This window comes from Sporolituus thermophilus DSM 23256 (assembly GCF_900102435.1).
Classification (GTDB): Bacteria; Bacillota; Negativicutes; order Sporomusales; family Thermosinaceae; genus Thermosinus; species Thermosinus thermophilus.
In genome coordinates this window covers 57672-115342 of sequence record NZ_FNBU01000001.1, presented here as the reverse complement: position 1 = coordinate 115342, position 57671 = coordinate 57672, and the positions used below count along the sequence as shown (strand labels likewise).

The window sequence follows — 57671 nt, the reverse complement described above, 5'->3', positions numbered from 1 at the left end:
GGGTGGTAGGCGACGAGTACCGGACGCTTTTCCTCGAGTTAGGCGCTGAAGCGGTGGCAGTCCTGTATATTAGCAATCGGGCGGCAGCCAACGACCCGAACCAGGCGGCCGAACTGGAGAGTGCCACCGGCATTTTCTTTACCGGCGGCGACCAGCTCAGGCTGACGAGCATCCTGGGCGGCTCCCGCGCCGACGTGGCCATCCGCCGCGCCTATGAACGCGGGACGGTTATCGCCGGCACCAGCGCCGGCGCGTCGGTTATGAGCGACACCATGATTGTGGATGGCGATTCCAGTGACACGCCCAAAAAATCTACCGTCAGTATGGCCCACGGCATGGGGCTTTTGGAAGATGTCGTCATTGATCAGCATTTTGCGCAGCGTGGCCGCATTAACCGTCTGTTGGCGGCGGTAGCCCAAAATCCTTATGTTTTAGGAATAGGCATCGACGAGGATACGGCGTTGGCCGTCGCCCGTGATGGCGCTTGCGAAGTCATCGGTTCCCAGACCGTTACCATCGTGGACGGCAAAGGAATTGTTCACTCAAATATATCGGAATCCAAACGCAACGACCCGCTGGCGCTTACCAATATAATCATGCATGTCCTGCCGGCCGGGTTTGGCTACGACCTGAAACGGCGCGTGCCGTACATGGGTCGATCGTAAGAGGGGGCTTTGGTTATGCAAATTCTGTCTGTGCGCGTACTGGAAGGGCCAAATATTTACAGTTACCGGCCGGTGGTACTGGTTAAGCTCGACCTGGGCGACTTAAGCGATGTACCCAGTACGGCCATACCGGGTTTTAGCGAACGGCTGACGGCCCTGCTGCCTGGGCTTGCCGAGCATCATTGTTCGCGGGGCTATGCCGGGGGCTTTGTCAAGCGGCTGCAGGAGGGCACCTACCTTGCCCATATCTTTGAGCATGTAGCCCTCGAACTGCAGTGCCTGGCCGGTTATGACGCGACCTTTGGCAAGACGCGCGGCGCAGGGAAGACCGGGATCTACGACGTCGCCTTCGGCTTTGGGCAGGCGCCGGCGGGTTTGCAGGCCGCTTATGCGGCCTACGGGCTGCTTACCGCCGTTATTGAGGGGCGGCCTTATGATGTGGCCGGCGCGGTCCGGACGATCCGCGCAGCCGGGGACAGCTATGAACTCGGGCCGAGCACGGGTGCTATTTACCAGGCGGCCCGGCGGCGGGGCATTCCCGTTCTGCGTATCGGGGACGCCAATTTGTTGCAGCTTGGCTACGGCCGGCGCCAACAACGGGTGTGGGCCACCACCACCGGCCGGACAAGCCTGGTGGCCGGCGATTTGGCTTCGGACAAGCATCTCACCAAGCAGGTGTTGGGCGCCGGCGGCATCACTGTGCCTCAAGGGGTCATTGTCACCGCTGCCGACCAGGCGGTCAAAGCGTGGGAGCGGTTTGGCGCCCCGGTGGTGCTCAAACCGTTGCGCGGCAATCAAGGCAAGGGCGTCACCATTAACGTGCACGACGCGGCCGAGGTCGAGCGGGCTTTTGCCTTTGCCGCCGCCCATGACCGGGAAGTACTGGTCGAGGAGTATATTCCCGGCCGGCAGTACCGGCTATGCGTCGTTAATGGCAAAATGGTGGCGGCGGCGGAGCGTATTCCCGCCTATGTGGTAGGCGACGGCGTCCATACGGTCGCCGAGCTGGTGGCGATAGTAAACAGTGATCCTTTGCGCGGCGAAGGGCATGAAAAGCCGCTCACCAAGATTAGAATTGACCCCATCGCGCTGACCGTTCTCGCTAAGCAAGGCCTGACGCCGGCCAGTGTGCCGGCGGCGGGGCGCACCGTGTATATTCGGGAAACCTCCAACCTCAGTACCGGCGGCACCGCCGTCGATGTAACCGATATCGTTCACCCTGACAACGCCCGCCTGGCCGAGCGGGCCGCTATGCTCATCGGGCTTGATGTCGCCGGGGTGGACATTGTGGCCAGCGATATTTCCCAGCCGGTCGGCCCTGGCAATGGCGCGGTCATTGAAGTAAACGCCGCTCCCGGCATCCGCATGCACCATTATCCGAGCGCCGGCAAACCGCGTGACGTAGCCGGCGCTATTGTCGATTATCTATTCCCCGATGGCCAAGGCCGCATTCCCGTTATTGCCATCACCGGCACCAACGGCAAAACAACAGTGACGCGGATGATCGGCCATATTTGGCGCACGGCCGGTTACTGCGTGGGGATGACGACAACCGACGGCATTTATATCGGCGGGCAGTGCATTCAGAAAGGCGATACCACTGGCCCGGCCAGCGCCCGGGCGGTACTGACCGACCCGACGGTGGAAGTGGCCGTGCTCGAAACGGCACGGGGCGGCATCGTCCGCGGCGGACTTGCCTTTGATCAGTGTGATGTGGGCATCATTACCAATATTACGGAAGATCACCTTGGCCAGGATGGCATCGAAGACCTGGATGACTTGGCCTATATCAAGTCGTTGGTTGTTGAAACTGTTCGGCCAGGGGGGTATGCCCTGCTCAACGCCGATGATCCGTACGTCGTGCGGCTTGCCGGCCGCGTGCGGGGCGAGGTGGTCTATTTCAGTACCGAAGCGGATAACATTGTTGTTCGCCGTCATTTGGGGATTGGCGGTAAAGCCTTCTTTGTCAAAGATAGCATGCTCTATGCCGCCTGCGGTAGTCTCGCCCGCCCGATCAGCGCGGTGGGCGACATTCCCGTCACCCTTGGCGGCATTGCCGCTCACAATTTGCAGAACGCCTTAGTAGCCGCCGCTGCCTGCTATTGCCTGAAAGTGCCCCTGACCTATATCCGGCAGGGACTGGCAACCTTTGACCAAAATCCGGGACGGCTCAACCTCTTGACAATGGGCGATATTCGCGTTTGTATTGACTACGGCCATAATCCCGCCGGGTACCAGGCCCTGATTAACACAGTACGGCGGCTGGGAGCAACGCGTCTGGTCGGTGTTATTGCCGCGCCCGGCGACCGGCGGGACGACGTCATTGTTAATGTGGGGCGCATTGCCGGCCGTGGTTTTGACTACATCTATATCAAAGAAGATGCCGATCGGCGCGGCCGTGCTCCCGGCGAAGTGGCCGAGCTCCTCCGGCGCGGCGTGTTGGAAGCTCAGTTTCCCGAAGACCGCATTGTCACTATTCTGGGGGAAGCGGAAGCAGTCGCCAGGGCTTTGGCCGACGCCCGGCCCGGCGATCTTGTTGTTGTTTTTTACGAAAAATACGATAAAGTCCTGGCTAGCATCCAGGAGTTTGCTGAGACGCGGCGGCAAGCCCCCCGGGAGGATGAGACGCCGGGTGTTGGCCAGCTGGTGGTGGCGGGTGCGCAGCATTTTTGACATGTCACATGAAAAAAATGGCTGGACGGTTGCAGGCGAACCTTACCGAAGCGTAGAATATATTACAGCCGCAGAGTTTATGTGGAGGTGTGCCATGGATAACGTCCAGTCTGCTCCCGAAATCCAGTTGGTTATATTCCGGTTAGCCAGCGAAGAGTACGGCCTGCCGATAACCAAAGTCCAGGAAATCAACCGCCTGGCGCCGATTACCAAGCTGCCGCAGGCAGCGGCCTTTATGGAGGGCATCATCAATCTGCGGGGACGGATTATTCCCGTGATTGACCTGCGCAAGCGGTTCGGCCTCACTGTGACCGACTATACCGATGATACGCGCATCGTTATTGTGGAAGTGAAGGGCCAGACGGTGGGGATTATCGTCGATGCCGTTACGGAAGTAGTGCGTCTTCCGGCCAGCAGCATCGAGCCGCCGCCCCCCGCTTTTGTGCTTGATGCCCAATATCTTAACGGCGTGGGCAAACTGGATAACCGGCTGCTCATTTTGCTCGATATTGATAAAATCCTGACCAGTCAGGAGGAAATTGCCCTCCGCCAAGTGAGCGCCTAGCGGCTGAAGGCTATGCTGACCATTAGTGCGTATGCCAAAATTAATTTAGCCCTGGACGTGCTGGGCAGGCGCAGCGACGGTTACCATGAGGTAGTCATGATCATGCAGGCCATTACCTTGGCTGATGCGGTGACCCTGACCGAACAGCAGAGGGATATTACCGTTACCTGCGACCGGTCTGACCTTGCATGCGACCATACCAATCTGGCCTATCGCGCCGCGTCCTTAATTCGGGATACTTTCCGGATTGATCGCGGTGTACATATTCACTTGACCAAACGCATCCCGCTGGCGGCAGGGCTAGCCGGCGGCAGCGCCGATGCCGCCGCTGTCTTGCGCGGGCTCAACCGCTTGTGGGGACTTGGTTTAAATAGTCATGAGCTTGAGCGGCTCGGCGCCGCTTTAGGCTCGGATGTGCCTTTTTGTTTGCACGGCGGCACCATGCTGGCTACCGGGCGGGGAGAAATCCTTACGCCGCTGCCGCCCTTGCCCCAGTGTTTTGTCGTTTTGGCTAAACCGGCGGTCAGCGTGTCCACTGCCTGGGTCTACGGCAATTTCCGCCCCCAGGCGGTTGGGCGCCGTCCCGATATTGCCGCAATGCGCCGCAGCCTGGCGCAATCCGACTTAGCCGCAGTGGCCGCGGGACTGGGTAATGTCCTGGAAAGCGTAACTATCCCCGCTTACCCGGATATTGACCGGCTTAAACGGTTGATGGTCGAGGCGGGGGCGCTGGGCAGTCTCATGTCCGGCAGCGGTCCGACGGTTTTTGGTTTGGCCGCCGGCCGCGAGCAAGCCGAACATATCGCAGCCATGCTTCGGCAGCAAACTGCGGCGGAAATTTTTGTAGCTGAGACATTGATGAAGGTGGAGGAGTAAATGGAACGGCGCTTACTGCCGATTAAACTGGATAGTTACCAACCGCTGCGCGAGGTGGTGGCCGAAACGCTGCGCAACGCTATCAACAGCGGCCTGTTGAAACCCGGGGAACGGCTCATGGAGACGCAACTCGCCGAAGAATTGGGCGTCAGCCGTACGCCGGTGCGGGAAGCCATCCGGAAACTGGAACTGGAAGGATTTGTCGTCATGATCCCGCGGCGCGGCACGTATGTAGCCGGTCTGTCCATCAAGGACATCAACGAGGTGTTTGAAATTCGCACCGCCCTTGACGTTCTGGCCGCCGGGCTGGCGGCCGAGCGTATTACCGATGAGGAACTTGAGCAGCTCGAGCGGCTGTTAGTCCAGATTGGGGAGGAAATTGACAAGGGCGAAATCCAAAGAATCGTGGAACTTGACAGTCTGTTTCACGATATTTTGTACCGGGCCAGCCGCAACGACCGTCTGGTAGGCATTATCAATAACCTGCGTGAGCAGTTTACCCGTTTCCGCACTATTTCGATGGCCTATCCGGGTCGTCTGAAAAACACGCTGGAAGAACACCGGAAATTGGTGGAGGCGATCGCGGCGCGGGATATCGAGGCGGCCCAACAGGTGGCCCGAGAACATATGGAAAATTCCGAACAGGTGCTACTGCAGGATTTAAACGAACGGCAAAGCAGCGACCGGCCATATTAACGCCGGATTTGACACTAGGGGGAGAAGCACGCCGTATGTATGACGCCATTATCCTGGCCGGCGGCCAAAATGCCGAACCGCTCCGGCAAGTTTCGGCCCAGCCGTATGAAGCAATGATTGATATCGCCGGCAAGCCCATGGTAACATTTGTCGCCGAAGCATTGGCAGCCTGTCCGCAGGTCGGCCGCATCTTCGTCGTCGGTCCGGCCAGAGAACTGGCAAACTGCGGGCTGCCCCCCAGCGCCGTGGTCGTGGAAGGCGGCAGGACAATCGTCGAAACCATTAGCCGCGGCATGGCCGCCTTGGGCCATGAGCGCAAAGTGCTGGTCGTAACCGCCGACATCCCGCTGGTGACGCCGGAGGCCATCCAGGATTTTTTGGCCCAATGCAGCCGGGTGGAAGCCGATTTATATTATCCTATTGTCCGGCGGGAAGACAATGAGCGCTACTATCCCGGCAACAAGCGCACTTATGTGCGCTTTCGGGAAGGTACCTATACGGGCGGCAACATCTTTCTGGTCAACCCGGCCATCGTGCCGCGCTGCATGGCGGTGGCCGAACGCATCATCGAAAACCGCAAAAACCCGTTTAAACTGTGCTGCCTGCTGGGCTGGAGTTTTGTCTTCAAATTCATCTTCGGCCGCCTGATGCTGCCGGAAGTGGAGAAGCGGGTAGCGGCGATGCTGGGCATCACCGGCGCCGTCATCGAGTCGCGCTACCCGGAACTGGGGATCGATGTCGACAAACCCAGCGATCTGGAAATGGTGCGCAGCCTGGTGCAGGGGTAAGAAGTAAGAAGTAAGAAGTATGAAGTATGAAGTATGAAGTATGAAGTATGAAGTATGAAGTGAGAAGTAACCTCATACCTCATACATCATACCTTCATACTTTTTTTTACTTTGAGCAGGAATTGCTGCTTTGGCAGAGAACATGAATAAAAATATTTAAAACGAACAAATTATTCGCTAGCTTTCCTGACAATGGGGGTAAATATATGGAAAAAGTACGGAGAGTGGAACGGGTAGTGGCGCTTACCAAATTGCTGGTTGACCGGCCGCACCACCTGTTTTCGCTTGGGTATTTCAGCGAACTCTTCGGCGCCGCCAAGTCCACCATCAGCGAAGATATTCTTACCATAAAACAAGCGCTGCAGAGCTTTGGCTTGGGGACGCTCGAAACAGTGAGCGGCGCTGCCGGCGGCGTGCGCTACCTGCCGCAGCAGGAGGCAGCGGCTATTAACGGTTTGCTCACCGGCCTGGCCGAACAGCTAAAGAGTGCCGACCGGATTATTCCCGGCGGTTTTTTGTATATGTCCGATATTTTGTTTAACAGCCAGCTGATGCTGCAAATAGGCGAGGTGTTTATGACCCGCTTTCAGCATTTGGCACCCGATTGTGTCATGACCGTGGAAACTAAGGGGATTCCCCTTGCTTTTGCCACGGCCCGGGCGTTCAACGTGCCGCTTGTCATTGTGCGGCGCGGCAGTAAAGTGACCGAAGGACCGGCGGTAAGCATCAACTATGTGACAGGGTCGTCGCGTCGCATTCAGACGATGTCGCTGGCCAAGCGGGCCGTCCCGGCGGGCGCGCGGGTGCTTATCATCGACGATTTCATGAAGGCTGGCGGCACCGCGCGCGGGCTTGTTGATCTGGCCCAGGAAGTGGGGGCCCAGGTCGTCGGCACCGGTGTCCTGGTAGCCACGGCCGAGCCGCAGGAAAAACTAGTGGAAGACTATGTAGCCCTGCTTATCTTACACGCAGTGGATGAGCATACTAAGAAAACAGATATTAGACCGGCCTTGGTCTGATAGGCACGAAAAAGCGGAGGCTGACATAGATGGATAATATTGCCGTCACGCTAAACGATGTCAAACAAGCTCAGGAAGCCCTTGCCGGCCTTGTTCACCGCACACCCCTTGACTATAGCCACACTTTCAGCGCCATGGCTGGCTGCGATGTATACCTGAAGCTGGAAAACCTGCAGAAAACCGGTTCTTTCAAAATTCGCGGGGCCTACAACAAGATTCACTCGCTCACCGAAGCCGAAAAGCGACGGGGGGTGATCGCCGCGTCTGCCGGCAACCACGCCCAGGGGGTGGCGTTTGCCGCCAGGCTGGCCGGGATAAGAGCAACCATTGTCATGCCGGAAGTAGCGCCACTGGCGAAAATCATGGCCACCCGCGGTTATGGCGCGGAGGTGCTGCTTGCCGGCGCGGTCTACGACGAGGCGTTCCAAAAGGCCAAACAGGTACAGGCGGAAAAGGGCCAGACCTTTATTCATGCTTTTAACGATCCGGCCGTTATCGCCGGTCAGGGGACGGTGGGACTGGAAATCTTGCGCGACCTCGACGACGTGTCGGCCATCGTTGCCCCGATTGGCGGCGGCGGCCTCATCGCCGGCATCGCCGCCGCAGTCAAGGAACTGGCTCCCCATGTGAAAATTTACGGGGTCCAGGCCCAGGGCGCGCCGGCGGTCTATATGTCGAAACAGGCTCATGAAATTAAAACTACTCCCGACGCCGTAACCATGGCTGACGGGATAGCGGTCAAAGTACCGGGCGATCTTACCTTCGCCATTATTGACAAATATGTAGACGATGTGGTGGTCGTTGATGATGAGGCCACCGCCGGCGCCATTCTCATGCTGCTGGAGCGGGCCAAACTCATGGTCGAGGGCGCCGGGGCGGTAAGCCTGGCGGCCGTCCTCCATGGCAAAATCCCCGCCAAGGGCAAACTGGCCTGCATCCTGTCCGGCGGCAATATCGACGTCAACTTTATTTCCCGCATTATTGAACGCGGCCTGGTAAAAGCCGGCCGCCGCGTAAAAATGACGACCCTGGTCCTCGACCGTCCCGGGGAGCTCCAGCGGCTGCTAGCCGTCATTGCCAAGTCCCGGGCCAATGTCATTCATGTTTATCATGACCGGGTAGCGCGCAACGTACCGCTCGGCCAGGCCGTCGTGGAGCTCAGCCTGGAAACGCGCGATGCCCTCCATACCGATGAAATCCTGGCAAACTTGCGCCGCGAAGGCTACACGGTTAGCTTGCTCTAAGCGGGCGTGAATAAACCGACTAATCAAAAGGTTAGGATATTTTGGTCCTGGAGAGGAATATGGCAGACGGTGTCGAAAGGGAAAATGGTTAGAAAGCTAGCGAGTCTCGCCGGTTGGAGGGTTACCGGCCGGCGAAAGCAGGAGGTACGGTATGTCTGAACTAGCGGCGCTTGTGCTGGCGGCCGGCAAGGGCACACGGATGAAATCGGCCCTACCCAAGGTGCTGCACAAGGTGGGCGGTAAGCCTATGGTGCAGCATGTGCTGGATGCGGCCCGCCAAGCGGGAGCGACCCGGAATATCGTCGTAATCGGCTTCGGCGCCGAAGCGGTGGCGGCCGAACTGGAGGGTCAGGCAGAGTTCGTTGTTCAGGCCGAACAATTAGGTACCGGCCATGCCGTAATGCAGGCGGAAAGCAAACTGGCCGACTTTCAGGGCACGGTCCTGGTGCTCTGTGGCGACACGCCCCTGCTCGAGGGGGAGATGCTGAAAGGGCTGGTAGCTCAGCACCGCGCGCAGCGGGCCGCGGCGACCGTCCTGACGGCCCATATGCCCGACCCGACCGGTTATGGACGGGTTATCCGCAGCGCTGACGGCCAGGTGCTCAAGATTGTTGAGCAAAAAGACGCGAGCTCGGCCGAACAGGCGGTTAATGAAGTAAACACCGGCATTTACTGTTTCGAAGGGCCGGCTCTGTTTCGCGCCCTGCGAAGGGTGCGCCGCGACAACGCCCAAGGTGAATATTACCTCACTGATGTGATCGGCATTTTAGTAAACGAAGGCGCCAAAGTCTGGGCCTTGCCGGCGGCTGATTACCAGGCGACGCTGGGCATCAATTCACGCCTGCAACTGGCTGAGGCCGAGCGGATCATCCGCCGGCGCAAGCTGACGGCGCTGATGGAAAGCGGCGTTACTATTATGGATCCGGCCAGTACGTTTATTGACGCCGAAGTCCAGATCGCTCCGGATACCGTCATTTATCCCTTTACCTGGCTGGAAGGCCGGACGATGATTGGGCAGGGCTGCGTCATCGGTCCCAGCACGCGTATACAGGACACGACGGTGGGCGACAATGCCACTATCCACTTTACGTATGCGCACGAGTGCCAAATTGGCGACGACGTGACGGTCGGTCCTTATGTCCATCTCCGGCCGGGTACGGTTCTGGCCCGGGGCGTTAAAATCGGCAACTTTGTCGAAGTGAAGAATTCGCAGATCGGGGAAAATAGCAAGATTCCCCATCTTAGCTATATTGGTGACACCGATATGGGCGCACGGGTCAATATTGGGTCCGGTACGATTACCGTCAATTACGACGGTAAGCAAAAATACCGCACCATCATTGAGGACGACGCGTTTATCGGCTGTAACACCAACCTGGTGGCGCCGGTGACGGTGGGCTTAGGCGCTTATGTGGCTGCCGGCTCGACAATTACCAAGAACGTGCCGCCGTCCGCCCTGGGAGTGGCCCGTGCCCGGCAGACCAACATCGAAGGATGGGCGGACAAGCACCGGAAAAAGTAACAGGCCTGGCGCTGCCGGCGCGGCTTGTATCTGGAGGTTTGCGGACAATGATTTTAGACGACGGTAAACGACTGCGCATTTTTACCGGTAACGCTAATCCGGCGTTGGCCGAGGAAATTGCGTCTTATCTCGGCCTGACGGTGGGCGATGCCTTCGTGGGCCGCTTTAACAACGGCGAAATTCAGGTTATCATTGATGAGAGCGTGCGCGGCAAGGATGTTTTCATCATTCAGCCGACCAGCCAGCCGGTAAACGACAACCTGATGGAACTCTTAATCATGGTCGACGCTTTCAAACGGGCCTCGGCCCGTCATATCACCGCCGTAATTCCCTATTACGGCTACGCGCGGCAGGATCGCAAGACGCGGGGCCGGGAACCCATCTCCGCCAAACTGGTCGCCAATCTGCTGACAACCGCCGGGGTAACGCGTGTTGTTACCATGGATTTGCATGCCGGCCAAATACAGGGCTTTTTCGACATTCCGGTAGACCATCTGCTCGGTGTGCCGATTCTGGCCGAATATATCGCCGCGAAAAAATTGGAAGACCTGATTGTCGTTTCCCCCGACCTGGGCGGCGTCACGCGGGCCCGGCAGCTGGCCGACCGCCTGCATGCGCCGATTGCCATCATTGAAAAACGCCGCCCGGCGCCGGGCGTGGCCGAGGTTATGAACCTTATTGGCAGCGTCGAAGGCAAGACCGCGGTTATCATCGACGACATCGTGGACACGGCCGGGTCGCTTACCGAAGGCGCCCGGGCGCTGGCCCAGTTCGGCGCCAAGGAAGTTTACGCCTGCTGCACCCACCCGGTGCTCAGCCCGCCGGCGGTCGAGCGGGTGGAAAACTCCAATATTAAGGAGCTTATCGTCACCAACACTATCCCTGTTCCACCGGAGAAGCGGACGCCGAAAATTAAGGTGTTGTCGGTAGCGCCGCTGTTTGGCGAGGCCATCATCCGCATTTTCGGCGATCTGTCGGTGAGCAAGCTCTTTGACGATTAACAGCGACTGTCTGGTGAGATTGCCGGCGCAAGGGGCGGCAATCTCATTTTGTTAAATATCGGTAAGCAACCCCAAAACCGCTAAGTACGCGAAGAACGCGAAGGGGTGTCCTTCGTGGTTAATACGTTGAAGGAGGCGGCGCCATGCGCATTGAGCAGGCCACGGCGGCGGATATACCGGCCATTGCCGCGATTTTTACCGAGTGCTTTAAAGAGAGCGTGCTCCATCATTGCGGCGGGCGTTTGCCTAATCCGCAGGCAATGATCGATGTTTTCTCCCTGGTGTATGACGCCGAGCCGGCGGCGGCTTTTGTCGCCCGCGAAGGGGATGCGATCGTAGGCTATTGCTTTGCACCGGCCCGCTTATCCGGCCTGTGGCGGCGCGCCGTCCTGAGTGGAGCGCTTTTTCGCTGGGCGTGGCGGTGGGTTACGGGCCGCTATGGTTTCGGCCTGCACCCACTCAAAGTAATTGTGCTCAATAAACTGGCCTTTTTGCGCTCGGCGGTGGCGCCAGCCAAAGCGGCGGACGCCCGTATACTGTCGATCGCCGTTACCAAGGCGTGTCGTGGCCGGGGCGTCGCCAGCGCCCTCATGGACGCGGCGCTCACTTATTTTTGCTCCTGCCGGGCAAGAAGGGTGCGCCTTGAAGTCCGGCCGGACAACGCTCCGGCCATTCGCGTCTATGAAAAACATGGCTTTGTGCCGGGCGGCTTTACCTACGATTCGCAGGGGCCATGGCTCATCATGTTTAAGGAAATGGGGGCCGGAAATGTTTGAACCCAAGCTGCGGCTGATTAGTATGCTCGGGCTGCTGACAACAGTGGTCGTCATCAGCCTGGTCCTCGACTACTTGCGGATCTTGCGGCGGCCGGCGCGCCTGGGACTGGGCGTGGCCGTCCTGGGGATTCTTACCGGTTTCGTGCTTACGCTTAATGCCGTTTTGCCGGGAACGGACTTTTACGGGCCGGCTTTTTCCGAAGGCGACTCATCGCAGAAACTGGTGGCCCTCACTTTTGACGACGGCCCCTATCCGCCCTATACCGGCCAGATTTTGGACATACTAAAAGAATATCAGGTGCCGGCCACCTTTTTCGTCATCGGCAAAAACGCGGAAAAACACCCTGACCTGGTGAAACGGATCGTGGCGGAAGGGCATCAGCTTGGCAATCATACATATAACCATATCGATCTCTTAAAGGCCGACCGGGAGACGATTGCCGCGGAGGTCGACCGCACCGGCGCGGTGCTGGCGGCTATCACTGGCCAGGCGCCGCCGCGCATTGTCCGGCCGCCCCATGGCTTCCGCGATGCCGTCGTGATGGACGTCATGGCCGAAAAGGGCATCAGAGTGGTCGAGTGGTCGGTCATGAGCCGCGACTGGACCAACCCGGGGGTGGACGTTATTGTTGCCCGCACCGTCAGCAAAGTTAAAAACGGCTCCATCATCCTGCTCCATGACGGCGACGGCGTAGCGGCCACCGCGTCCCGCGCCCAAACGGTGGAGGCGGTGCGCCACATTATCCGCGACCTTTTAGCCAAGGGTTACCGGTTTGTGACTGTCGACGAAATTCTGACCAAAACGGAGGAAAAGAACCGATGAAAGTGATTGTGGGCCTGGGCAACCCCGGTCGGGAGTACAGTGCCACCCGCCATAACGTTGGCTTTATGGTAATAGACGAGCTGGCACGCCGGTGGGGCATCGGCGACTGGCGTCGTCGCCACGAGGCCGAGGTGGCCGAGTACCGGGGTGCCGGCGCCGTGCTTCTGGTCAAACCACAGACATACATGAATTTAAGCGGCCGCGCCGTGGGCGAGATTGCCCGCTGGTACAAACTGGCGGCCGAAGACATTATTGTTGTTTTCGACGACCTCGACCTGCCGGTGGGACGGCTGCGCTTGCGCATGAAGGGCTCAAGCGGCGGCCACCGGGGAATTGAATCCATCCTGGCGCACCTTGGCGCCGATACTTTTGCCCGCGTGCGGGTCGGTATCGGCCGGCCGCCGCAAGGGTGGGCGACGGCCGATTATGTCCTGAGCAAGTTTGCGCCGGACGAGGCGCCCCTGATCGACCAGGCCATTGTCCGCGCCGCCGATGCGGTGGAGGCCATCCTCAAAGACGGACTGAACAAAGCGATGAACGCGTTTAACAAGTAGGTGGAAGTGATGGGTCTAGTTACCGCGTTATATGCCGACCCAAACGGCAATATCTTTGATGCTCCGGGCTATCAGGCCGTGGGGCGGTCGGGCTCTGCCACGGTCAGGCTAAGCCCTGCCGAAATGATTCCCCTCCCGGAAGGGGCTGAGCTCATGTTTTTGCCCGGCCGGACGGCCCTGGCCGCCCGAAAGGATAAGATCGAACCCCTTGCCGGGCCGCTCCTGGCGGTGGCCGCCATGCTGCCGGTCGGCTACACCCGTACCCATCTGCCCGCTTTTCGCCGGCAGGAGGGGGCGCCGCCGCTGCCCCTGTTCGGCTACACGGCCGTCGCTTTGTATAAGGACGAAATGTATGTGGCTGCAATACAGAGCGCCGCCAACGATAAATGGGATCCGGCCCGCTACAATACCGCCGACCTGTCCCGCCGCATCGCCCGGGTCAAGAAGGATTTGCCCAACAACCGCCTGGTGGACCATCTGGCGCACTGTTCGCTCAAGTGGCATTGCTGCACGGCCCAGAACCTCTTTTACCGGCGGTGGGAGGCGGGGATCCCTGTGTCGCCGGCCTGCAACGCCAACTGCCTGGGCTGCATTTCCCTGCAGTCGGCCGAGTGCTGTCCGGCGCCGCAAAGCCGCATTGCTTTTCAACCGACGGCCGAAGAAGTGGCGGAGGTTGGCACATATCACCTGACCGGCGCGCCGGACGCCATCATCAGTTTCGGCCAGGGCTGTGAAGGCGAGCCGTCGCTGGCTGCCGGCGTCATTGCCGCCGCGGTGCGCCGTATTCGGGCCCAAACCGGCCGGGGCATCATTAACATTAATACCAACGCCGGCTATACCGACGGCATCGCCCAAATTGTCGACGCCGGCCTAAACAGCATGCGGGTAAGCATTATCAGCGCCCGCCCCGACGCGTACCAAGCTTATTACCGCGCCGGTTACCGCCTGGACGATGTGAAGGCGTCGATCCGTTACGCCAAAGCGAAGGGGGTTTACGTCTCGCTCAATATGCTGCTTTTCCCCGGGTTTAACGACCGGCCGGAGGAGGCGGCGGCCTGGTATGATTTTCTTGCGGAAACCGGGGTGGATATGGTGCAGCTGCGCAACCTCAATTTCGACCCCGATTTGTTTCTGGCCGCCATGCCGCCATCATCTGCCGAGCCGATAGGCGTACGTCCCTTCCTGGCCGAATTGGCGCGCCGCTTTCCCCGCCTGCGCCTGGGTAGTTTCACCGTTTATCCCGGCTAAAATACTAACGTTCCACCACTTACCACTTCCCGATTGCCACTTTCCACGGTAGGCGGTATAGCCCCGGGACTAGCCGTAAATACTAGTTGTTGCACACGCGGCGCCGTTGTGCTATAATAACGTAGCGTGGAAGCAAAGTCCCGTAAAAGGTTACCCGTAAAGGTTAGATAAAGTGAGGTGCAGGATACGATGCAAGAAAAAATCCATCCCAAGTACGGTGAAGCAAGAGTCGTATGCGGTTGCGGCAATACCTTCACCACTGGTTCTGTTAAAAAAGAACTGCGTGTAGACGTTTGCTCCAAGTGCCATCCTTTCTTCACCGGCCAACAGCGTACGGTCGCTGCCCGTGGCCGCATCGAGAAATTCAATAAGCGCTACGGCCAAGAATAAGCTTAACATCGGAGCAGAGCAGCTAGTGCTCTGCTCTCGCTGTATGTGGACGTTTTTGCCGGCGCCGGCCACTCTTGATTTATTGGAGAGGAGAACAGCCGTGAAGAGCAAAATTACAATCGGCGGCCAAGCCGTTATCGAAGGCGTCATGATGCGCGGGCCGGGTTATATTGCGACAGCCGTGCGCGAGCCTTCGGGCAGCATTGTCGTCAGCAAAGAACCGCTGACCTCGCTTACCGACCGCTATCCCCTTTTGAAAAAACCCCTGCTCCGCGGCGTAGTGGCGTTAGTCGAATCGCTGGTCTACGGCCTAAAGGCCCTTTCGTTTTCGGCCCAGGCCGCCGGCGAAGAGGAGGAGGCGCTCTCGGGGCGAGACATTGCCATGACCATGGTCCTATCCTTTGGGCTGGCCATCTTGCTCTTTGTCGTCATTCCCACCTATGCCGCCAAATTTCTGCACGGCGTCACCGCTGACGCCCGTATCCTCAACCTGATGGAAGGCCTGTTACGCCTGGCCATTTTTATCGCCTATATTTACGGCATCTCGCTGCTGAAAGATATTCAGCGCGTTTTTCAGTACCACGGTGCGGAGCATAAAACCATTCATGCCTTTGAAGCAGGCGCGCCCTTAGACGTAGAGCATGTGCGGGCCTACAGCACGCTCCATCCCCGGTGCGGCACCAATTTCCTGCTGATTGTCATGGTAGTGAGCATTATCGTTTTCGCCTTTTTAGGCTGGCCCGACCTGTGGCTGCGCATTCTGTCGCGGATTCTCCTGCTGCCGGTCATTGCCGGCATTAGCTACGAGATTATCCGCTTTGCCGGCCGCAGTGACAAGCGGTGGGTAAGCTGCGCCATTGCTCCCGGCCTGTGGCTGCAGAAGCTGACCACCCGCGAACCAAGCGACGACCAGATCGAAGTGGCCATCCGCGCCCTGGAAGCGGTGAAGCCGGATGACCCGGCAGCGACAACGGAGGAGGTGAATGCCAATGCTGGATAAATTGCAGGCGATTGAAGATAAATACCTGGAATTGGAAAATTTGATCAGCGACCCTGATATTATTGCCAACCAAAGCGAATGGCAGAAACACGCCAAGGCCCATGCCAAACTCACGGAGATTGTCACGAAGTTCCGGGAGTACAAAAAGGTGCTGCAAGGGATGGAAGATGCCAGGGAAATGCTGAAGGAAAAACTGGATGACGATTTTCGCGAAATGGTGGAGGCCGAGCTGGCCGAACTTAAAGAGCAAAGCGTCCGGCTGGAAGAGGAGCTGCGCATCCTGATGCTGCCCAAGGACCCCAACGATGAGAAAAACGTTATCATCGAAATCCGGGCCGGCGCCGGCGGCGATGAGGCGGCCCTCTTCGCCGGCGACCTTTTTCGCATGTATACCCGCTACGCCGAGACCCAGGGCTGGCGGGTAGAGCTCTTGGACGCCAACAGCTCCGACCTGGGCGGGTTTAAGGAAGTGGTCTTCAGTATCCAGGGCGACGGCGCTTACTCGCGCTTCAAGTACGAGAGCGGCGTGCACCGCGTGCAGCGCGTGCCGGAAACGGAAGCCAGCGGCCGCATCCATACTTCGACGGTGACGGTAGCCGTGCTGCCGGAAGCCGATGATGTGGACGACGTGGTCATTAATCCGAATGACCTCCGCATCGACACCTACTGCGCCAGCGGCGCCGGCGGCCAGCACGTCAACAAGACCGAATCGGCCGTGCGCATTACCCACCTGCCGACCGGCATCGTGGTGCAGTGCCAGGACGAAAAGTCGCAGATTAAAAACCGCGAGAAAGCGATGCGCGTGCTGCGCGCCAAACTGCTCGAGGCGGCGCAGGAAGAGCAGCGGGCACAGCTGGCGGAAACGCGCAAAAGCCAGGTCGGCACCGGCGACCGCAGTGAGCGCATCCGCACCTATAACTTCCCGCAGGGCCGCGTGACCGATCACCGCATCGGCCTGACGCTGCATAAACTGGACTTTATCTTAAACGGCGATTTGGACGAGCTCATCAATGCGCTCATCACCGCCGATCAGGCCGAACGGCTGAAGCAGGTCGGATAACATGAACGCCAAAGAGCACAAGACCTGGACAATCGGCGCCATCTTAAACTGGACGGGGCAGTACTTCCGCGACAAGGGCGTGGCTACGCCGCGCCTTGACGCCGAAGTGCTGCTTTCCCACATCTTGGGACGGGACCGCCTTTACCTTTATCTGAATTATGACCAGCCGCTGGAGCCGGCGGAGCTGGCCGCTTTTCGTGAAGCGGTCAAGCAGCGGGCGCTGCGCGTGCCGGTGGCTTATATTACCGGCCATAAGGAGTTCATGGGCCTTGATTTTATTGTGACGAGCGATGTGCTCGTGCCGCGCCCCGACACCGAGGTACTGGTGGAGGCGGCGCTGGCGCGCCTCGCCGGGGTATCCGCCCCTGTCATCCTCGATCTGGGGGTGGGCAGCGGCGCGATTATCGTCAGCCTGCTCCACCGGCTAAAGGCGGCCACCGGCGTAGGGGTCGATATTTCCCCCGGTGCCCTCAAGGTTGCCGCCGCCAATGCTCAAAAGCACGGCGTGGCGGCACGCCTTGCCTTAAAACAAGGCGACCTTTTTGCCCCGGTTGCCGGACGGACGTTTCACGCCATTGTTTCCAACCCGCCCTATATACCGGACGGCGACCTGGCCGGCCTCGAACCCGAGGTCCGGCACGAGCCCCGCACGGCGCTGGCCGGGGGGGCGGATGGCCTGGATTTTTACCGGCGTATCGTCGCCGGGGCGCCGGGACATCTTAACGAAGGCGGTTTTTTGGCCGTCGAGGTTGGCCGCGGCCAGGCGGCGGCAGTGGCCGGCCTGGCCGCAATGAGCGGCCTTGGGGTCGAAGCCGTCATCAGGGACTACGCCGGCATTGAGCGCGTCGTGATCATGCGGCGCGACCGGTGAGGAGAGAGAGCATGGAAACTAAGTATTACCTTGTTGATAAACACTATCCTGACAAGCGCATCCTGGCGGAAGCGGCCGCTATCCTGCGGCGTGGCGGCCTGGTCGCCTTTCCGACCGAGACGGTATATGGCCTGGGCGCCAACGGTCTGGACGCACAGGCGGCGGCGCGCATCTATGCCGCCAAGGGGCGGCCGTCGGACAACCCGCTCATCCTGCACATCGCCGACAGCGGCGACGTGGCGAGGCTTGCCCGCCGTATTCCGGCCAACGCGGCGGCGCTGATGGCGCGTTACTGGCCGGGGCCACTGACCATTGTCTTTGACCGGACGGACGTTGTGCCGGACGCGGTTACCGGTGGGCTGAGCACGGTAGCCGTGCGGCTGCCGGCGTCGACCGTGGCGCGGGATCTTATCCGGTTGGCCGGGGTGCCGGTCGCGGCGCCCAGTGCCAATACCTCCGGCCGTCCCAGCCCGACGACGGCGCAGGCGGTACTGGCTGACCTCAGCGGCCGCATCGATGCCGTTCTGGACGCCGGCCCCTGCGACATTGGCGTAGAATCCACGGTGGTGGACTGCACCACGCCGGTGCCGACGCTGCTCCGGCCCGGGGGCATTACCCTGGAAATGCTGCTGGATACGCTGGGCGAGGTCGAGGTTGATCCGGCCCTGGCGCAGAGTACGGCCAGACCCCGTTCGCCGGGGATGAAATACACCCATTATGCTCCGGCCGCGCCGATGACGCTGGTGGAAGGCGCAGGCGCCGCCGCCCTGGTGCGGCGCAAGGTGACGGAAGCGCTGGCTGCGGGCCGGCGGGTCGGGGCGGTCGTTTCGGCGGAAACGGCGGCGCTGCTGCCGCCGGCGGTGGTTAAGGCCGTGTATGGCCCACGGGGCGATGCCGCCGCGATTGCCGCCAACCTCTACCAGGCGCTGCGCCACTTTGATACCTGGCCGGTAGACATTATCTATGCCGAAGGCATTACCGAGAGCGGTCTCGGTCTGGCGGTCATGAACCGGCTGCGCAAAGCGGCCGGCTACCGCATTTTGCAGGCATGATGAACTTTCCAGGATAAGTTCTTGCCTCCGCTCATATACATTACTGTGCGGAGGTGGGGGGATTGAGCGTTCTGGAACTATTCGTGCTGAGCGCGGCGCTCGGGACCGATTTGTTTTCCGTGGCCGTGCCCATTGGTATGAACCGGGTCAGACTGAGGGTTATCGTCCGGTCGGCGGCCGTTTTTGCCCTGTTTCACATTATTATGATTCTAACCGGCTACTATGTGGGCCACTGGTTAGGTTCGGTGGTCGAGCATGTGAGCACCTACCATATTGACCTGCCGGCGGCGACGGTGCAAAACTGGGCCAGCGCCTTGGGCGCGCTGGTGCTGGCCGGCTTAGGTCTTCATATGATTAAGGAAAACCTTGCCGGCGGTGACGCCGTGGATAGTGTCAGTCACCCCTTGCAGGGCCTGACGCTGGTCATGCTGGCGGTCAGCGTAAGCATTGACGCACTGGCGGCCGGCTTCAGCCTGGGCATGATGGATGTGGATCTTATTAAATTGAGCATTATTCTCGGCGCCGTTATTTTTGCCATCGCCGTCTTCGGCCTGGGGCTGGGGCGGCGGGTCGGCTCCTTTATCGGCGAGCGGGCCGCGGCAATCGGCGGCGCCGTCCTTATCGCCCTCGGCCTGCATGTCCTGTGGACGGCGCTGTGGTGAGAATAACCGCTTTTTTAACCGCAAAGTGCGCAAAGGACGCAAAGTAAACTATGCTTGCGCGACGAATGTCGCGCGCGTAACCCTTCGTGTTCTTCGCGTACTTTGCGGTTTTTCTGCTACTTTCCATTTCTAGCAGGTAATAGCCGTAGACGAGGCGAAAATGATGCTGATTAAGCGGACATACTATATAGGGGTTGAAAGGAAAGATGCTGCGTATTTTGGTTGTGTGCACCGGCAACACCTGCCGCAGTCCGATGGCTGAGGCGCTTTTATCAGCGAAAATCAAAGCAAGCGGCCTGACCGACCGCATCAAGGTACTGTCGGCCGGTTTGGCGGCCGGCGAGGCGCTGCCTGCTTCCCATGGCGCCCAGACGGTCATGAAGCGGCGTGGCCTGGACCTGTCTGCCCACCGGTCGCGACAGATTGCCCCTGAATTTGTGCAGGTAGCCGACATTATTCTGACGATGACGGATGCGCATAAGCAGGCCTTGGTGCGCGCCATGCCCCAAGCGGCAGGCAAAACGTTTACCCTGGCCGAATTTGCCGGCGAAACCTGCGATGTGGCCGATCCGTTCGGCGGCGACGAAGCGGAATATGAGGTTTGCGCTCGCCAGCTTGAAGCCATGCTCGCTAAAGTTTGGGAAAAAATCCGCGCGTTAGCAGGAGATGGTGGCGCTGCCGCAGAACAAGAAAGGGAAAAATAGGACAGGAATTGGAGTGCATGTCGAATGTTAGTAGCGATCGGCAGTGATCACGGCGGATTTCGCCTTAAAGAAGAAATCAAGCGGTTTTTGGATGAGGAGAAAATCGCCTACCGCGATTTTGGTACCTACTCGACCGATTCGGTAGATTACCCCGACATTTCCCGTAGCGTTGCCCAAGCGGTGGCTGCCGGCGAATGTGACCGGGGCATTATTATATGCGGTACCGGCATCGGCGTGTCCATCGCCGCGAACAAGATCAAGGGCATCCGGGCGGCCCTATGCCATGACGTCTATTCGGCCCAGATGTCCCGGGAACACAATGACGCCAATATTCTCACCATGGGCGAGCGGGTCATCGGGCCGGGCTTGGCCCGGGCCATCGTGGCCAAATGGCTCGCCACCGAGTTCGCCGGCGGCCGTCATGCCCGGCGGGTGGACCAGATCGCCAGGCTGGAAGCAGAATAGGCGGAGGGATGACGTATGGCGGACAACCTGACCATTCGCGAGCAGACCGAGCGGGCGGTCCGGGAGCTTATTACGGCGGCCGGGCTGGCGCCCGGGCAGATTCTGGTTGTTGGCTGCAGCACCAGTGAGGTGCAAGGGGCTAAAATCGGCTCGGCCGGTTCGGACGCGGTGGCACGGGAAATTTTAGCCGGGCTGATGACCGTGGCCGGCGAATTTCAGGTGAGACTGGCTATTCAGTGCTGTGAACACTTAAACCGGGCCCTTGTTGTCGAGCGCCAGACCATGGAGCAGTACGGCCTTGAACAGGTCACCGTCGTGCCGGTGCCCAAGGCGGGCGGCGCTTTGGCGGCGCGGGCCATGCGCCAGTTTGCCGACCCGGTGGTGGTTGAAACGATTCAGGCCCATGCCGGGCTGGACATCGGCGCCACGCTAATCGGTATGCATCTACGGCGGGTCGCGGTACCCGTCCGTCTTCAGCAAAGAGTTATCGGCCAAGCGCCGGTAACGGCGGCGCGCACCCGGCCGAAACTTATCGGCGGGGCTCGTGCCGTCTACGAATGGCCGGCTAACCCAGAAAGCTAAACATCTGCGGCGAAGGAGGAAGCAGTTTTGAACGTACTTGCCGGAATTGACCCCGAAATCGCTCAGGCGATAGACCTGGAGCGTCAACGCCAGCAAAACAAATTGGAACTTATCGCTTCGGAAAACTTTGTCAGCAAAGCGGTACTGGAAGCCCAGGGATCAATACTAACCAACAAGTATGCCGAGGGGTATCCCGGCCACCGTTACTATGGCGGCTGCGAATATGTGGATATTGTCGAGAAACTGGCCATTGAACGGGCCAAAGCGCTGTTTGGGGCCGAGCATGTCAATGTCCAGCCCCATTCGGGCGCGCAGGCCAACACCGCCGTCTATTTCGCCCTGCTTGAGCCCGGCGACGTCATCATGGGCATGAATTTAGCCCACGGCGGCCATCTCACCCATGGCAGCCCGGTTAACATCTCAGGCAAATATTTTAAAGTTATTCCCTACGGCGTAAATCCCACTACCCATCAGCTCGATTACGACGCCGTCCGCACCGAGGCCATTCGCCAGCGGCCCAAGATGATCGTGGCCGGCGCCAGCGCCTATCCGCGCATCATCGACTTTGCCAAACTGGGCGAGATTGCCCGTGAAGTGGGCGCCATGCTGTTTGTCGACATGGCCCACATTGCCGGACTGGTGGCCGCGGGGCTGCATCCCAGCCCCATTCCCCACGCCGATGTGGTGACAACGACGACCCACAAGACGCTGCGCGGGCCGCGGGGTGGCATGATCATGTGCCGGGCCGACCTGGCCAAGGCGATTGACAAAGCCGTCTTCCCCGGCATCCAGGGCGGGCCGCTCATGCATGTCATCGCTGCGAAAGCGGTGGCGCTGAAAGAAGCGATGACGGAAGAGTTCCGCCTTTACCAGGCCCAAATCCTGAAAAACGCCAAGGCGCTGGCCGAAGAGCTCGCGGGCGCCGGCTTTACCCTTGTGTCCGGCGGTACCGACAACCACCTTCTGCTGGTGGATGTCAGGAGCCTCAATCTCACCGGCAAGGAGGCCGAACGGTTGCTGGATGAAGTAGGCGTCACGGTTAACAAGAACACTATTCCCTTTGACCCGGCCAGTCCCTTTGTCACCAGCGGCATCCGCATCGGGACGCCGGCCGTTACCTCCCGCGGCATGAAGGAGGAGGACATGGTGACTATTGCGCGCATCATCGCCATGGTGCTCAAGCATCCTGACGACAGCCGGGCCAAAGCCGAAGCCGTCACCTTGGTGGGTCAGCTCTGCGCCAAATACCCCCTTTATACCAACTTATAGCGGTAAGCGAAAAAATTAAATATATGTGGAGATGTGTGTATGCAGGTAAAAGTGATTGACCACCCCCTTATTCAACACAAGCTGTCGCTCCTCCGCGACAAAAACACCGGCAGCAAGGATTTCCGGGAGCTATTAGAGGAAATCGCCATGCTCATGGCGTATGAACTGACCCGTAATCTGCCGCTGGAGGAAACGGAGATCGAAACGCCGGTCGCCCGCTGCAAGTGCAAGGTTCTTACCGGCAAAAAGCTGGGCGTCGTGCCCATCCTGCGGGCCGGCCTTGGCATGGTCAACGGCGTGCTGCGGCTCATTCCCGCGGCCAAAGTCGGCCATGTCGGTGTCTATCGCGATCCGGAAACATTGAGCCCGGTTGAGTATTACTGCAAACTGCCCACCGACGTTTCCGAGCGTGACTTTATCGTTATCGATCCCATGCTGGCCACCGGTGGGTCCTCGGTGGCGACCATTGATATGCTGAAACGCAAGGGCGCCAAAAACATTAAGCTCATGTGCCTGGTTGCCGCACCGGAAGGGGTGCACCGGGTCAACGAGCAGCACCCTGATGTCGAGATTTACACTGCCTCGGTCGACGAGCGTCTCAACGACCACGGCTACATCGTTCCCGGTCTTGGCGATGCCGGCGACCGCATCTTTGGCACTAAGTAATAAATGGAAACCCCCGGCTCACGTTAGGTGTGGCCGGGGGTTTTTGCGTCGGCGGCATATTCCATTATTTTTTCAAAATTTCTTCATAAGATCTTCATAATGTCTTGGTATAGTATATATAATATTAAGTATATTAAAGTTAGCCAGAAGGGAAGCGTATGGCAGTTCATAATGTCAGCCAAACAGAAATCATCCGGCGGCGGTATAACCGGACGGCGCTCTTCTATGACTGGATGGACAAGATGATATCGCCGCGTCTGCGTCGGCAAGCAATCGAACTGGCGGAAGGCAAAGTTTTGGAAGTGGGCGTCGGCACCGGGCAAAACCTGCCTTTTTATCAGGGAGACTGCGAGGTAACAGGCATTGATTTTAGCCCCGGCATGCTGCGCAAAGCCCAGGCACGACTCAGACTGGCCAAGGTTCCGGTAAAGCTCTTAGAGATGGATGCGCAAGCAATGAGTTTTGCCGATGACACTTTTGATACCGTTGTCGCCACCTGCGTTTTTTGTTCGGTTCCGGACCCGGTGCAAGGCCTGCGCGAAATAAAACGGGTGTGCAAAAAAACCGGGAAAATAATTTTACTGGAGCATGTCCGGAGCGACAACCCGCTGCTGGGCTGGCTCATGGATCTGTTAAACCCTGTTTCGCTGTATCTGGTCGGCGCGAATATTAACCGGGACACGGTGCAAAATGTCATTGCCGCCGGTATCCATATCGAGGATGTGACGAACGTAAAAGGGAAAATTGTAAAGCTCATCATCGCCCGTCCCTAATATACAGTCCGGTCACGCTAATGACGCTGCCTTCCTAGTTGGGAAGGCAGCGTCATGCTTTTTGGCAGGCCGTAAGAAGCGCGGCAAGGCGTCAATTTGTATTGCCTGTCGCCGTGGTATAATCAGACAAACGGCGCGGCCGAGGCCGCGCCTTATTTTTCCGGTCATGGGTTAGGCGTAAATTTGCGGGTTGACACAGGTGAGGGGTTTTTGGCCATGCAGTACGGCAATAATGTTTTGGGCGGCGATGCGCGCCATGGCCTCGCGCGTTTCCACCGTTGCGTTGCCTAGGTGCGGACAGAGGATGACGTTGTCCAGCTTTTCCAGGCCCGGTGTAATTTTTGGTTCAAACTCGTACACGTCCAAGGCTGCGCCGGCGATGGTTTTATTTTGCAGCGCGGTGAGCAGGGCCTGCTCGTCGATAATCGGGCCGCGGGCGGCGTTGATGAGAAATGCCGTTTTCTTCATGCTGGCCAGTTCTTTGGCTCCGATCAGGTGATGCAGCTCCGGACTATAACTGACATGGAAGGTAAGAAAATCGGCGTTCTTGATAACGTAGTCCAGGTCATGGTATTCGGCGTTGAGCTCCTTTTCGACGTCAGGGCTCAGCCGGGTGCGCGAATAGTAGATTACCGGCATGTCAAACCCTTTGGCCCGTTTGGCTACCGCCTTGCCGATATTGCCCATGCCGACAATGCCGAGCGTCTTGCCGGTGACTTCCACGCCCAGGTGATACAGCGGCGCCCAGCCGGTAAACCGTCCGGCCCGGGTGTTTTTATCGCCTTCCACAATCCGCCGGGCAATGGCGATGATAAGGCCCCAGGTCAGGTCAGCCGTCGCGTCGGTCGAGACGGCAGGCGTATTGGTGACCGGAATCTTGCGGGCCGTTGCGGCCGCCACGTCGATATTATTGTAGCCGGCGCCGTAGTTAGCGATAATTTTCAGCTTGGGATTGGACGCAATGACGTCGGCGTCAATCGGGTCGGAGAGCAGTGAGAGCAGCGCATCTTTTCCGGCCAGGCCTTCAATTATCTCCTGTTTGGATAACAGCCGCAGATCGCGGTGCATGGTGACTTCGAATTCCTGCGACAGCATTTCGTAAGCAATCTGCGGAATTAAACCGGAAATAAATACTTTTTGCCTCATACCGATACCTCCTTGTTTTAGTGTTGCTTTCATTGTACCGTACGGTGATATATGAGTAAAATATATAGTAGAAATAGTGATTATTCTATTCGTGAATAAATACTGTTGTCCCCCCTTTTTTCAAATTTAAAACCCCGACGAACAGCCGGTTCGTCGGGGTTAAATGCCTTATTTAAAAATACCGAACGGTTTTCCGAGCGGAAGAAACTGCTTGCCGAACCACTTGTTCAGGAAGGTCGCGCCGGAGGCATAAAAACCAAGGGCGGCGATAACAAGCTCCGTCCAGGCGGCGAGGCCATGCGCCCAATGGCCGCCGAGACCAAGGGCATCCAAGGTAAGGGCACCTAGTAAAATATCAATAAGAACCATGATGGAAAAAATTACTTTATTGGTTTCCATGGCGGCAATCGTTCCGAAAAGCGAAAAAATTAAATAGCCGAGAAAAGCGACGCCCAACTGTTTGACATCAACTGCTGCGGCTAAAGCAGCGCCGAAGGCGCCCATTTTTATCAGCCAGCTTACGGCTACTCCTGCCCAGAACAGGCCGTAGGCGCCAAAAACGGTAGCGCCGAACAAATTGTTATGCTTAAAATCGTAGACGCAAGCCATCATTTGCGCAATTGAGCCTAAAAAGATAGCCCAGGGAATGACAAAGGACAAACCGGTCGTCCAAGCCAGCTTCTGTGAAGAGGCAACCAGCGTAACCATCGCGAGACCAAACAAACCAAGGGCTGACGGGTCGGCAACGACAATTTGGACTTTTTGATCGTTGGTGTTCAAGTGCTAGCCTCCTTTAAAGTGCGTATATGCAGGCACGAAATAGGATAATATATGATACGTTTTCTGTCAACAAATTTCGACAAAACTCTCCATTGGCAGAGGCAAATCTTGCTGGGCTGTTTACAAGAATTATTTTATTGCCCCGGCCAATACTAAAAATAGCGTCCGTTAAAATAGCTCTACCGTTAGAACCGAAAAACCGACGGCGCGGATTGGAAGGCGTTGGTTGCAGCTTGGCTGCCGGCTGATAAGATCGGAGGGGCGAAATTTTGAACAAAAAGCAAGGCAAGCAAAGTATTATTTTCGGAGCGCCACCTATTATTACCAGTACCGCCAACATTGTTGGCCCTATGGAAGGTGAAGGGCTGCTTGCCGGTTACTTTGACCAGGTAATGGCGGACAACCTGAACAATCAAGATAGCTGGGAAAAATGTGAATCCTATATGCTCGAGTGGGCTATCCGCAAAGCCGTGGCAAAAGAAAACAGCACCATCGATACCGTTGACTATGTATTGGCCGGCGATCTGCTCAATCAGTTAATGGCCACCCATTTTGCCTTGCGCAGTTTGGGCAGGCCGTTTTTAGGCTTGTACGGCGCCTGTTCGACGCTGGCGGAAGGCATGCTGCTTGGCGCCGTACTGCTCGATGGCGGCTTTGCCAATAAAGTGGCCGTTGCCGTATCAAGCCACCATGACACGGCTGAACGGCAATACCGGTTTCCTACTGAGCTGGGGGTGCAGCGGCCGCCTATTTCGCAGTGGACAGTTACCGGGGCGGCGGCGGTGGTGCTGGCGTATGGCGGGAGCGGGCCGCGTGTTACGGCGGCAACGATCGGGAAAATAATCGATATGGGAATTAAAGATCCAAACGCCATGGGGCCGGCGATGGCCCCCGCGGCTGTTGACACGCTCTGGCAGCATATTCAGGACACGGGGCGGCAGCCTGCCTATTATGACCTGATTGTTACCGGCGATTTAGGCGTTGTCGGCAAAACTTTAGTAATTCAACTTATGCAGGAAAAGGGCTTGGATATATCGCAAAACTACGAAGATTGCGGGTGCATGATTTATCGCGAGGACCAGGATGCTCACGCCGGCGCCAGCGGCTGCGCCAGTTCCGGGGTAGTCTTTACCGGTTATCTTTATCAAATGCTGCAGGCCCGTAAACTGCAAAAAATTTTAGTGATCGGTACCGGCAGCCTGCACAGCCCGATTTCGTACCAACAGAAGGAATCCATTCCCTGCATTGCCCATGCCGTCGCGGTGGAAATATAAGGAGGTCGAAATTTTGAAAGTGACTTACCCCCATATGGGGTATCTGAGTATCCCAGTTTACAATATGTTAACCAACCTGGGCTTTGAAGTGGTTGAGGCGCCGCCGATTACGAAAAAAACGGTCGAGCTGGGTTCGCTCTATTCCCCGGAGGGTGTATGTTTGCCATACAAAATCAATATGGGTAATTTCTTGGAAAGTATTGACCGTGGCGCCGATACTTTTTTAACCGTATGCGGCGCCGGCAAGTGCCGTTTAGGTTTTTATAACGCCGTGCAGAAAATCGAGTTGGCCAAGCGCGGAGACGTCCGGTTTTATACTATTGACACTAACAATCTTTTCAGCAGTCTGTACCGCTTCCTGCGGCAGGCTGCGCCGCAGGTTAATCGTTTGGACATTTTAAAAAACATCACGCTGGCCGTAAAGACGCTTAAAGCCCTTGATGCTATTACCAGCGCCAAGAATTATTACGGAGCGCGCTCAGATTTTCCGGACAAGCTGATTGCCATCTGCAACAACGCGGCGCGGCACTTTACCGGCTGCCTGAGTTTCAGCGATATAAGCTACAAACAAAGCGCCGTGCTTGACTTGGTGCAGGCCGTTGGGCAGTCTGCCAGGCAGCCGGTCAGAATTGGCCTAGTTGGCGAGTTTTATGTCTTGCTTGAACCATATGTAAACCATGCCATTGAAGATGAATTGATAAAACAGGGGGTAGAGGTTAAACGGTTTGTCTATACCGGCGATTGGGTGTTTTTAAATACCATGCTGCAGGCGCTGGGCTTGCATAATGAAGAGAAGGCCTATCTAAACAAGGCGCGGCCTTATCTCAACTATCATGTCGGCGGTGAAGGGTTAAGAACGGTCGGTGGCGCTTTATGGTGCGCCAAGAACGGGTACGACGGCATAATCCATATCTACCCGTTTGGGTGTATGCCCGAGGTGGTTGCCGAGTACGCGCTGAAAAACATCGCGCGGGACTATGACTTGCCGCTGCTCACGCTCAGTATTGATGAACACGCGAGCGACGTCGGCATTATTACCCGCCTGGAGGCGTTTGTCGACTGCATTAAACGGAAGAAACAAAAATGGAAAAATTAACCGATAGCGACCATATTTTCCATTTATAAATGCGTGCGGCCGGTAAAAAATATTAATGTAGCGCTCAACATTTTATGATTGGAGGCTAACATTATGACCGTAAAAAAAGATTTGGAGAAAGCCATTGCTGCCGCGGAAGCCGCTAAAGGTACGTACGCACAGTTTGCTACGGCTACTGACGATCAAAGCGCTAAGACAATGTTTGAGCAAATGTCTCAAGACATGAACCGGCACATCGCGCAACTCAACAGCCGCCTTAGTTCTACTGCCGAGAACAAACTAAAAAACCAAGAACAATAACCGCGAGGGAGGTAGCCGAACTACCTCCCTTTTAATGGCAGGCAACTTTTTCTTGGTAAAGGATGAATAATATGGTCGATAATGTCGGGATCCCCCAGGCGCTGCTATACCATGATTTTGGCAGCTTATGGACTGCTTTTTTTCAGAATATGGGAGTTCAAGTTACGGTATCCGGCGAAACCAACAAACGCATGCTGGATCAAGGTACGTCGCTCGCGATTGACGAATCCTGCCTGCCGCTTAAGGTGTATCTGGGGCATGTTGCTTCTTTATTGGATAAATGCAGCCATATTTTTGTTCCGCGTATTGTCCGGTACCACCGCCATTTTTATTTCTGCGCCAAATTTGCCGGACTGCCCGATATAGTCAGAAATACGTTTAGCCTATCCCCCGAACGGTTGATAGCTCCCAATATCGAAACCAAGTCGCTGGCCGGGCAATTTCAGGCCGTCTATGCCGCTTGCCAGGCGATGGGACGTTCCCCGCTGGCCGGAAATTTGGCGTACAGCCGGTCGTTGAAATCCTGGCGGGCCCCGGCGCCATCGCCCAATCAACCACCCCGGCCCCGCATCGCCGTCATCGGGCATAATTACCTGCTGAAGGACGCCTTGTTTTGTAAAGACATAATCGGTACGCTGACCGCCCAGGGGGCCGCGATTGTTACTCCGGATAACATCGCAAGCAAAGTCCTCTATGATGAAGCTAAAGTCTTTGCGCCGGACATCTACTGGCAATTATCGGCCAAGATCGCCGGAGCGGCCCGTTATTTTTGCCGTCAAGGCGATATTACGGGCATTGTTATGGTGTCGAGCTTTGGCTGCGGTCCGGATTCGCTTATCAATGAGTACCTGGAACATCATGTTTTCCGGAAAAGCGATAAACCGTATATTTTCATCAATATTGACGAGCATACCGGTAGCGCCGGGATCATTACGCGGGTAGAAGCCTTTTGGGATTTAGCGAATCGAAGATTAAAACCTTAACGAGGAGGAAGCATTATGCCGAAAAACTATATCAGATACGCCGGCGCAGTTACCTCTAACCACGCGGACAATGTCATCAGGCCGCAAGAATGACAAGCCAAATTTTTTATTGACCTTGTTAGTAATCGGTGGTATATTTTTTCTGAAACACCACAAAACAGGAAAGTCGATATTTAACCACAGAGATAATCATGCCAATAAATTGGCATCACAAGCCAGGAAAACCAGGATTGAACCGCGGAGCGCACGGAGAGTGCGATATACATCGCACTTGAGGTTTTAATTAATTTTAATAAAATTTTATCTCCGCGTCCTCTGCGGTTCCTAAACTCTACGGTTCCTAAACTTAAAATGTCAGGGACAGGTGCCCTTCGGGGCTTAATAGGGAAGTCCGGTGTAAAGCCGGCGCGGTCCCGCCACTGTAATGGGGAGCAGACCCAAGAATATGCCACTGGGACGAAGAGTCCTGGGAAGGTTTGGGCGAGCGATGAGCCAGAGCCAGGAGAACTGCCTGTCTGCCAATCACCGCTGGTACCCACGAGCGATGGGGAGGGGATTAGCTGTAGCGTTCTTCTTCCCGGCTGTTTAGCCGGGCTTTTTATTGAAGATTATTAGGGGGAAACGCCATGCGCAAACTCCTATACTGGTCGGTTTATTTTGTAATGTCCCTGTTTATTTTGATCATGCTGCTGCCTGTCCAGGAGAGCAAGACTTCTACCCGCGGCCAGCTGCAGGACTTTTTGGGACGAAGTATTGACATACCGGAAACTAAGCCCCTGCGCATTGTTTCTTTGGCCCCCTCCATTACTGAGATTCTCTTTGCCGTGGGAGCCGGCGACAGGGTGGTTGGCGTTACTACTTACTGCGACTTTCCGGAACAAGCCAAAAAGCTGCCCAAAGTCGGCGGTTTTCAAAGCCCCGATATTGAGACGATCGTCATGATGCGCCCCGACCTTGTCTTGGCCAGCGGTCAAATGCACTACCAGACCATTCGGGCGCTGGAAAAGGCGGGTATTCGCGTTGCGGCCATCGAACCCCAGACCATGGAGGAAGTCTTAAAGGCGATCCGCCTGATCGGCAGTCTTGTCCATGAAGAAGCGAACGGGGAAAAGCTGGCCGGCGAACTGGCGCAAAAGCTTCAAAACATCCGGACTTTACATGCAGGTAGCGATAAACGGCGGGTCTTTGTGGAAATATGGGACGTACCGCTGCTCACGGTTGGGGCGAAATCCTATATCCATGACGTCATCGTCCAGGCCGGGGGCGTCAATGTGGCCGGCGCCAGGCAGGTTGACTACCTTTCTTCTGATTTTGAGACTTTGTATGCCTACAACCCTGACACTTATCTGGTGGTGCGGCACGGCGTCTACGGGAAGAAGACGGAGGTCTTTACGAAGTTTCAGCTAAATGACATTCAGGCTGTACGTGAAAACCGCATTTTTTACGTTTCCGACGACTTTTTGGCGCGGCCCGGACCGCGCAGTTTCGCCGCCCTTGAAGAGGTTGCGGCAATTCTTCATTCCTCTACGAAAAGTGGCAGTGAACGATGAAACAATTCCGTAGCACCCAATCAATAGTCCTGTTATTATCGGCAGTCGTCCTCATCGGTACGGCTGTTGCCGCGCTGTCCATCGGCTCGGCGGACATTGCGCCCGGTGAGATTGCGGCTATCGTCGTGCAGCGGTTGCTGCCCGTAGAAATCGGCCCGGAACTGCCGCCGGTGCATAGCAAGATCGTGTGGGAAATCCGGTGGCCGCGGCTGGCCTTGGCTATGCTGATCGGCAGCAGTTTGGCCGTTTCCGGGGCTTGTTATCAAGCCTTGTTTAAAAATCCCCTGGCCGATCCGTTTATCCTGGGGGTTTCATCCGGAGCGGCGTTAGGCGCTGCTGTGGCCATTGTGCTTGGCCACACCGCGTTTGTAAGTTTCTATGCCTTTGCCGGCGGGGCGGTCACGATATTTATCGTATACATCCTTGGCGGCGGTGACAGGGCGGAGCTTAGTTCCAACCGGTTGCTTTTGGCCGGCGTTGCCCTGGGGTCGCTACTCAATGCGTTGCTCAGCTCCATCATGGCTCTTCATACCAAGCAGCTGGGGCCGATTTTGTTCTGGCTGTTGGGCAGCCTTGGCAATCCGCCGGAAAACCTGACGCTAATGGCGGCGCTTATTGCCATTGGCCTGGCAGGGATCATGCTGTTTGCCCGGGATTTGGACATCCTTGCAACCGGCGACGAGAATGCCCAGTTTTTAGGAGTGGATGTAGCCAAAGTCAAGGTCAGCTTACTATTGTGCACAACCTTGATAACCGGCACGGTTGTCGCGGTAAGCGGCATTATCGGCTTTATCGGACTTATTGTGCCACACATGCTGCGCAAGCTTATCGGCCCGGAGCACAGACTGCTGCTGCCCGCGTGCGCGCTGTGGGGGGCGATCTTCCTCTTGTGGGCCGACAGCGTGACGCGCTTGTTTGCCAGTCTGTCCCCGGTGCCGGTGGGTGTTGTCACCGCGCTGCTGGGCGGCCCGTTCTTCCTGTATATTTTGTACCGAACAGACCGCAGACAGTGAGGAAGCCATGAAAGAAAGATTGCTGGAAGTTCAAAATGTATCGGCCGGGTACGGGGCCAAAACCGTTTTGCATAATATTAGCTTTGCCGTGGACAGGGGCGATTTTCTCAGCATTATCGCGCCCAACGGCACAGGGAAGTCTACGCTACTCAGGTGCATTGCCGGGGTTTTGCCGGTGCAAACAGGCAACATCCTGGTTAAGGGCGAAAGTGTCAGTAGCTTCCCCCGGCGCGACCTAGCGAAAATAATCGCCGTCGTCGGCGCCGAAGAAGCCGTTTTTGATTATAGTGTGTACCAAACGGCGCTGATGGGACGGTTTGCCCATATCAGCCGGTTTGGCAGCGAAACGGCGGCAGATTTTCGCATTGTGGAAAAAGCACTGCAAGACGTCGGCATGTGGGAGAAGCGGGATGCGAAAATGAGCAAGCTGAGCCAAGGGGAAAGGCAGAAAGCGCTGATCGCCCGCGCTTTGGCCCAATGCCCGGAAATTCTGCTGCTTGACGAGCCGACGTCGCATCTGGATTTATACAACCAGTTTGTGATTTTAAGACTCATTAAACAATTAACGGCCAAAAACAACATTGCCGTTGTCGCCGTCATCCATGACGTTAATCTTGCCGCACGGTTCAGCACAAATCTTTTACTGCTGAAAAACGGCAGGATGCTGGCCTGCGGCCCGCCGGCAGCCGTGCTGTCGACCGAGGTGCTGGCGACAATGTACGACATGGAATTTGTCCTGCATAATACCGATGGCCATATTTACGTCCAACCAAATTTTGCATTGTAAGGAGAGGTAAATCAATGTCTTACGGCAAGAAATTTTTAACCAAACGCATCGCATCGGCCCTGGCGGTGGGAACGCTGCTGGTGGCAAGCCCGGCCTTCGCGGCGGAGGAGCCGGTATTTCAGCTGGACCAAATCACCGTGACCGCTGCCCGCGTTCCGCAGGCCTTGGCCAGCACGCCGGCCGACGTGACCGTTATCACCGGCGAGCAGCTTGAGCAAAAAGGCGCGCGCAATTTAGCCGACGCGCTGGAAGGCGTGCCGGGGGTGGTGGTTAAGAAACAAGGCGGTGCTGGGGAGTTTGCTACAGTTTATATTAACGACAGCGACCGCACCGTTGTGATGGTGGACGGCAAGCGGCTGAATTTGCCGCAAGGCGCGGCCTATGGCCGTGGCCCGCTTGACTTCAGCACGATTATCGGGCTGGATAATATCGAGCGGATCGAAGTTGTGCGCGGCGGCGGTTCCACCTTGTACGGGTCTGATGCCGTGGGCGGCGTGATTAACATTATTACGAAAAAAGGCGCTGGCTCGGTCAAGACAATTTTAGATATTGGCGGGGGCAATAACGGCACCTTCCGCAGCAGTATTGTCAATCAGGGCGAGGAACGGGGCTTCCGCTGGTATATCACCGGCGCCAAGGACAAGACGGACGGCCAGCGCCCCAACAATCAGTACGACGGGAAAAACGCCACCGTCAGGTTGGATAAAGACTTAAGTTCGCGGGAAAACTTAACGGTCACCTATGATTATTACGGCAGCCATGCCGGTATTCCAGGCTGGATGAATCAAGTAAACGGCAATTATGTGTGGAATACATCCTCCAGTTTGACCGATTATGCCGATGTCCTCCGGCAAAACTGGGGCGCAACTTACACCTTTAAACAGGGAACGACCGAAAACATCCTGAGGTATTATAACAATAGTCAAACTTATGTAGGCCGTAACGGGGTTGATTTCCGGCACCGCAACGAGGTCAAGGCCTTGGAATATCAGCAAAATCTACGGCTTAACCCCAACCAAACCATTACGTGGGGAGCTGACTGGCGGAGCGAAGAGGTTGACAGTACCAATGAAAACGGCTTACAACGTCGGCATGTTCGGGCTTTATACCTGCAGGACCAGTACACGGTCAATGATTATTGGCAGCTTACGACCGGGCTGCGGTACGACGACAACAGCCAGTACGGCAATAAATTGCTGCCAAAACTGGCGGTGAATTACCGGGCCGATGACCGCACCAACTATTTTGCCAGCTGGGGCAAGGTATTTAAGCCGCCTACGTTTGACGACTTATATTGGTATTCAGAATCTGAATGGGGTATCTATAAAGGGGATCCAAATCTAAAGCCCGAGACGGGATGGACAGCCGAATTCGGAGTCAAAAAACGCTTAGACACGAAGAGCGAAGCAATGGTTTCTTTATTTAAGCGTGAACTCAATGATGCTATCCGCTGGAACGGTACTAGCCCTGCCAACATTGATAATTTCCGCTCCAGCGGCGTCAATCTGACTTATGCGACCAAGCTGTCGAACGCAGTTACCGCCGGCATCGGCTACTCCTATCTCCATACCGAAACCACCGACCCAAGTGTCCGCGACCCGCACCATAATTTGTATACGAACTTGAATGTGCGTTACGGCAAGCTGAACCAGACGTTATCAGTAAACTACCTTAGCGAATCAGGGGTAGGGAATTCCAAGGTATCAGGACGGGTCGTTGTCGATACCACTGCCAGCTATGACTTAGGGGAAGGGCAGTCGCTATATCTGACCGTCAACAACCTGTTTAACAAGCGTTATCAGGAAGTAGCCGGCTATCCGGCTCAAGAGCGCACCATCTTCCTGGGCCTTAAACAATCGCTGTAAAACATTTTGGGCGCGAGCTTTAAAAGAAACGATTGGTTTATAACCTTTAAAATTAAACGGCAAGAAAGATACTTTAGCATTTATATAGTAAAAGTGGTTGGGAAGCGAAGCTCTCAACCACTTTTACTATGGCGCGCTAATTATTATTTTGCTTGGCGGCAGGTGTTGTGACACTGACAAATAGCTGGCCCTTGGAATCGATGGCGGCGTAGGTCACTTCGGATATGTCGGCGATGCCGCGGGCGGCAAGCTGCTTTGCCAGCCAGTCTTGCGTCAGGTTGTGGCGACGTAAGTTTTCTTCAATAATTTCTCCGTCCATAATGAGTTCTACCGGAAAAGTCGGATCCGGCAAGTGAATCCTCAAATCGCTCTTGGTCAGGGGCTGATAGTCGGCCTTTTTAATAACACTCAGCTCTCCCGATGTTTCGATGATGGCGTATTGCACCTCGGAAGGGTCAAGGATACCTTGCTGGCGCAGTTGGCCGTTTAATTCATCCAAATCGTACCGCAGGCCCCGCATATTTTCCTTAATAATGCGCCCGTTTTCGATCACGACGGTCGGGGAACCTTCGATTATTTTGCGAAGGGGACGGCTTTTTATAGTAAGGTACGATATAAAATAGGTAAGGGTGACAAATAACGCCAGGTCATAGAAGTGGCTCCACACTTTATCAGGCTCGGATGCGGCAACGTTGGCCGCGATCGAACCGATGGTAATACCGCTGACATATTCGTAAAAGGTTAACTGACCGATTTGGGTATTGCCCAAAAAACGGGCAAAGACCAGTAAACTGAAAAACACTAACGAGGTTTGCCAGGTGTCGCGGATGATTTCCTGCCAATCCAATGTTTCACCATCCTTTTATGCTCGAATGCCTGCAAAATATAGATTGGACAAAAGCCGGGCCGGTTATTATACTTTATGTTAAATCGGCTAAACCAGGGAAGGTATAAAAAAGAAATCCGGCGGATTAAAGCTAAACTCCTTTTGCGGCCGGAGCCGGCTATGATATAATCGAATTAACTCTGCGTAAAAATTACATATGTATGCCATGGAAGGATGGTGATGGTGTGAGTCGACCGACCTGGGATGAATATTTTATGGATATTACGCGGGTGGTGGCGCTGCGCTCGACTTGTCTCAGGCGGCAGGTGGGAGCGGTTATCGTCAAGGATAAGCGACTGCTCACTAGCGGCTATAACGGCGCGCCGCGCGGACTGGCGCACTGTGAGGAGGTGGGCTGTCTGCGCGACACCTATCACGTGCCGTCCGGGCAGCGGCACGAGCTATGCCGGGGCATGCATGCCGAGCAAAACGCCATCGTCCAGGCGGCGCTGCACGGCGTGGCCATTGAAGGGGCGACGCTGTACTGCACCCATCAGCCTTGTTCAGCTTGCACCAAGATGATCATTAACGCCGGCATTCGCCGTATCGTCTACGAGCATCCCTATCCCGATCCGCTGGCGCGGGAGCTGGTACAAGAGGCCGGCATTGAGTGCGTTTGTCTTAAAAAAAATAACTAATAGTCGCGACAGGAGGAAAGGACATGAAAATCGTCATCACGGTTGTGGGTCAGGACCGGGTGGGCATTATCGCCATGGTCAGCGGCATCTTGGCCGACAACAACATTAACATCCTGAATATCAACCAGAATATTGTGGACGGCTTCTTTAACATGGTACTCATCGCCGATATGGCGGCGGCTACCGTCAGCCTGAAAGAGCTGCAGCAAATTCTGGGTGGCCGGGGCGAGGCAATCGGCCTGGACATCAAGGTGCAGCATGAGGATATCTTCCGCATCATGCACCGCATTTAACTTTAGCGACGGAGGCTTGTGATGCTGACCTTTCATGATATTCTTGAAACCAACCGCATGATTGAACAAGATAAGCTTGACGTGCGCACCATCACCATGGGCATCAGTCTGCGCGACTGCGCTCATCCGGATATCGCCGTCTTCTGCCGCAATATCTATGATAAAATAACGCGGCTGGCCGACCGCCTGGTGCGCGTCGGTGAAGACATCGAGGCCGAATACGGCATCCCGATTATTAATAAACGCATTTCGGTAACACCTATTGCCATTGCCGCCGAAAGCTGCCGGACCGACAGCTTCGTGCCGGTGGCCGAGGCGCTGGACGCGGCGGCCAAAACGGTGGGCGTTAACTTTATCGGCGGTTTTTCCGCCCTGGTGGACAAGGGCTATACCGCGGGCGACCGGGTTCTCATCCGTTCCATCCCGGAAGCGCTGGCCCGGACGGAGCGCGTTTGCGCTTCGGTCAGCGTGGCTTCGACCAAGGCGGGCATTAATATGGACGCTGTGCGGGAGATGGGAGAAATTATTAAACAGACGGCCGAGCTCACCCGTGACCGGGATGCGCTCGGCTGCGCCAAACTGGTGGTGTTTGCCAACGCCGTCGAGGATAACCCGTTCATGGCCGGCGCCTTCCATGGCGTAAGTGAGCCGGAGACCACCATCAATGTCGGCGTATCCGGTCCCGGGGTAGTGAAACGGGCGCTGGAGGAGGTGCGCGGCCGTGACCTCGGCACGGTTTCCGAGACGGTGAAAAAGATGGCGTTTAAAATTACCCGCGTAGGGCAGCTGGTGGCGCAGGAAGCGTCGCGCCGCCTGGGCGTGCCGTTCGGCATCATCGATTTGTCGCTGGCGCCGACGCCGGCTATTGGCGACAGTGTGGCCCATATTTTGGAGGAAATGGGCCTGGAAAGCTGCGGCGCGCCCGGTACGACGGCGGCGCTGGCCCTCTTAAACGACGCGGTAAAAAAAGGAGGGCTTATGGCGTCTTCCTATGTGGGCGGCCTCAGCGGCGCCTTTATTCCGGTGAGCGAGGACGCCGGCATGATTGCCGCCGTGGAGCGCGGCAGTCTGACGCTGGAAAAGCTGGAGGCCATGACCTGCGTGTGTTCGGTTGGACTGGATATGATCGCCGTACCCGGGGACACTTCGGCGGCCACCGTCGCCGCCATCATTGCCGACGAAGCGGCTATCGGCGTGATTAATAACAAAACTACCGCCGTCCGCATCATTCCCGTGCCGGGCAAAACGGTGGGCGACCGGGTGGAATTCGGCGGTTTGCTCGGACATAGTCCGATCATTGCCGTCAATCCCTTTAAATCCGACGGCTTTATCGCCCGCGGCGGGCGCATCCCGGCCCCGGTTCGCAGTCTGACAAATTAAAAGTGAATTAGGTTATTAACGCAGACCTAATTTTTTCATTTTGCGCCACAGGGTGGAGCGGCTAACGCCAAGCAGGCGGGCTGCTTCACCCTGTTTGCCTTTGGCGATGGCCAGGGCTTGGCGGATTTGCTCCTTTTCGCCGTCGTCCACCGCCACCGTCGTTTCGCTGTCGGCGTCGTCCTCCAGCATTTGCGCCACCAGGCCGGCATCCACCTGCGGCTGGTGACATACGGCTACGATCCGTTCAATCGTGTTTTGCAGCTCCCGTACATTGCCCGGCCACGGATGGCGGGCAAGCCGCTCCAGGGCGGCGGGGGTGAAGGTAAGGCGCCGGTTCTGGGCGGCGCTGTGTTTTTCCAAAAAAAACTCGGCGTAACGGATAATATCGGCGCCCCGTTCGCGCAGGGGCGGCAGCTTGAGGCGCAGCACATTAAGGCGGTAATACAGGTCGGCGCGGAACTTATTTTCCCGCACCAGGCGGCTGAGGCTCTGGTTGGTGGCGGCAATGACCCGCACGTCAACCGGGATGACGCGGTCGCTGCCAAGGCGCATGACTTTCTTCTCCTGAAGGACGCGCAGCAGCTTGCCTTGGGTAACATAGTCCATCTCGGCGATTTCATCAAGGAAAATAGTACCGCCGTGGGCCAGCTCAAACAGTCCCGGCTTGCCTTTCTGGCTGGCGCCGGTAAAGGCGCCGCCGACATAGCCGAACAGTTCGCTCTCCAGAATTTGGCTGGGGAGGGCGGCGCAGTTGATTGCGACGAAAGGACCGTGGGCGCGGGCACTGCCATTATGGATGCTCTGGGCGAAGACCTCTTTGCCGGTGCCGGTTTCGCCAAGGATAAGGACGGAAGAATGGGTCTGGGCGAATTCCTGGGCCATATGGACAGTATGGCGGATTTGGGGACTGTCGCCGATAATATCCTCGAACGTGAAGGTGGCTACATGGCCGCGGGCGTAAATTTCGCGGCGGATGCGGGCCTCCATCTGCTGGATGTTGCCGGCATCCTGAAAGGTAGCCACCGCGCCGACCGGTTTGCCGTTGACGATGATCGGTACCTTGTTGCAGAGCACCCTGGTACCGTTGACCTTGAGGAGCTGGCCCAGTTCGTCCCGGCCGGTGGCCAACACTTTTTCCAGCCCCAGTTCGGGCCATACGTCGGTTACTTTTTTGCCAATGGCCGCAGCGCCGTCAATTTTCGTAAGCCGTTCGGCGATGGGGTTGAAGATGGTAATGCGCTGCCCATGGTCGACCGAAATGATGCCATCATAGGCAAAATCGAGGACGGTGCGGAAGAGGCCGGCCTTGGCCTTTTCTAACTCCCGCGCGGCCGCGATGCGTTTGGCTTCGGCCGCCGCCTGGGCAATGCCTTCGCTGCCGCTTTTAATCAGGACATAGGGACGGTGGTGTTTCTGGGCCGATTTGCCGGTAATCACCCCGCCGACGACGACATCGGCGCCGTCCCGGAAGGCCTGAAGCACCCGGCTTTCGGCCTCAAGCTCGTCGGTGATGATATACTGCCGGATGTCGACGCCGAGAATGGGGCCCAGGCAGTCGATGCCTATGACCATGGACGGGAAGGCCACAACGCCGATGCGTGTCCCGTACCGCTTGGCTTGTTCCACCGTGCGGATGACGTCAAAGCCGGTAATCGGCACTTCCACGATGGTGACCGGCAGGCCGGCGTCTTTAATGGCGCTGGCAGTACCGCCGCGGGAGATAATTACTTCCACGCCGCCCTCCACCAGCTTGCGGGCGATGCGGACCCCGGCGCTGAGCAGCCCCCGCTCGATCCGGATGTCGGGGTGGGCATGGCGCAGTGTTTCCTGCGCCATGTGATACATATTTTCGTCAGGGGCGAGAAAAACAATATTCGCCATTTTAAACACCGCCTTGCAACAATATGCAACATTATAAAGCAAGTGTAAAACACTTGTCGCAAAAATGCAACGTTTTTTGCCGAAAAAGTCAGTAAATTAGGCGCCTTGAGGGTTGGCACGGTTTTTGCATTATTAAAGGGGTAAGGCAACAGTGGCACATGGTGCTGTGGCAGGAGGTGAAAAAAGGCCTTCGTTTGCTTCCGGCAGGAAAATCAATAACAGGGAGGGGAAAGGGTATGCATTCAAAACTAATGCGCGTTCTGCTTATTGTGGCGGTCGGCGCCGCGATTTGGTTTGCGCCGGTGCCAAGCGGCGTGAAGCCGGCGGCATGGCACTTATTGGCCATCTTTGTGGCCACCATTTTGGGCTTTATACTGCAGCCGCTGCCCATCGGCGCAGTGGCCTTTACCAGTATTGCCTTTACCGTTCTGGCCGGAGTACTCAAACCCGCCGAGGCTCTGTCCGGCTTTGGCAATAACACTATTTGGCTTATTGTATCGGCCTTTCTCTTTGCCAAAGGCTTTATTAAAACCGGCTTGGGACGCCGGGTCGCGTACATGGTAATGCGGGCGATCGGCGACAGCACGCTTAAATTAGGCTACGCGCTGGTGCTGAGCGACCTGATTATCGCGCCGGCGACGCCGTCCAACACTGCCCGCGCCGGCGGCATCCTGTTCCCGATTGTGCGCAGCCTGGCGTCGGCCTTCGACTCCGAGCCTGGCGCCACTTCCCGCCGCGTTGGCGCCTACCTGATGAAAACCGTCTTTCAGGGCAATGCCGTAACGTCGGCCATGTTCATGACCGCCTGTGCGCCTAACCCGTTAATCGTTCTGCTGGCCGCCAAAACGCTCAACATCCAGCTTAGCTGGGGCATGTGGGCGGCGGCAGCGGCCGTGCCCGGCGTTATTTCGCTAGCATTGATCCCCTACATTCTGTACAAAATATACCCGCCGGAAATCACCAAGACGCCGGAGGCCAAAGAATTGGCCCATCGGGAACTGGAAAAGATGGGTCCCATGAGTTACGGCGAAAAAGTAGTTGCCTTCGTCTTCGTGCTGGCGCTTATTCTGTGGGCTACCGGCACCTATACCAAACTTGATGCCACCAACGTGGCCATGATCGGCGTGGCGATCATGCTGTGGGCGGGGGCGCTGGAATGGAAAGACGTGCTGGAGGAAAAAGGCGCCTGGGATACCATGATCTGGATGGGCAGCCTGATTGGTCTGGCCGACTATCTCGCCAAGCTGGGCCTGATCGGCTGGTTTGCCAAGAGCGTCGGCGCCGCCATTGCCGGTATTGCCTGGCTGCCGGCCCTGATGCTGCTCTTGGTCGTCTATATGTACTCCCACTACGGTTTTGCCAGCCTGGCGGCTCATGTGACCGCCATGTACGCCGCCTTTGCCGCGGTGGCGGTGGCGGCCGGTGCGCCGCCGTATCTGGCCGCCCTGTCGCTGGCCTTCGTTTCCAACCTGTTCGCCGGCCTGACCCACTACGCTACCGGTCCGGCGCCCATCTACTTCGGCGCCGGCTTCGTCCCCCAAGGCACCTGGTGGCGCCTGGGCTTCATCCTCTCGGTCGTCAACATGATCGTCTGGGTGGGCCTTGGGTCAATGTGGTGGAAGGTGCTGGGGCTTTGGTAGGTATGAGGTGTGAGGTATGAAGTATGAGGTATGAAGTATGAAGTATGAGGTATGAAGTATGAAGTATGAAGTATGAGGTGTGAGGTATGAGGTAATCTGGCCCAAGTGGAAAGTGGAAAGTGGAAAGTGGTGAAACGTTTTTACTTTCCATATGCTTGTGGCGCCAGTTTATTGACATGATTATCTTGTAAGGAGTGAGACAATTGGCTCTAAAACAGTATACTTTCAAATACGGACGCGGCAAGGTCAATTTTGCGGTAGATTCCGACCTTGTCATCGGTGAACTGACCATAAAAGACATGCCGGTACTGGCCGACCCCGCGGCGGCTATCCTGGAAGCCATCCGCAACCCCATTGGCGCCAAACCGCTACGGGAAATCGTTAAGCCAGGCGAAACGGTGGCCTTTATCGTTAACGACCCGACGCGGGTGGCCAACAGCCATGTCTTCATGCCCCTCTTGCTCAATGAACTCAATGCCGTCGGCGTACCCGACCAAGATATGTTCGTCATTTTCTCCCTCGGCACGCATCGGCTGATGACCGAGGAGGAGATGGTCGAGGCCGTGGGGCCGGAGGTGGCAAAAAGGGTCCGCATGTACAACAGCGACTGCCGTGACGAAAGCCAGTTCAAATATTTTGGGACCACTTCCCGCGGCACGCCGGTCTATTTCCATAAACTGGTGGCCGAGGCCGACCACATCGTCTGTACCGGCAGCGTCGTCCACCATTTCTTCGCCGGTTACGGCGGCGGCCGCAAAGCCATGCTGCCCGGCGTGGCCCTGTATGAAACCATCCGCAAAAACCACAGCATGATTTTTGATCCCAATGCCGTCATCGGCCGGCTCCATGGCAACCCCGTCTACGAGGACCAGGTGGAAGGCGTCGAGATGTGCCGTCCCTCCTTTTTACTTAACGTCGTGCTCAACGAGAAGAAGGAATTCCTGAAGGTCTTTGCCGGCGACTACATCCAGGCTCACCTGGAAGCCTGCAAATTTGTCGACGAAGTCTACGGCGTCAAGGTGGAAAAGGAGGCCGACCTGGTCATTGCCTCCTGCGGCGGCTACCCCAAGGACATCAACGTTTACCAGCTCCAGAAGACGATGGACAACGCCTGGTGCGCCGTTCGTGAAGGCGGGGTCGTCATTATCCTGGGCGAGTGCGAGGAAGGGTCCGGGTCGGCGCTGTACGAGAAGACCATGCAGCAGCATCGTACGCCCCAGGCGGTCGAAGAAGCGCTGCGGGCCAATTTCCAAATCGGCGCCCACAAGGCCTATGCCGTCACCAGGCTGATGAAGAAGGCCGAATTTATCCTTGTTTCCGGCCTGGATCCCGAACTGGCCCGGACGCTCTTATTTACTCCGGCCAAAGACATCGATGAAGCCCTGCAGATGGCGTACGCCAAATTAGGCCCCCGGCCCAGCATTACCCTTATGCCCCAGGGCAGCCTGACCGTTCCGCTGGCGGCCGCGCACTGCAAATAGGGTGGAAAGTGGAAGTCGGAAAGTGGTAAATGGAACCACAAAGAACACAAAGAGCGCAAAGGGCTACGCACGCGACATTTGTCGCGCTTGAATTGGTTCAAAAACCTTCTTTAATCGCTTGTGGTGCCAATTTATTGGTATGACTGCCTTCACGCCTGAATAACGGTAAAAACTATGCCTGATACGGGAGGAGAAAATTTACATGCACGCAATTGAGAAAATCCTGGCCAAGGCTGCCGGCAAGGACCATGTCACTACCGGTGAAATCGTCAATTGCAAAGTTGACCTGGCCGGCATCAATGATCTTTATCTCCAGACCATCCGCTCGTTCTACGAAATGGGCGGGAAAAAGGTTTTTGACCCTGGTAAAATTGTCATTTTCCTTGACCACTACGCGCCGGCCTCGACCATCATGCAGGCCGACAACCAGAAACAGTTCCGCGAGTTTGCCTGGGAGCAGGGCATCGACAAACTGATGGACGTCGACCAGGGGGTATGCCATCAGGTTTTGGCCGACAAAGGCCTGGTTTATCCCGGCATGGTGCTGGTGGTAACCGACTCCCACACCACCACTCACGGCGCGTTCGGCGCGTTCGGCACCGGCGTGGGCGCTACCGACCTGGCGACTATCATGATCACCGGCCACCTCTGGTTCCGCGTGCCGGAAATCGTCCGCATCAACCTGGAAGGCGAACTGCCGAAAGGCGTATATGCCAAGGATATTATTCTCAAGGTCATTGGCACGCTGGGCGCCGATTACGCCGTGTATAAAGCCGTCGAATTCACCGGCCCCGTCCTCAAGCAGCTCAGTGTATCGGAGCGCATGGCGCTGTGCAACATGACCACCGAGATGGGGGCCAAAACGTCCTACATCCAGCCCGATGAAATCACGCTCGCATATCTTAAAGACAGGGTTAAGGGCGACTACGAAATCTTCCATACCGACCCGGGGTACCAGTACGCCGCCGAGCATACTTTCGACGTGTCCGACCTCAAGCCGCAAGTGGCGGCGCCGCATAGCGTCGACAACGTCCACGACATTACCGAGTATATCGGCCGGCCCGTCCAGCAGGCTTTTCTCGGCACCTGCACCGGCGGGCGCGTCCAAGACCTGGCCGTGGCGGCCCAAATCCTCAAAGGCAAAAAAGTTCATCCCCGCACCCGGTTCATCGTCGTTCCTGCCTCCAAGGCCGTCTTTTTGGAAGCCATGGAAAAAGGCTACATCCAGACGCTGGTCGAAGCCGGCGCCACCTTTGTCACGCCGGGCTGCGCCGCCTGCCTGGGCACGCACCAGGGGATGCTTGCCTCCGGCGAGACCTGCATAACCGCGTCCAGCCGCAACTTCCCCGGCCGCATGGGCCACACCAAGGCCGAAATCTTCATCGGCTCGCCGGCAGCCGTTGCGGCCGCCGCCCTGGAGGGCAAAATCGTCGATCCGGCTAAATACTTGGACTAAGGGGTGCTGACAATGGAGAAAACGATCAGAGGAAGAGCCTTTGTTTATGGCGCCAACATTGATACCGACCAGATTTATCCCGGCCGCTACCTGGACCTGACCGACCCGGAAGACGTGGGCAAACACGCCATGGAAGGGGCCGATCCCAATTTTGTGAAAGAGTTTCGGCCCGGGGACATCATTGTGGCCGCGACCAACTTCGGTTGCGGCTCCAGCCGCGAACATGCCGTAGTGACGCTGAAAGCCGCGGGGGTAGGCTGTATCCTGGCCGACTCCTTTGGCCGCATTTTCTACCGCAACGCCATCAACCTGGGTATTCCTCTCCTGGTGTGCCCGAATATCAGCGCGATGGTGAAAAGAGGCGACGTCCTGGCGGTAAACATTGAGACCGGCGAGGTAGTAAACGAGACGACCGGCGCCACCGCCAAGGCGCAGCCGCTGTCCGACTATATTATGAACATCCTGGCCAGCGGCGGCATCAAACCGCTGATTAAAAGCAAATACGGTCAGGCGTAATAGACAACGATAGGCGGGGGCATATCCCCGCCTGTTATTTTCTACCAAAGATAGTTAGCTAAACATTTCAAAAGGACTGTCTTTTTGCCGGCGAGTTTGCTATAGTAAAAATATGGCACTATACATAATTTGCAAGGAGGTAGTATTCGTGAACAATCTTACTCGCGGACTTATTGTTCTTGCTGTCGGCGCCGCCCTTTGGCTGTGGCCCGTCCCGGCCGGCCTCAAACCACAGGCCTGGCATCTGCTGGCCGTCTTCGTGGCGACCATTTTGGGCTTCATCCTGCAGCCCCTGCCCATTGGCTCTGTTGCTTTTATCAGTATTACTTTTACCGCCCTGGCGGGCGTGCTCAAACCGGCCGAAGCGCTGTCCGGCTTCAGCAATACCACCATCTGGCTGATTGTCGCCGCTTTTCTGTTTGCCAAGGGTTTTATTAAGACCGGCCTGGGCCGACGCATCGCCTACATGCTCATCCGGGCCATCGGCGACAGCACGCTGAAACTGGGCTACACGCTGGCCCTCAGCGACCTCATTATCAGCCCGGCCACCCCGTCCAACACGGCTCGCGCCGGCGGCATCCTGTTCCCCATTGTTAAGAGTCTGTCGACGGCGTTCGGGTCCGAGCCTGGCCCTACCGCCCGCAAAGTCGGCGCCTTCCTGATGCAGACCGAGTATCAGGCCAATACCATTACCTCGGCCATGTTTATGACTGCGATGGCCGGCAACCCGCTTATCGCCCTCCTGGCGGCCAAAACGCTTAACATCCAGATCAGCTGGGGCCTCTGGGCGCTGGCGGCGGCGGTCCCGGGCCTTATCTCCCTGCTGGTCGTGCCGTACTTTTTGTATAAGTTCTACCCGCCGGAAATCACCAAAACGCCGGAGGCCAAGACGTTGGCCGCCGAGGAACTGGCGAAAATGGGCCCCATGTCCTGGGGAGAGAAAATCGTCGCCCTGGTCTTTGTCGGCGCGCTGGTGCTCTGGAGCACTTCCCAGTACACCAAACTGGACGCTACCGTTGTGGCCATGCTGGGCGTAGCGGTGATGATGATTACTAAGGTGCTCGAGTGGAAAGACATTCTTGACGAAAAAGGCGCCTGGGACACCATGGTGTGGATGGGCAGCCTTATCGGTTTGGCCGACTACCTCTCTAAATTAGGCTTTATTCCCTGGTTCGCCAAGACGGTCAGCGCCGGCATCGCCGGTATCCCCTGGATTCAGGCCTTCTTTGTCCTGCTGGTTGTCTACATGTACGCTCATTACGGCTTTGCCAGCCTGGTGGCCCACATCACGGCCATGTACGCCGCTTTCGCCTCGGTCGCCGTCGCCGCCGGCGCGCCGGCCTACCTGGTGGCGCTGGCGCTAGCCTTCATGTCCAACCTCTGCATGTCGCTAACCCATTATGCCGCCGGCCCCGCGCCCATTTATTTCGGCGCCGGCTACATCGACCAGGGTACCTGGTGGAAGCTGGGCTTCATTATCTCGGTGATCAACATGGTCATCTGGGTGGGCATTGGCGCTATCTGGTGGAAAGTCCTCGGCCTGTGGTAACAGGCGGAAAAAGCGAAGCGGCATTTCCTTGGTGGTCGGTGCGCTACGCAATAATGACTGTTGTGCTTGTTTTGCGGAGAGGGAAGGTATGGCATTGGCCATGCCTTTTTTATTTGTTCACGCGCGTGATGAAACGTGCAATCCATCGCCACAGGGGAAGAAAAAAATTTTTGTGAACGGCAGGAATTTTATTACATATGGCGAAGAAATATTTCGAATTTTTAATCTAAAATCTAAAATCCAAAATCTAAAATCTAAAAATGTTTGCCTATTTTACCTTCAATCACATATGCCTTAGTAAGCGCGTTTTCAGTTCTTGCATATGACCGGGCGCCCTGCTTTTAGTAAATCCCGATTAATGATTTAGCTTTAGGAGGATGAACGGCTTGAATACGATGCACTACCCGACCCAAACCCTGGTCGATGTGGCTTACAAAGCCTTAAAAAAAGACATTACGGAGAGAGTGCTTCTTCCTGGACAAAAAATTGTCATAAGAGAGTTGCATGAGCGGTACGGCATAAGCGAAACGCCCATTAAACAGGCGCTGAACAGAATGATAACCGAGGGCCTGGTGGAAAGCATTCCGCGCAAAGGCATCAAAGTAAGGGATATTAACTGGGATGATATCGCCGAACTGCTAGACATAAGGCTAATGATCGAAACCTATTACGTAAAACAAATAATGCACACCTTTAAACATGATGCAACAATCAAAGAAAAGTTTATTAATAACCTGAACGAGCATATGCGCATTATTGAACATGCTGTTGACCTTAACGACTACTTTCAAAATTATTATCTGGATCAGGAGTTCCATCAGCTGTTTGTCAACTGTTCAGGCAACAAAAGACTTATGCGGATCTACAGCAATTTAGGCACTCATTATTACGCCTATTATATCTATGGCCGGCAGAGCAAAGAAGAAACAATTGCCGGTGTCAAGGAACACGAGGCCATTTTCCACGCCCTTGTGGCCCAGGACGAGGACCAGGTGCGCAAATGCGTCGAGACCCACATCATAAATGCCAAAAATAAGATTTACCGCAACTTGCCCAAAGATTAAGCGACGGTTGGCTGCCTGGGGGATGGAAAAGGGAGGGAAACGGAGGATGCTGATCCTTGTATTAGAGGCATCAACCGCCGCGGCCAAGGCTATGTTGTACAAGAGCGGGGAAGGCGTAGTCGGAATATTGCCCCGAAATTATTCAGCCGATGCCGGCAACACCGTTACGCTTGATGCGGACAAAGTAGTGATGGAAACGCTGCTGGCGGGTAAACAGCTATTGGAAAAGACCGGTACCGACACGGTCGATATGGTGGCTACCTGCAGCATTTGGAGCCACAGTCTGGTAATGCTTGATAAAGATAAAAGGCCGATCGCGCCCTTATCTACCTGGGCCGATACCAAAGCGGCGCCAACCACCGAGAAGTACCGTAAAGACCGCAAGCTTTTCCTTTCGTTGTATAAGCGTACCGGCTGCCCGATTCACACTACATATACCTTGTGGAAATATGTGCATGAAAAGGAAACCGGCAATGCCGGCAAGGCTGCATTTATCGCGACGATGCCGGAGTACCTCTTTTTAAGCCTTACCGGCGAGTTTGCCGTTGCGAAAAGTACTGCTTCCGGCGGCGGCTTTTTGAACCTATACACCTTAAACTGGGACGAAGAAGCATTAAACATTGCCGGGGTCGAAGACAAAATGTTGCCCAGGCTGGTGGATTCGGAGTATCTGGCGCCGCTGGCCAGGGAAGCGGCGAACTTTTTAGGGCTCAAGGAGGGTACGCCGGTACTGATAACCGGTGCGGACGGGTGCATGAACCAGATCGCGGCCGGGGCCTTCAGCGATAATATCATGACCCTTTCGGTGGGAACCAGCGCGGCGCTGCGCCTGACCGTGGATAGGCCCATCCTGGCGGAGTATCCGTCCACGTGGTGCTATGTAGGGGTTGAGAATAAATGGATAGTTGGCAGTGCCACCGCCGGCGCCGGTAACTGTGTAGACTGGATCGGCAAAAGAATTCTTGGCTTAAACGGCGGAATAACCTTGCAAGAGTTGGACGAAGGCGCCCGCGGCGCCCTGACCAAAAAAGACGCTCCCATTTTTCTTCCCTTTCTGGCGGGAGAACGCTGCCCAGGCTGGGATGATAAAAAAAGCGCCGCAATGTTCGAATTAAGACTCGATAGCGATGTTTATGATCTTTACTATGCCGTGCTGGAAGGCGTGTTGTTCAATCTCAAGCAATGCTATGAGCTAACGGTGCCGATAGTAGGTCGTCCGCCAAAGTTTATAAGCATTTCCGGTGGGATTGAAAAATCACCGTTTTGGTTGTCGCTGGCTGCTTCGATATTTGGCCTGCCGGTTTATGTCGACGGTTTACTCCATGCCTCGCTCTTTGGCGCGGCCTATATGGGCTTAAAAGCAGCCGGCGAGATAGCTTCGGTAAAGGATATAAAACCCCTGTTAAAAACATGTTTTGCGCCTGATGCCGCGAAACAGGCGGTTTATGCAAAAAGGTTTGAAAAGTATTTAAAATACTACAGTATGCAGCAATAAAACGTAAGGGTGAAATAGTCTTGAAAATTCTGATTACTCCTAAATCCTTTGGGAACTACAGGGAAAAAACCTATCCCCTCTTAACCGGTGCCGGTTATGAGATCATTGAAAACACCACCGGCAGGACGCTTACCGAGGATGAGATTATAAAGCTGGCCAAGGATGACGTAGTTGGTATTATCGTGGGCATTGATCCACTAACTGCAAAAGTGCTGAAAAGCTGCCGGAAACTCAGAGCAGTGTCTAAGTACGGCGTGGGCATGGACAATATTGATCTGACCGCCGCCGAGAAACTGGGGATTAAGGTTAAAAACGCCGCAGGGTCCAATAGTGTATCTGTAGCCGAACTGGCGATTGCGCTAATGTTCGAGGCGGCGCGCAGGGTTGCGGTGATGAGCGCGACGGTAAAACTAGGCGGTTGGGACAGAGTATTAGGAATTGAACTCACGGGCAAAACGCTGGGACTCATCGGTTGCGGCCATATCGGTAAGGAAGTGGCCAAACGCGCCAAAGGCCTGTTAATGGATGTCCAGGTCTATGATCCGTACTTCGGCGACGAAGAATTTCTCGAAAAATACGCGGTTAAGCGGTGTGCTTCCCTAAATGAGCTATTGTCGACATCCGATATTGTATCTTTGCATTTGCCGCTTACCAATGAAACAAGGCATTTGATAAATTCCCGAACTATTCAGGCCATGAAAAAATCCGCCATTCTCATCAATACGTCCCGAGGGGAATTGGTTGACGAAGACAGCCTGTATACGGCCTTAAAAGAAAAAACCATTGCCGTTGCCGCCCAGGATGTGTTCTCGAAAGAGCCGCCGCTTCCCGGTGAGAAGCTGCTGACACTAACCAATTTTATTTTAACGCCGCACGCCGGCGCCTTTACCGCCGAGGCCGTCGAAAAGATGGCCATCTACTCGACCAAAAACCTTATTGAGATGCTAAAGCATTAGCACAAGTCAGGCAGGGACGGCCGGATGGCATAGCATGCCGCAGCCATGAATTTTGGCATGGGGAGGGGAGAGAGGCGACATACTTTATATTTATCACGTTTTTTATATTAATGCTGATGGGCATGCCGGTCGCCTTTGCGATTGGGATTTCCGGGATGATTTTTTTTCTGCAGCAGCCAACGTTGCCGCTCACCATTCCGGTACAGCTCGTTCTTACGCAAACCCAAAGCTTTGTCCTGCTGGCCATTCCGCTCTTCATGTTTGCCGGCAACTTGCTCAATGAATCGGGCATAACGTACCGGTTGATGAAGCTGTCGTCAGTACTGGCAGGGCATATGCGCGCCGGGGTGGCTCAGGTAAACACGGTACTTGCCGCCATGATGGGCGGTATCACCGGCTCGGCCATCGCCGACGCCACGATGCAAAGCCGCGTGCTGGGACCGGGCATGCTCGAGCGGGGCTACTCCAGGGGCTTCGCCGCAGGCGTTATCGGCTTCAACTCCCTGATCGTGACAATGATTCCGCCGGGCATCGTACAACAGATGAAAAAACAGGGGGGCGGCGTTATCGTAAATGTCGCTTCCGTCGCGGCCCTAAAGGGCATACCTGACCGCAGCGCCTACTCGGCCTCCAAGGGCGCGGTGGTGGCGCTTTCCAAGGCCATGGCGGCCGATTACATCAAGGACAATATCAGGGTTAATGTCGTCTGCCCCGGAACAACCGATACGCCTTCCCTGGAAGAGCGGATGCAGGCCAGTCCCGATCCGGCGGCGACCAGAGCGGCCTTTATTGCCAGACAGCCAATGGGGCGTTTGGGCAAGGCGGAAGAAATAGCCCATGCCATACTGTTTGCCTGCTGCGACGAGGCCGCTTTCATGAATGGAAGCGTCATTACGATTGACGGCGGGGCGACAATTTAGTGTTTGCGCGCCTGTTGCGCCGCAGGCATTCGGCAATGCCATTACTAACCTGGGTAGCTGCCCAGGTTTGTTTTTTTTCTTTAGCGACTTGTAGCTGCGGCTCACATTTACTTAGCAGCCATTTCCCAAACGCATAAAGAGCCTAGCGGTAATATGTCAATGGGCTGAAAATGAAAAAATGGAAAAAATGTTAACAACTTTTGCGATTTTGCTGAAAAAAGGGTACACCAAATAAACCTGCTTTTTAATGTAAAAAAATGCCAATAAAAAGCAGGAGGATTGAAATTATCCCTTGCCGCATATACGTGAAGCAAAAAGGTGTATTTTGGTTTAGTTGAGGAGGATTAGCCGTGAAAAAGTCCTTGGCGGGCAGGGAGAAGAAATTTTTTTTTGGCCTTGTCTTTGTTTTACTCCTGGGCTTATTGCTTGTTTCCTACGAAGTATATGACGAACTGGACTTAAGTTTAGCGGAAAAACAAGCGGCCAAACCGCCGCCCTCCGGCGAGATAAGTATTACCATAAAACTCAATTCCCGCTTGTTGGAGTTATATAGCGACGGGCAATTATATAAAAAGTACCGCATTGCGGTAGGTAAGCGCGAGTCGCCTTCACCCGTCGGTGAATGGATTATAAAAGATAAATTTTACAGCCCTAAAGAAATCCTCGGGACACGCTGGCTTAGCTTAGATGTTCCCTGGGGGTCTTATGGAATACATGGCACAAATCGTCCTTGGTCTATCGGGCAATTTGCCAGTAAAGGCTGTATACGGCTAAGAAACGCCGATATAGAGGAGTTGTATGAGTGGGTTCCGGTTAACACGCCCGTGAAGATTATCGGAAATCGGACGCGCGTGTTGCGTGAACTTAAACTCCATTCGGTAGGCCCCGACGTTGTATCATTGCAGCTTAGACTACAGCAGTTAGGCTTTTTCGGTGGTCGGGCCGACGGAAGATTTGGGAAGGCGACGGAAGAAGCGCTCAGAAATTATCAGCAGGAAAACGGGCTCGAGCCTACCGGCGTTGCCGATAAGAAAACGATTAGGGCGCTTAATTTGTGAAATTTCCCTGCGGTTTTATTATTGCCACTGCAAATACTACCGTCAAGGAAGGGATAAAATGGCTATAGACTGTGCTGTATTTAATAACCGTACCCCGGAAATTTAGCTATAATAGGGGTGGGAGGATGGTGCCCATGGAAAAAGCAAAACAGCCGGGCAATGGACGGCAAGCGGTTACGCTGGCGCTGATTTCCACCTATGAAGATATGGCTGAAATTTTTATCCGCATTACCGAGCAGGAAGGCCTTCCGGCCCATGTGGCGATTGCCGCTCTTGACCGGGCCGCGGCTGTAGCTCGGGAACTTGCACCACAAGTGGATGTGGTATTAAGCCGTGGCGGAACGGCCGAATATATTCGCGAAGCAGTTGATATTCCGGTTGTAGCCATTCCTATTACCCCCTTTGATGTGGTGCGGTCGGTTTTCCAGGCCAAGGAACTAGGCGGCCGGGAACTGGCCCTGTTCAATTACGGCAGCCGTCTTTATGGCGTTAGCGATATGGAGGCTATGCTTGGCGTCAAAATTCACGAATATACTTTTTTGTCAGAAGCGGAAATGGAGGAAGGGATTAAAGACGCCAAGGCGCGAGGGATACCGGTGGCGGTAGGCGGCATTGTTACGGTGGAGCTAGCGGCTAAACATGGCCTGAAAAGCGTGCTCATTCGCTGCGGCGAGGAAGCCGTTTACCGTTCGGTTTGTGAGGCCGTGCATGTTGCCGAAGTGCGTCGCCTCGAACGGGGACGAACCGCGCGGTTTCAGGCAGTGCTCGATTCAATTACTGAAGGGATCATCGTAACCGATGAAACCAACCGCATCACCATATTTAACCCGGCTGCCGCCCGCATCTTTCGGATGAATGCTGGTGCGGCCATCGGTAAGCCGGTTCAGGAGGTTATTCCTAACACCAGAATGCATAAAGTCCTCGAAAGCGGCAAACCGGAACTGGGTGTGCTGCAGGAGATTAACGGCGGCATCATTGCCACCAATCGGGTTCCCATTTGGTTAGACGGCCGGCCAATCGGCGTTGTCAGCACCTTTGAAGATGTAACAAAAATCCAGCACCTGGAACAAAAAATCCGGGAAAAGATACACGCCAAAGGATTTGTGGCCAGACATAAATTCGAGGATATTGTTACTGCCAATGAGGCAATGCAGGAACTGATCGAACTGGCCAGACTCTATGCGGGTACTGATTCAGCCGTCCTCATTCAGGGTGAATCCGGTACGGGCAAAGAAGTTTTCGCCCAAAGCATTCATAATGCTAGCCGGCGAGCCAGCGGCCCTTTTGTGGCCGTAAACTGCGCCGCCATTCCCGAACATCTCCTGGAAAGCGAACTCTTTGGCTATGAGGGGGGCGCTTTTACCGGTGCGCGGAAAGAAGGCAAGCCGGGGCTGTTTGAATTGGCCCACGGCGGTACAATTTTTCTCGACGAAATCGGCGAAATTGCTCCGTCGCTGCAGGCCAGACTGCTGCGAGTGCTCCAGGAAAAAGAAATCATGCGTGTTGGCGGCGATAAAATTATTCCCATCGACATTCGTATTATCAGCGCTACCAACAAAGACCTCAAGCGGCGGGTAGAGCAGGGAGAGTTCCGCGAAGACTTATATTATCGCCTCAACGTACTAAAAATCAGTTTACCGCCGCTGCGGGAGCGCCCGGAAGATATCCTTCCCCTGGCCATGTACTTTCTGCAAAAACAGCTGGGGTCCGGCGTGGATTACGAACAAGCGGCGCAGGAACTGGCCCCGTTGTTGAGGGCCTACAACTGGCGGGGCAATATCCGGGAATTGAGCAATTTCATGGAGCGGCTGGCCGTGCTGGCGGCTCATTTCCCCGCGCCCGCTTGGCGCGCCATGCTGCAAAAGGTCAGCAATACCCCGCTTACCGAGGATGATAGTATAACGGTCCGCGTCAATTTGTCCGGCAGTCTTAAGGAAGCAGTCAGCCAGGTGGAGAAGAAAATCATTGAGACCTTACTGGAAAAATCGGGTAAGGACTACGAGCAGGTAGCTAAACGATTAGGGATCGGCCGTACTACTTTGTGGCGCAAACAGGGCGGTACGGAGTTTCCAAAAATGAAAAAGTGATATTTAATTTGAAAAAAGATTTAAACTGCCTTACTGATGCGGGGGATTTTTGTAATCCACCGTTTTTTTATTTTCAAAAATAAAAAAGGACTTGTTCTGGCGTGCCTAAATTCGCTTTTTTCGGCGATGGCACGCTTTTTGCATAATTAAACGGCGGAGGTGAGAAGAGGGGGGACTTAAGCTGACGCACCAGACGATTTAGTGCCAATATTACGTTTCAGAAATGGAGGGGAAGTTGTGGACTTAGGATTATTGTCCTTGATTGCTTTGGTATTAGCCATTGCCATCGGTTTTTTCCGTAAGCTTAATACCGGTCTTATTGCCATTGCCTTTGCCTTTGTTATTGGCAAGATGGCGGGGTTTAAGGAAGCAGATATCATTAACGGCTGGAGTACGCAGTTATTCATGATGCTCCTGGGAGTGACTTTCTTGTTCAGTATCGCTCAGACAAACGGCACGCTTGAACTGTTTGCCCGCAAAGTAGTAGCCGTGGCCGGTCGTCAGACCCGTCTGATTCCGATTGCTATTTATTTACTTACCACCTTTCTCGCTGCTATTGGTCCAGGCACTATTCCTGTTATGGCATTGATTGCTCCCATCGGTATGGCTCTGGCTGCTGAACTGGGCATTTCGCCTTTGCTACTGGCGCCAATTGGCATTCTCGGGGCTGCCGCCGGCGGTATCTCACCTATTGCCCCCACGGGTATTATTGGCATTACTTTGGCCGCAAAACAGGGAATAACCGGTATTGACTTGCCGTACTTTTACAATTCTCTTATTGGTGAAACGCTGTTTGCCGCTTTCTTGTATTTTGTTCTTGGCGGCTACAAGATTAAGTCCGATAAAGTGCTAAAGCAGTCAGATCTTCCGGCCTTTAACCGCGACCAGCTCATCACCATGGCCGGTATCGTAACCATGGTAGTAGTCGTACTGCTGACTAAATATAATGTTGGCCTGGTTGCTTTTGTTACCGGCGTCGTGCTGTTATGGCTAAACGTCGCCGATGAGCGCAAGTCCATTGCCGGCATACCATGGGGGACTCTTATTCTGGTCTGCGGTGTTGGCGTCTTGATGAATATTGCCATAAAACTGAAAGGCATCGATATGTTGGCTCGCTTTTTAGCCACCTTCATGACACCGGCAACCGCTTCGCCGATCATCGGCCTGACAGCCGGTATCATGTCCTGGTTCTCCAGCACATCCGGCGTGGTTATGCCGACACTGATTCCGACTGTTTCGGCCCTCATTACGTCGCTAGGCGGCAATGTTTCGCCGCTGGACCTCGTTTCCGCCATCACCATGACGGCCCATACGGCCGGTATCAGTCCTGCTTCCACCGGCGGCGCTCTTGCCCTCGCTTCGTATGCGGCCAATGCGCACATTTCCGCTGCCGACCAAAACAAACTCTTTATCCAAATGTTCCTGGTGGCTGTAACGGGCGTAATTTTCATGACGTTGGTAGCGGCATCGGGTTTGTACCGTATCTGGGGCCTATAACCTAGCATATTGTTAAGGGAGGATTGCGATGGGTAAGACAATGTCTGAAAAAATACTGGCTAAGGCGGCGGGTGTGCCCGCTGCCACGGCCGGCGATATTCTATGGGTCAATGTGGATAAGGCGATGATGGACGACATTCTTGGTCCGCGGGTGGAAATCGCCGAAAAGATGAAAGAGATTAAAGATGAAGTGTGGGACAAAGATAAAGTGGTAATTATTTCTGACCACTATACGCCGCCGGCAACCATCAAGCAGGCCGAGATCGTCAAATTTACCCGTGACTGGGCAAAAGACCACGGTGTGGGCAATTACTATGAATTCATCGGTCCCTGTCACCAGGTCATGGTAGAGCATGGTCATGTTCTGCCGGGGACAGTGGTGCTGGGCACCGATTCCCATACCTGCATGGGCGGAGCGCTGGGCGCCTTTGCTAGCGGCGTTGGTTCTACCGAGATGCTGGGTATTCTATTGACCGGCAAAACGTGGTTGCGCGTGCCGGAGACGATCAAAGTGGAGTGGACCGGCCGGCTTCCCGACGGTGTCATGGCCAAAGACATGTCGCTTAAAACCATCGGGACGATCGGTCACGCCGGCGCTACTTACAAAGCGGTGGAATATGTAGGTGACGCCATTACCAACCTCTGCCTGGATGAACGGATGGCCATCACCAACATGGCTGTTGAAATGGGCGCCAAAGCAGGCCTGATGGCGCCTGACGCCAAGGTGGTGGAATATCTTAAGGCCCGCGGCATTACCGAAGGCTACACGTTATTTGCCAGCGACTCCGATGCTGTTTTCTGCGCAACCTACCGCTTTGATGCCAGCGAACTTGAGCCGGTTGTCGCCTGCCCACATGAAGTGGATAACGTCACAGAACTCGGTAATGTAAAAGGGCAGGTCATTCATCAGGCTTATATCGGTTCCTGCACCGGCGGACGGTATAACGACCTGGCAGCGGCGGCCCGCGTCCTTAAAGGGCGTAAAGTAGCCAACGGTGTGCGGCTGCTCGTATCGCCGGCATCGCATGAAACCTGGCGGCGCGCTGCCGCTGACGGTATTCTGTCCATACTGGCTGAGGCGGGGGCGATCGTGATGGCACCGACCTGCGGCGTGTGCGTAGGTCTGCACTCGGGCTTGCTGGCCGATGGCGAGTATTGTATTTCGTCGACTAACCGTAATTTTATCGGCCGTATGGGCAGTAAAAACGCTGGCATTTACCTGGCATCACCAATGGTGGTTGCCGCTAGCGCTATTACCGGCGTCATTACCGACCCGCGCGAATTTTTCTAGGGAGGGAGCTTATGAGCGCGATAGTACGCGGAAAAGTGCATAAATACGGTGACAACATCAACACCGATATCATTTCGCCGCCCCAGTACATGGAACTCAGTATTGCCGAGGCGGCAAAATATGCTATGAGTGCCATCGATCCCGATTTTGCCGCCAAAGTGCAAAAAGGTGACATTCTGGTGGCCGGGGCCAACTTCGGTTCTGGCTCGAGTCGCGAGACGTCGCCGCTAACGCTTAAGTACCTGGGGGTTGGCGCTATTGTCGCGAAATTTTTTGCCCGCATTTTCTATCGTAATGCCATCAACCTGGGCATTCCGGTCATTGAGTGTTCTGACGCCGATAAAATCCAAAACGGTGATACCATCGAGATCGACCTGGAGACCGGTATTATCCGCAATATTACGCGGCAAGAGACTTACCAAGGCACCAGAATTCCCGCCCATATTCTGGAACTAATTAATGAAGGCGGCTTGGTGCCATACCTGAAAAAGACGATTTAGGAGGATTAGTCATGGAATACCAAGGAGCGCTTCACGGAGTACGGGTTCTCGATCTGACCCGGGTCCTGGCCGGACCCTTCTGCACCATGATGTTAGCTGACATGGGGGCAGAAGTAATTAAGATTGAGGTGCCGAAAAAAGGGGACGACAGTCGCCAGTTCGGGCCCTTTGTCAATGGCGAAAGCTCGTATTACATGAATCTCAACCGAAACAAAAAAGGTATTACCCTTAATCTCAAAGGCCGGGGCAAGGAAATATTCCTGGAAATGGTGAAAAAGGCCGACATTGTCGTTGAAAACTACCGGCCGGGTACGATGGAAAAACTGGGTCTTGGCTATGAAGACC

General features: G+C 55.7%; 56 protein-coding genes and 1 riboswitch (2 of these 57 cut by a window edge). Of the genes, 52 read left to right on the top strand and 4 right to left on the bottom strand.

The window, feature by feature from the left end:
- From BLQ99_RS00565 to BLQ99_RS00445, 26 genes are all read left to right on the top strand, one after another.
- Nucleotides 1-665 carry the 3' portion of a cyanophycinase gene (locus BLQ99_RS00565; protein ID WP_093687088.1) on the top strand. It extends 148 nt beyond the left edge of the window, so only the last 665 of its 813 coding nucleotides appear in the window; its start codon lies off the left edge, out of view; the stop codon is at nt 663-665.
- 15 nt (nt 666-680) lie between these two features.
- The gene (gene cphA / locus BLQ99_RS00560) at nt 681-3338 is read left to right on the top strand and encodes a cyanophycin synthetase (RefSeq protein WP_093687086.1); all 2658 of its coding nucleotides are present in this window, start codon (nt 681-683) and stop codon (nt 3336-3338) included.
- A gap of 94 nt (nt 3339-3432) precedes the next feature.
- Nucleotides 3433-3903 carry a chemotaxis protein CheW gene (locus tag BLQ99_RS00555; protein ID WP_093687339.1) on the top strand — a complete coding sequence of 157 codons (471 nt, stop codon included), beginning with the start codon at nt 3433-3435 and terminating at the stop codon, nt 3901-3903.
- A 12-nt stretch (nt 3904-3915) separates the two neighbouring features.
- Complete coding sequence (gene ispE, locus BLQ99_RS15020; RefSeq protein WP_216093608.1) at nt 3916-4779, top strand: 4-(cytidine 5'-diphospho)-2-C-methyl-D-erythritol kinase; 864 nt, start codon at nt 3916-3918, stop codon at nt 4777-4779.
- On the top strand, nt 4780-5475 hold the full coding sequence (locus BLQ99_RS15015) for a GntR family transcriptional regulator (protein WP_216093607.1): 696 nt from the start codon (nt 4780-4782) through the stop codon (nt 5473-5475). It begins immediately after the preceding gene.
- A gap of 35 nt (nt 5476-5510) precedes the next feature.
- Complete coding sequence (locus BLQ99_RS00545; protein WP_093687084.1) at nt 5511-6263, top strand: nucleotidyltransferase family protein; 753 nt, start codon at nt 5511-5513, stop codon at nt 6261-6263.
- 206 nt (nt 6264-6469) lie between these two features.
- On the top strand, nt 6470-7282 hold the full coding sequence (gene purR, locus BLQ99_RS00540) for a pur operon repressor (RefSeq protein WP_093687082.1): 813 nt from the start codon (nt 6470-6472) through the stop codon (nt 7280-7282).
- 29 nt (nt 7283-7311) lie between these two features.
- Nucleotides 7312-8526, top strand: coding sequence for a threonine ammonia-lyase (gene ilvA, locus BLQ99_RS00535; protein ID WP_093687080.1), 1215 nt, complete (start codon nt 7312-7314; stop codon nt 8524-8526).
- 151 nt (nt 8527-8677) lie between these two features.
- Complete coding sequence (gene glmU, locus BLQ99_RS00530; protein WP_093687078.1) at nt 8678-10048, top strand: bifunctional UDP-N-acetylglucosamine diphosphorylase/glucosamine-1-phosphate N-acetyltransferase GlmU; 1371 nt, start codon at nt 8678-8680, stop codon at nt 10046-10048.
- A 47-nt stretch (nt 10049-10095) separates the two neighbouring features.
- Nucleotides 10096-11049: a ribose-phosphate diphosphokinase gene (locus BLQ99_RS00525; protein ID WP_093687337.1), complete on the top strand. Its 954-nt coding sequence runs from the start codon at nt 10096-10098 to the stop codon at nt 11047-11049.
- 143 nt (nt 11050-11192) lie between these two features.
- Nucleotides 11193-11825 carry a GNAT family N-acetyltransferase gene (locus BLQ99_RS00520; RefSeq protein ID WP_093687076.1) on the top strand — a complete coding sequence of 211 codons (633 nt, stop codon included), beginning with the start codon at nt 11193-11195 and terminating at the stop codon, nt 11823-11825.
- The gene (locus BLQ99_RS00515; protein ID WP_093687075.1) at nt 11818-12648 is read left to right on the top strand and encodes a polysaccharide deacetylase family protein; all 831 of its coding nucleotides are present in this window, start codon (nt 11818-11820) and stop codon (nt 12646-12648) included. The genes BLQ99_RS00520 and BLQ99_RS00515 overlap by 8 nt, the downstream gene beginning before the upstream one ends.
- Nucleotides 12645-13202 (top strand): aminoacyl-tRNA hydrolase, encoded by a 558-nt coding sequence (gene pth, locus BLQ99_RS00510; RefSeq protein ID WP_093687073.1) that lies wholly within the window; start codon nt 12645-12647, stop codon nt 13200-13202. Before BLQ99_RS00515 ends, pth begins: the two co-directional genes overlap by 4 nt.
- 9 nt (nt 13203-13211) lie before the next feature.
- Entirely contained in the window at nt 13212-14450 is a 1239-nt protein-coding gene (locus BLQ99_RS00505) for a radical SAM family protein (RefSeq protein ID WP_093687071.1), read from the top strand.
- A 189-nt stretch (nt 14451-14639) separates the two neighbouring features.
- Complete coding sequence (rpmE, locus tag BLQ99_RS00500) at nt 14640-14840, top strand: 50S ribosomal protein L31 (RefSeq protein ID WP_093687069.1); 201 nt, start codon at nt 14640-14642, stop codon at nt 14838-14840.
- Nucleotides 14841-14940: 100 nt separating this feature from the next.
- Complete coding sequence (locus BLQ99_RS00495) at nt 14941-15840, top strand: DUF1385 domain-containing protein (RefSeq protein ID WP_093687067.1); 900 nt, start codon at nt 14941-14943, stop codon at nt 15838-15840.
- Nucleotides 15830-16900, top strand: coding sequence for a peptide chain release factor 1 (gene prfA / locus BLQ99_RS00490; protein ID WP_093687065.1), 1071 nt, complete (start codon nt 15830-15832; stop codon nt 16898-16900). Before BLQ99_RS00495 ends, prfA begins: the two co-directional genes overlap by 11 nt.
- A 1-nt stretch (nt 16901) precedes the next feature.
- A complete protein-coding gene (gene prmC / locus BLQ99_RS00485) occupies nt 16902-17771 on the top strand; it encodes a peptide chain release factor N(5)-glutamine methyltransferase (RefSeq protein ID WP_093687063.1) in 870 nt (289 codons plus the stop codon).
- An 11-nt stretch (nt 17772-17782) separates the two neighbouring features.
- Nucleotides 17783-18823: an L-threonylcarbamoyladenylate synthase gene (locus tag BLQ99_RS00480; RefSeq protein WP_093687061.1), complete on the top strand. Its 1041-nt coding sequence runs from the start codon at nt 17783-17785 to the stop codon at nt 18821-18823.
- 62 nt (nt 18824-18885) lie between these two features.
- Nucleotides 18886-19485: a manganese efflux pump MntP gene (locus BLQ99_RS00475; RefSeq protein WP_093687059.1), complete on the top strand. Its 600-nt coding sequence runs from the start codon at nt 18886-18888 to the stop codon at nt 19483-19485.
- Nucleotides 19486-19691: 206 nt separating this feature from the next.
- Nucleotides 19692-20189 carry a low molecular weight protein arginine phosphatase gene (locus tag BLQ99_RS00470; RefSeq protein ID WP_093687057.1) on the top strand — a complete coding sequence of 166 codons (498 nt, stop codon included), beginning with the start codon at nt 19692-19694 and terminating at the stop codon, nt 20187-20189.
- 24 nt (nt 20190-20213) lie between these two features.
- Nucleotides 20214-20654: a ribose 5-phosphate isomerase B gene (gene rpiB / locus BLQ99_RS00465; RefSeq protein ID WP_093687055.1), complete on the top strand. Its 441-nt coding sequence runs from the start codon at nt 20214-20216 to the stop codon at nt 20652-20654.
- 15 nt (nt 20655-20669) lie between these two features.
- Nucleotides 20670-21236 carry a TIGR01440 family protein gene (locus BLQ99_RS00460; RefSeq protein ID WP_093687053.1) on the top strand — a complete coding sequence of 189 codons (567 nt, stop codon included), beginning with the start codon at nt 20670-20672 and terminating at the stop codon, nt 21234-21236.
- A 27-nt stretch (nt 21237-21263) separates the two neighbouring features.
- Nucleotides 21264-22505: a serine hydroxymethyltransferase gene (locus BLQ99_RS00455; RefSeq protein ID WP_093687051.1), complete on the top strand. Its 1242-nt coding sequence runs from the start codon at nt 21264-21266 to the stop codon at nt 22503-22505.
- A gap of 39 nt (nt 22506-22544) precedes the next feature.
- On the top strand, nt 22545-23171 hold the full coding sequence (upp, locus tag BLQ99_RS00450; RefSeq protein ID WP_093687049.1) for a uracil phosphoribosyltransferase: 627 nt from the start codon (nt 22545-22547) through the stop codon (nt 23169-23171).
- Between the two features lie 158 nt (nt 23172-23329).
- On the top strand, nt 23330-23944 hold the full coding sequence (locus BLQ99_RS00445) for a class I SAM-dependent methyltransferase (RefSeq protein ID WP_093687047.1): 615 nt from the start codon (nt 23330-23332) through the stop codon (nt 23942-23944).
- 171 nt (nt 23945-24115) lie between these two features.
- On the opposite strand, the gene BLQ99_RS00440 is transcribed toward BLQ99_RS00445, so the two are convergent.
- Nucleotides 24116-25090: a 2-hydroxyacid dehydrogenase family protein gene (locus BLQ99_RS00440; RefSeq protein ID WP_093687045.1), complete on the bottom strand. Its 975-nt coding sequence runs from the start codon at nt 25088-25090 to the stop codon at nt 24116-24118.
- Between the two features lie 168 nt (nt 25091-25258).
- A complete protein-coding gene (locus tag BLQ99_RS00435) occupies nt 25259-25870 on the bottom strand; it encodes an acetate uptake transporter (protein WP_093687043.1) in 612 nt (203 codons plus the stop codon).
- 269 nt (nt 25871-26139) lie between these two features.
- Here BLQ99_RS00435 and spoVAD point away from each other — a divergent pair, with 269 nt between their 5' ends.
- From spoVAD to BLQ99_RS00395, 8 genes are all read left to right on the top strand, one after another.
- Complete coding sequence (spoVAD, locus tag BLQ99_RS00430) at nt 26140-27144, top strand: stage V sporulation protein AD (RefSeq protein ID WP_093687041.1); 1005 nt, start codon at nt 26140-26142, stop codon at nt 27142-27144.
- 19 nt (nt 27145-27163) lie between these two features.
- Nucleotides 27164-28240, top strand: a complete 1077-nt coding sequence (locus tag BLQ99_RS00425) for a hypothetical protein (protein WP_245690206.1) — start codon at nt 27164-27166, stop codon at nt 28238-28240.
- A gap of 93 nt (nt 28241-28333) precedes the next feature.
- Complete coding sequence (locus tag BLQ99_RS00420) at nt 28334-28540, top strand: DUF1657 domain-containing protein (protein WP_093687037.1); 207 nt, start codon at nt 28334-28336, stop codon at nt 28538-28540.
- Between the two features lie 71 nt (nt 28541-28611).
- Complete coding sequence (locus BLQ99_RS00415; RefSeq protein WP_093687035.1) at nt 28612-29523, top strand: acyl-CoA dehydratase activase-related protein; 912 nt, start codon at nt 28612-28614, stop codon at nt 29521-29523.
- A gap of 345 nt (nt 29524-29868) precedes the next feature.
- Nucleotides 29869-30052: riboswitch (cobalamin riboswitch) on the top strand.
- A gap of 97 nt (nt 30053-30149) precedes the next feature.
- On the top strand, nt 30150-31073 hold the full coding sequence (locus BLQ99_RS00410; protein WP_093687033.1) for an ABC transporter substrate-binding protein: 924 nt from the start codon (nt 30150-30152) through the stop codon (nt 31071-31073).
- Nucleotides 31070-32086, top strand: coding sequence for a FecCD family ABC transporter permease (locus BLQ99_RS00405; protein ID WP_093687031.1), 1017 nt, complete (start codon nt 31070-31072; stop codon nt 32084-32086). The genes BLQ99_RS00410 and BLQ99_RS00405 overlap by 4 nt, the downstream gene beginning before the upstream one ends.
- Nucleotides 32087-32093: 7 nt before the next feature.
- Complete coding sequence (locus tag BLQ99_RS00400) at nt 32094-32873, top strand: ABC transporter ATP-binding protein (RefSeq protein ID WP_093687029.1); 780 nt, start codon at nt 32094-32096, stop codon at nt 32871-32873.
- A gap of 14 nt (nt 32874-32887) precedes the next feature.
- Nucleotides 32888-34738, top strand: coding sequence for a TonB-dependent receptor plug domain-containing protein (locus BLQ99_RS00395; protein ID WP_093687027.1), 1851 nt, complete (start codon nt 32888-32890; stop codon nt 34736-34738).
- A gap of 136 nt (nt 34739-34874) precedes the next feature.
- On the opposite strand, the gene BLQ99_RS00390 is transcribed toward BLQ99_RS00395, so the two are convergent.
- Nucleotides 34875-35585 (bottom strand): YetF domain-containing protein, encoded by a 711-nt coding sequence (locus BLQ99_RS00390; RefSeq protein WP_093687026.1) that lies wholly within the window; start codon nt 35583-35585, stop codon nt 34875-34877.
- 224 nt (nt 35586-35809) lie between these two features.
- On the opposite strand from BLQ99_RS00390, the gene BLQ99_RS00385 reads away from it, so the two are divergent.
- From BLQ99_RS00385 to BLQ99_RS00375, 3 genes are read left to right on the top strand one after another with little or no spacing between them, the layout of a single operon-like run.
- Nucleotides 35810-36262 carry a deoxycytidylate deaminase gene (locus BLQ99_RS00385; RefSeq protein WP_093687024.1) on the top strand — a complete coding sequence of 151 codons (453 nt, stop codon included), beginning with the start codon at nt 35810-35812 and terminating at the stop codon, nt 36260-36262.
- Nucleotides 36263-36285: 23 nt separating this feature from the next.
- Complete coding sequence (locus BLQ99_RS00380) at nt 36286-36555, top strand: ACT domain-containing protein (RefSeq protein ID WP_093687022.1); 270 nt, start codon at nt 36286-36288, stop codon at nt 36553-36555.
- Between the two features lie 21 nt (nt 36556-36576).
- Nucleotides 36577-37935 carry a PFL family protein gene (locus BLQ99_RS00375; protein ID WP_093687020.1) on the top strand — a complete coding sequence of 453 codons (1359 nt, stop codon included), beginning with the start codon at nt 36577-36579 and terminating at the stop codon, nt 37933-37935.
- A gap of 15 nt (nt 37936-37950) precedes the next feature.
- Here BLQ99_RS00375 and BLQ99_RS00370 read toward each other — a convergent pair whose 3' ends face one another.
- Entirely contained in the window at nt 37951-39816 is a 1866-nt protein-coding gene (locus tag BLQ99_RS00370; RefSeq protein ID WP_093687018.1) for a sigma-54-dependent Fis family transcriptional regulator, read from the bottom strand.
- Nucleotides 39817-40052: 236 nt separating this feature from the next.
- On the opposite strand from BLQ99_RS00370, the gene BLQ99_RS00365 reads away from it, so the two are divergent.
- The 15 genes from BLQ99_RS00365 to BLQ99_RS00290 all read left to right on the top strand — a co-directional run.
- On the top strand, nt 40053-41456 hold the full coding sequence (locus BLQ99_RS00365) for an anion permease (RefSeq protein WP_093687016.1): 1404 nt from the start codon (nt 40053-40055) through the stop codon (nt 41454-41456).
- A gap of 203 nt (nt 41457-41659) precedes the next feature.
- A complete protein-coding gene (locus tag BLQ99_RS00360) occupies nt 41660-42937 on the top strand; it encodes a nickel-dependent lactate racemase family protein (RefSeq protein ID WP_093687014.1) in 1278 nt (425 codons plus the stop codon).
- A 202-nt stretch (nt 42938-43139) separates the two neighbouring features.
- Nucleotides 43140-44393, top strand: a complete 1254-nt coding sequence (locus BLQ99_RS00355) for a 3-isopropylmalate dehydratase large subunit (protein ID WP_093687012.1) — start codon at nt 43140-43142, stop codon at nt 44391-44393.
- Nucleotides 44394-44405: 12 nt separating this feature from the next.
- Nucleotides 44406-44909: a 3-isopropylmalate dehydratase small subunit gene (locus BLQ99_RS00350; RefSeq protein ID WP_093687011.1), complete on the top strand. Its 504-nt coding sequence runs from the start codon at nt 44406-44408 to the stop codon at nt 44907-44909.
- Nucleotides 44910-45021: 112 nt separating this feature from the next.
- Entirely contained in the window at nt 45022-46458 is a 1437-nt protein-coding gene (locus BLQ99_RS00345; protein ID WP_093687009.1) for an anion permease, read from the top strand.
- Between the two features lie 377 nt (nt 46459-46835).
- Nucleotides 46836-47522, top strand: a complete 687-nt coding sequence (locus BLQ99_RS00335) for a GntR family transcriptional regulator (RefSeq protein ID WP_093687005.1) — start codon at nt 46836-46838, stop codon at nt 47520-47522.
- A gap of 46 nt (nt 47523-47568) precedes the next feature.
- Nucleotides 47569-49017: a gluconokinase gene (locus BLQ99_RS00330; RefSeq protein ID WP_171904554.1), complete on the top strand. Its 1449-nt coding sequence runs from the start codon at nt 47569-47571 to the stop codon at nt 49015-49017.
- A gap of 20 nt (nt 49018-49037) precedes the next feature.
- Complete coding sequence (locus BLQ99_RS00325; protein WP_216093606.1) at nt 49038-49973, top strand: phosphoglycerate dehydrogenase; 936 nt, start codon at nt 49038-49040, stop codon at nt 49971-49973.
- A gap of 29 nt (nt 49974-50002) precedes the next feature.
- Complete coding sequence (locus BLQ99_RS15105) at nt 50003-50893, top strand: SDR family oxidoreductase (RefSeq protein ID WP_342721884.1); 891 nt, start codon at nt 50003-50005, stop codon at nt 50891-50893.
- Between the two features lie 350 nt (nt 50894-51243).
- Nucleotides 51244-51951, top strand: coding sequence for a L,D-transpeptidase family protein (locus tag BLQ99_RS00315; protein WP_093686997.1), 708 nt, complete (start codon nt 51244-51246; stop codon nt 51949-51951).
- A gap of 134 nt (nt 51952-52085) precedes the next feature.
- Entirely contained in the window at nt 52086-54038 is a 1953-nt protein-coding gene (locus BLQ99_RS00310; protein ID WP_093686995.1) for a sigma 54-interacting transcriptional regulator, read from the top strand.
- 237 nt (nt 54039-54275) lie between these two features.
- Nucleotides 54276-55535: an SLC13 family permease gene (locus tag BLQ99_RS00305; RefSeq protein ID WP_093686993.1), complete on the top strand. Its 1260-nt coding sequence runs from the start codon at nt 54276-54278 to the stop codon at nt 55533-55535.
- A 28-nt stretch (nt 55536-55563) separates the two neighbouring features.
- The gene (locus BLQ99_RS00300) at nt 55564-56826 is read left to right on the top strand and encodes a 3-isopropylmalate dehydratase large subunit (protein WP_093686991.1); all 1263 of its coding nucleotides are present in this window, start codon (nt 55564-55566) and stop codon (nt 56824-56826) included.
- A gap of 11 nt (nt 56827-56837) precedes the next feature.
- Nucleotides 56838-57326 carry a 3-isopropylmalate dehydratase small subunit gene (locus BLQ99_RS00295; RefSeq protein ID WP_093686989.1) on the top strand — a complete coding sequence of 163 codons (489 nt, stop codon included), beginning with the start codon at nt 56838-56840 and terminating at the stop codon, nt 57324-57326.
- Between the two features lie 11 nt (nt 57327-57337).
- Nucleotides 57338-57671, top strand: partial view of a CaiB/BaiF CoA transferase family protein gene (locus BLQ99_RS00290; RefSeq protein ID WP_093686987.1) — the 5' portion only. 860 nt of this gene lie beyond the right edge of the window; the window shows 334 of its 1194 coding nt (coding positions 1-334); its start codon is at nt 57338-57340; the stop codon falls past the right edge of the window.

Excerpts from the sequence above, each read along its gene's own strand:
- BLQ99_RS00555 (WP_093687339.1), top strand. The coding sequence starts at position 3,433 with ATGGATAACGTCCAGTCTGCTCCCGAAATCCAGTTGGTTATATTCCGG.
- BLQ99_RS00365 (WP_093687016.1), top strand. The coding sequence starts at position 40,053 with ATGCATTCAAAACTAATGCGCGTTCTGCTTATTGTGGCGGTCGGCGCC.
- BLQ99_RS00345 (WP_093687009.1), top strand. The coding sequence starts at position 45,022 with ATGGCACTATACATAATTTGCAAGGAGGTAGTATTCGTGAACAATCTT.
- BLQ99_RS00310 (WP_093686995.1), top strand. The coding sequence starts at position 52,086 with ATGGAAAAAGCAAAACAGCCGGGCAATGGACGGCAAGCGGTTACGCTG.
- BLQ99_RS00515 (WP_093687075.1), top strand. The coding sequence starts at position 11,818 with ATGTTTGAACCCAAGCTGCGGCTGATTAGTATGCTCGGGCTGCTGACA.
- BLQ99_RS00470 (WP_093687057.1), top strand. The coding sequence starts at position 19,692 with ATGCTGCGTATTTTGGTTGTGTGCACCGGCAACACCTGCCGCAGTCCG.
- BLQ99_RS00335 (WP_093687005.1), top strand. The coding sequence starts at position 46,836 with ATGAACGGCTTGAATACGATGCACTACCCGACCCAAACCCTGGTCGAT.
- BLQ99_RS00395 (WP_093687027.1), top strand. The coding sequence starts at position 32,888 with ATGTCTTACGGCAAGAAATTTTTAACCAAACGCATCGCATCGGCCCTG.
- BLQ99_RS00415 (WP_093687035.1), top strand. The coding sequence starts at position 28,612 with ATGGTCGATAATGTCGGGATCCCCCAGGCGCTGCTATACCATGATTTT.
- BLQ99_RS00370 (WP_093687018.1), bottom strand. The coding sequence starts at position 39,816 with ATGGCGAATATTGTTTTTCTCGCCCCTGACGAAAATATGTATCACATG.
- BLQ99_RS00445 (WP_093687047.1), top strand. The coding sequence starts at position 23,330 with ATGGCAGTTCATAATGTCAGCCAAACAGAAATCATCCGGCGGCGGTAT.
- BLQ99_RS00525 (WP_093687337.1), top strand. The coding sequence starts at position 10,096 with ATGATTTTAGACGACGGTAAACGACTGCGCATTTTTACCGGTAACGCT.
- BLQ99_RS00505 (WP_093687071.1), top strand. The coding sequence starts at position 13,212 with ATGGGTCTAGTTACCGCGTTATATGCCGACCCAAACGGCAATATCTTT.
- BLQ99_RS00410 (WP_093687033.1), top strand. The coding sequence starts at position 30,150 with ATGCGCAAACTCCTATACTGGTCGGTTTATTTTGTAATGTCCCTGTTT.
- cphA (WP_093687086.1), top strand. The coding sequence starts at position 681 with ATGCAAATTCTGTCTGTGCGCGTACTGGAAGGGCCAAATATTTACAGT.
- BLQ99_RS00545 (WP_093687084.1), top strand. The coding sequence starts at position 5,511 with ATGTATGACGCCATTATCCTGGCCGGCGGCCAAAATGCCGAACCGCTC.
- prfA (WP_093687065.1), top strand. The coding sequence starts at position 15,830 with ATGCTGGATAAATTGCAGGCGATTGAAGATAAATACCTGGAATTGGAA.
- ispE (WP_216093608.1), top strand. The coding sequence starts at position 3,916 with ATGCTGACCATTAGTGCGTATGCCAAAATTAATTTAGCCCTGGACGTG.
- BLQ99_RS00350 (WP_093687011.1), top strand. The coding sequence starts at position 44,406 with ATGGAGAAAACGATCAGAGGAAGAGCCTTTGTTTATGGCGCCAACATT.
- BLQ99_RS00460 (WP_093687053.1), top strand. The coding sequence starts at position 20,670 with ATGGCGGACAACCTGACCATTCGCGAGCAGACCGAGCGGGCGGTCCGG.
- BLQ99_RS00400 (WP_093687029.1), top strand. The coding sequence starts at position 32,094 with ATGAAAGAAAGATTGCTGGAAGTTCAAAATGTATCGGCCGGGTACGGG.
- BLQ99_RS00420 (WP_093687037.1), top strand. The coding sequence starts at position 28,334 with ATGACCGTAAAAAAAGATTTGGAGAAAGCCATTGCTGCCGCGGAAGCC.
- BLQ99_RS00380 (WP_093687022.1), top strand. The coding sequence starts at position 36,286 with ATGAAAATCGTCATCACGGTTGTGGGTCAGGACCGGGTGGGCATTATC.
- glmU (WP_093687078.1), top strand. The coding sequence starts at position 8,678 with ATGTCTGAACTAGCGGCGCTTGTGCTGGCGGCCGGCAAGGGCACACGG.
- upp (WP_093687049.1), top strand. The coding sequence starts at position 22,545 with ATGCAGGTAAAAGTGATTGACCACCCCCTTATTCAACACAAGCTGTCG.
- BLQ99_RS00440 (WP_093687045.1), bottom strand. The coding sequence starts at position 25,090 with ATGAGGCAAAAAGTATTTATTTCCGGTTTAATTCCGCAGATTGCTTAC.
- BLQ99_RS00375 (WP_093687020.1), top strand. The coding sequence starts at position 36,577 with ATGCTGACCTTTCATGATATTCTTGAAACCAACCGCATGATTGAACAA.
- BLQ99_RS00520 (WP_093687076.1), top strand. The coding sequence starts at position 11,193 with ATGCGCATTGAGCAGGCCACGGCGGCGGATATACCGGCCATTGCCGCG.
- rpiB (WP_093687055.1), top strand. The coding sequence starts at position 20,214 with ATGTTAGTAGCGATCGGCAGTGATCACGGCGGATTTCGCCTTAAAGAA.
- BLQ99_RS00355 (WP_093687012.1), top strand. The coding sequence starts at position 43,140 with ATGCACGCAATTGAGAAAATCCTGGCCAAGGCTGCCGGCAAGGACCAT.
- BLQ99_RS15015 (WP_216093607.1), top strand. The coding sequence starts at position 4,780 with ATGGAACGGCGCTTACTGCCGATTAAACTGGATAGTTACCAACCGCTG.
- prmC (WP_093687063.1), top strand. The coding sequence starts at position 16,902 with ATGAACGCCAAAGAGCACAAGACCTGGACAATCGGCGCCATCTTAAAC.
- pth (WP_093687073.1), top strand. The coding sequence starts at position 12,645 with ATGAAAGTGATTGTGGGCCTGGGCAACCCCGGTCGGGAGTACAGTGCC.
- BLQ99_RS00480 (WP_093687061.1), top strand. The coding sequence starts at position 17,783 with ATGGAAACTAAGTATTACCTTGTTGATAAACACTATCCTGACAAGCGC.
- rpmE (WP_093687069.1), top strand. The coding sequence starts at position 14,640 with ATGCAAGAAAAAATCCATCCCAAGTACGGTGAAGCAAGAGTCGTATGC.
- BLQ99_RS00330 (WP_171904554.1), top strand. The coding sequence starts at position 47,569 with ATGCTGATCCTTGTATTAGAGGCATCAACCGCCGCGGCCAAGGCTATG.
- BLQ99_RS00405 (WP_093687031.1), top strand. The coding sequence starts at position 31,070 with ATGAAACAATTCCGTAGCACCCAATCAATAGTCCTGTTATTATCGGCA.
- purR (WP_093687082.1), top strand. The coding sequence starts at position 6,470 with ATGGAAAAAGTACGGAGAGTGGAACGGGTAGTGGCGCTTACCAAATTG.
- BLQ99_RS00300 (WP_093686991.1), top strand. The coding sequence starts at position 55,564 with ATGGGTAAGACAATGTCTGAAAAAATACTGGCTAAGGCGGCGGGTGTG.
- BLQ99_RS00295 (WP_093686989.1), top strand. The coding sequence starts at position 56,838 with ATGAGCGCGATAGTACGCGGAAAAGTGCATAAATACGGTGACAACATC.
- ilvA (WP_093687080.1), top strand. The coding sequence starts at position 7,312 with ATGGATAATATTGCCGTCACGCTAAACGATGTCAAACAAGCTCAGGAA.